This window comes from Acinetobacter calcoaceticus (assembly GCF_051947995.1).
GTDB lineage: Bacteria > Pseudomonadota > Gammaproteobacteria > Pseudomonadales > Moraxellaceae > Acinetobacter.
On record NZ_JBLVVH010000002.1, the window covers coordinates 478,107 to 535,777 of the forward strand.

Here is a 57,671-nt window from a genome sequence, read left to right on the forward strand (position 1 = left end):
CAAAGTATTGGGCTGGCGTTTCAGGTACAAGATGACATTCTGGATATTACCGCCAGCACAGAAACCTTGGGCAAAACTGCAGGTAAAGATGAGCAAACGCAGAAGTCGACCTATCCTGCCTTAATGGGGCTGGAAAAGGCACAAGTCTATGCGCAAAGTTTGCATGATCAGGCCTTTGACGCTTTAGCGTATTTTGGTGAAGATGCCAAAGAGCTGGTCGACATTTCAAAGTTTTTGCTAGCGCGTAAAAGTTGATATTCATTTCTTAAAATATGTATTCTGATTAATTATTTAAAGTAATGAGATAGCTTTAATTATCGAAATTTAATCTAGGTTACATATATTTATGTACATGTTAAATGTTCAAATTATTCGGTTCGTAGACTCATCTTTTCCTGGATGGGTTGAGTGTCTATTAACCGATACTTCGAATCGACAATGGTTTTTTATAGATAAAGTTCCTGTTTTTACGGAAATGAATTTGCATGAAACGAGTAGCTATCCACAGCATGGGCAGATTGCGTGTGAAATAATTCACTTATGGACTGAACAAGATGGGCAGAAACGTTGCATTATAACGACTGAACAACCTTGGGGAATTTCGGCAAAGGATGGTGAAGTAGAGTTCGAAGTGTTTTATGATCAACTAAAATGAAAAAAGCAGAGTCAAATAATAAAATTCATTTTAATAATAACAGGATATATTGTAATGAATCAGAACCAACTCGAACAATGCGCGTTGCACTATGCGCAAAACCTACCTTTTGCAATCCAGTCGCAACCTTTTGGTCCCGAATTTGAGGTATTCAAAGTCTTTGACAAAATGTTTATGTATATCGGGTTTAATGCCGGAAAGTTGCTTGTCACGGTGAAATGTAAGCCAGAGAAAAATCTGGAATATCAGGAACTCTATTCTGCGATTTCAGCGGGTTATCACATGAATAAGAAACACTGGATTTCGATTGCCTGTAGTCCAGAGCTTAGCCCTGATCTGGTACAGGATCTCATTCAGGATTCCTATGATCTCATCATAGCGAAGCTACCACTTAAAACCCGGAAGCTGATCGGGAGTGTTTAAATAAAAAAAGCAGCGTTTATGCTGCTTTTTTTATTGGATGCATAGCTTAATGTTTGCCCATGATGCCACGGATGGCATTGAGTACATCGGCTGGCAAAACCACCGTTTTGGCATTGCCAGATTTAGATAAATCCTGCATTGCTTTTACGTATTGTTCACCGAGCAGATACGCCACAGGGATTTCTTTATCACCTACCGCACTGGTCACCATTTCAATGGCACGTTGTGAAGACTCAGCGAGAACAACCTGTGCTTCTGCATCACGACGCGAAGCTTCCAAACGACCATCTGCTTCCAGAATTGCAGCCTGTTTTTCACCATCCGCTTTGGTCACAGTCGCACGACGCTGACGTTCAGCGGCTGCTTGTGCTTCCATCGCCGCCTGCATGGTGTGTGAAGGTTGAATATCCTGGATTTCAACAGTTTTCAGGGTAATACCCCAATCTGAAATATCATCAGAAATGGCCGCTTTAAGTTTTGCCTTGATATGATCACGCGAAGAAAGCGCATCATCCAGATCCATTTCACCCACGATTGAACGAAGTGAAGTCTGCACCAGATTTTGAATTGCCCAAGTATAGTTCTCAATCCCGTACACCGCTTTTTCTGGTGTGGTCAGATTGATATACGCTACGGCATTCATCACCAACACCGCATTGTCACGGGTAATCACTTCTTGTGAAGGAATATCCAGAACAATATCTTTGGTGGTAATTTTATATGCCACTTCATCCACATAAGGAATCACGAAATTTAGGCCTGGACTCAACGTGGTATGGTATTTACCTAAACGTTGCACAATCCATTTATAACCTTGGGGAACAATACGTACCCCTTTAAAAATAGTTACACCGATAAAAGCTAAAAAAGCTAAAACAACAATCGTACCGACAGACATTAGAAACCCTCTTTGTGTTTATGACGTATGAGGTTGAACGACTAAATCATTACCCAAAATATCAACCACGCGAACGCGATCACCGACTTGTACCGGAGTTATACAACGACAATGCCATTCATCAGAACCTAAAACAGGGATCGGAAAGCGTACAATAATTTGTCCATGCTCAAGTCCGGTCTGGATCACCATCCCCACTTGACCGATGGTTGCTTCGCGAGGGAGACCTGCTTTGGTTTTATCAATCGACAGCGGTTTGATAAATTTGAACCAGAGAATCGTACATAAAATAGATAAAATACCCCAAGTAATCACTTGGGTGGTAAAACCCATCATTGGGAAAAGCCACAGTAAAATACACACCATGACTGCTGCTATGCCAAACCACAATGCAGCAAAAGCAGGCAAAATCAGTTCTGAAAGAATCAGTAAAATCCCTAATACAAACCAGTGCCAAGGTTCAACTACAAATTCCATAGATTTGCTCGCATAACTAAACGGAGTAGAGGTGAAAAAATATTCACCTTAGCACTGTAGCAGATGATTATCTTTATGAATATGAAAAGATTGTTTTTTTAGGCATTGCGGCTGCTGATGATTAAAGATCTTGCACATATTGCAAGTTTTATCGTTCTCAACAGCCTTTTAGGAGAGATTAGAATTTTGGTCGTGGTGCCGGTTTTAACGCTGCAGGAGATTTCTTAAATGCGGTAATTGCATTTTGAATCGCTGTGATCTTGGCCTGAGCAGCTTTTTCACCTTCTAAAATGGCTTCATTACTCGATTTAAGATCTAGGACGCCTAGATGGCCCACTTTAGGTTGAATCACAATGGTTGCTTGATTCAGTTCTTCATTAATGCTTTGTTGACCCATAATATTAATGGTCTGGTCTAATAAGCCCCACATACTGAGCGGTTTACCACCGACAGGTCGTGCAGAAATATCCACCGCAATCACGATATCGGCACCCATATCCTTCGCGGTTTTTACCGGAATTGGGCTGACTAAACCACCATCCACATATTTGGTTTTGCCGATGACCGCAGGGACAAAGACATTGGGGATACTGCAAGAGGCACGTACTGCCTGACCGGCATTACCTTTAATAAACTCGGCTTTTTTGCCACTGTCTAAACGGGTGGCGACTGCAGCAAAACGAATCGGGAATTGCTCAATCGGTTTATTGCCCACTTGGCTATTCACATAATTCTGGAGTTTCTGTCCGAGAATAATACCTTGACTATTTATAGTTAAGTCACGCAAATCAGATTCTTGCAGTTTTAAAGCCAGATTTTGCATTTGATAAGGTGTTTGACCGCTGGCATAAATACTGCCGACAAAGCTGCCTGCACTGGTGCCTGTCACAATTTTCGGTTTGATGCCATGTGATTCTAAGACTTTAATCACACCAATATGGGCAAAGCCTTTGGCACCGCCACCACCTAATGCCAGTGCAACTACAGGTTCACGTCCCTGAATTGCAGATGTAGGCGGTGTTTTTTTCGTGATTTGATCACAACCAAATAAAGCAAGACCAAGAACAGCCAAGCAAGACAGTCGAGCAACGTTCATAACAAATGCAGATAAAATGTACAAAAAGATGGGCACATCAGAGCAGATTTGCCCTCAATTTTCTAGTTTTTTTTAACAAGTTTTTGTAAGGGTTCTGCCAGCCAATCCGGATTTTTCGGCGAGAAGTGACCGACATAACGTTGCATGATCTGTTCGAGATCTTGCTGGTAATGACCTGTCGGGGTAAATGCCCCCAAACAATAAATGGTTTTATGGTCATAATCAAAAGCAAACATCACAATCGGAATGCCGGCTGCATGTGCAATGTGATAGAAGCCACTTTTCATTTTCTCGGCTTTTTTACGTGTGCCTTCGGGTGCCATACCGACCCAGATTTTGTCGTGCTGTTGAATGGTGGCAACCACTTGTTCGGTTAGACCATGTGCACTATCGCGGCGAACCGGAATCAGTCCCGCCCAGTTTAATAGGGGCTGGAGAGGTGGCTTGAATAGAGTATCTTTACCTAATACGGTAATTTTCAATCCCAATCCACCAATCGCCAGAAAGCCATACCAGCCGTCGATATTGGAGGTATGTGGAGAAATGATGGCCACTGCTTTAGGCAGGTTGGGAATTTCTCCTACGACCGTCCAGCCTTGGGCAAGGAAGAGTTTTTTACACAAGGCACGGCTATAGGCTGTGCCACGTTGTGGAACCAGGGGCGGTAAATCTGGAAAATGTTGTGGCATACATGAATATAAATAATGACAACTCTATTCATGTTAAACGCTGATGACAGCGACTGCATTGGCAAAAAATAAGATTTTATTGCCAGAAGAATGAAAGGATTGGATACTGGAGGCCCGTTATTGCCTCGCTCTGGAAACTGAAAATGCCGAATCTTCGACAGGTTTACATTTTATTGTTTTCTTTGTATTGGGCGCAGGGTCTGCCTGTAGGCTTTATGACTCATGCCTTGCCCGTGATTTTGAGGGCACAAGGCGTCTCCCTGGCTCATATTGGTGGCTTTGGCTTGTTGATGCTGCCGTGGTCGATCAAGATCTTTTGGGCGGCTTATGTTGATCGTCTGGCCTTATCATCCCGATTAGGGCATTACCGCAGCTGGATTATTCCCACACAATTATCCAGTGTGCTGATCCTGATTATTTTGTCCTTTTTCCCGATTCAGGCATTGGATCAACCCGGCTATCTACTGCTTTTCTTTGTCTTACTTTTTTTAATGAATTTAACGGGTGCCACGCAGGATATTGCAACTGATGGGTTGGCAGTCAACTTACTCAAAACAGATCAACAACACTGGGGCAATACCTTTCAGGTGATTGGATCACGCCTTGGGTTTATCGTGGGTGGCGGGGCAGTGCTCTGGTGTCTGGACTGGTTACACTGGCAAACCACCTTTCTGGCGTTGGCCTTGTTGGTATTTATTAATACTTTACCCGTATTGTTATACCGTGAGCCTACGCATGCAAACTCAGCTACAAGAACGCAGACATCTTCTGTGTCCTTGTTGCAGGCAGTGAAGGCCTATTTTAACTATTTTCAATCGTCAGCAGAATTAAAAGCCTGGTTACTGGTCCTGATCAGTTTTAAAGTGGCTGACGGGCTTTCAGGGCCTTTATTAAAGCCACTGATGGTGGATATGGGGTTGAACTTCACCCAGATCGGGGTTTACATCACTATGCTCGGTGCAGTCGCTGCACTGCTTGGGGCGGGGATGGCGGGATTGCTTCTTAGGCATTATTCCAGAATCGCCTGTTTGATGGTCTTCTCTATTCTAAAAATAAGCAGTTTGATTGCTTATGCAGTGATTGCTTACAGCTATGAACGCCATGTGCAGATTGCCCCAAGCTGGTTATATGCTGTCAATGCCTTTGAAGATGCTTGTTCTGCCATGCTGTTGGTGGTGATGCTGACACTGGTCATGCAATATAGTCGTAAAAAATTTGCGGGAACGGACTTTACTTTTCAGGTCTCGATCATGGCGACTGTCAGTGGTTTGCTGTATTTAATCAGTGGAATGATCGGAGATATGGTGGGCTATTATCGATATTTAAGTGTTATTTGTATGGTTGCGATTGTTTGCTTATGGCCGATTTTTTATTGGAAAAATAAAGTAAGCCCAGTTTAAATTTTTATTACAAATATATTGTTAAACATCATAGAAATGAAACAAAGCATGAGCGTGTTTAAGTTTGCTTTATCTTGATATTCCCTATTTTTAGTCTGAAATGAAGAATTTTCTGAATTGAGATCGTTTTCATCATGTCCTGCCAATTTGCATTATTAATTATTTGATACAGCAATTAATTTATTCATATATAAAGAGATAAAATGAAATTAAGCTCATCGGCCCATGATGTATAAAAATTAAACTTTAGTCGAAATTAGAATAAATAAATAAGATTTTAATCGTTTTGTCATATAAAGTTCATGTGTAGGATTTGTTACAAATTAAACCAGGATGTAAACAATGAAAATCAAAATTGTAACAGCAGCAGTGCTTAGTTTACTGGCAACCACAACATTTGCAGCGCCCACCTTTTACGGGGAGATCGATGCCAGTGTGGATTATTTACCAGAAAAAAATGCAACAAAATCGAATAAAGATGTTTGGGAGATTAGCTCAAACAGTTCATTCCTTGGTCTTAAGGGCGATGAAAAGCTGACTGACCGTTTAAGCGCTGTGTATGCGATTGAATGGGGCTTTAGCGCTGATGGCGATAGCAGTGACTGGACCCAGCGTAACCGCTTTGTGGGTTTAAAAGATGCACAGTTCGGTACCTTAAAAATTGGTAAGCATGATACCCCGGTAAAACAATTATCCAGTGTAGTCGATACCTTTAATAACTATGTGGCGAACAAAGCCGATATCGGGGGTATTTTCACTGGTGAAAACCGTATTGATAATGTAGTGGTTTATGAGTCGCCAGCAGTCAAATTACTGGATGGTGCATTCAAGTTAAATGCTTTACTTGCAACAGGGGAGTCTTCTGGGATTAAGGCGACGAGCGGTGGTGCAAAAGTTGCAGGCCGTGGCTTGGGTGATGCATGGTCAGCATCGGTGACCTATGAGAATCCATTGCTGGTGGCGGGTATTGGTTACGATAAAGCCATTCCAAGTAACTTCCTCGGTCGTGGCTTCCTCAACGCAGCTGAACCTGCAATTACAGGGGGCAGTCTATTTGCAGCAGCAAATACGGTGCGTGCCATTGGTAAAGTTACCCCGGTTGACGGCTTGGCATTAAAAGCTCTTTATCAAAGCTCTGAAGTAGAAAAAGCTGAAGGAAATGCAGCAGGTTCAGAAAATATTGACGATGCACAAGGCTGGTTAGTGGGTGCTGAATATAATCTTCCACAAGCGAAAAACTGGACAGTCAAAGGTCAATATAGCCAGAATGACACCAGTTTTAAAAATAATACAGCCGACTTTAAAGCAAAGCAGGTGATTGCCGGAGCAGACTATGCTTTCAATAAGCAAGTCAAGACCTATGGTTATGCCGGTTATCTAACCCTTGAGCAAGCCAGTAAAAAAGACAAACAACCTGTGGCAGGCTTAGGTCTGGAATTTAAATTCTAAGCTGCCATTTTTAGCCAACGCCCTTTAAGGTTACTTAAAGGGCGTTTTTTATTGATTCATAAAATGATAGTAAATCGCAATAAATAGCATTAAACTATTTTTAGAAAACAAGATGTTATTAAAACTTTTATTAAAATTATGGCTGCATCAAGTATCTGGATATTGCTTCTGATGCGGTTTAAGTCATTTTTAAGTTTTTATTCTTATCTTTACAACACTAAGAAATTTATTTTTAGAACACGATGCCTATGTTGCTGCAAAGACTCAAAACAAAGCCCATTTCATTACTGACCTTTAATGTATTACTTGCCATCTGGTTAGGGATTTTCCTGAACTTCGCATTTTATAAAAAGATGTTGGCATTAACACCGTATACAGGTATTAAGGCTGGACTTTTTGTTGCTGCTTCAGTGGGGGTTGTCACTGCTTTATATGCTTTTATTTTTCAGCTATTGAGCTGGAAATGGACCGCAAAACTACTGGCGATTGCTCTGGTCTTTATTGGTGGTTTTGCTGCCTATGCAGTCAATACATTAGGTGTCTGGATTACTTCCGATCAGATTCAAAACCTGATGCAAACCAACTTCGCGGAGGCACGCGATACCTGGTCCTGGCGTTTGCTGATCTGGATGGTCGGGATGGTGCTGCTGCCGATTTTGGTAATCTTGATGACTAAAATCAAATCTGAGTCGATCCCGCGGCAACTGTTTAAAAAATTGATTGCATCTGTCATTTCTCTGGCTCTGGTCGGTGGATTGTTATTTGTTTTCTATGTCGATTTCGCAGCTATTTTTCGTGAGAATCGCGATATCAAAGGCATGATCTCTCCTCAAAATATGATTGCCTCTTCGGTGTCGTATTATAAAAAGAAGGCGCCTAAACAGAATTTACCATTGGTGCATTATGGTGAAGATGCGCAACGAACTCCGATTGCAAAAGGTTTGCCTAAACTGATGGTATTGGTGGTCGGTGAAACAGCCCGTGCAGAAAATTTCTCTTTAAATGGTTATGCCAAAGAGACCAATCCGAAATTAGCCAAGCAAAATATTATCAATTTCTCACAAGTCAGTTCATGCGGTACGGCAACCGCTGTGTCGGTACCGTGTATGTTTTCAGGTATGCCGAGAGAAGATTATGATGAGCAGCTAGCAAGCCATCGTGAAGGTCTATTGGATATTGCGAAACGTGCAGGATATCAGGTGACCTGGATTGACAATAATTCGGGCTGCAAGGGTGCATGTGACCGTGTGGAACAGTTCAAAATCCCTGAGCCAATCCAGCAGAAATGGTGTAAGGAGGGCGAATGTCTGGATGATATCCTGATTGATAGCCTGAAAGCATATCTGGCGGGTATTCCGAAAGATGATACCCGACCGCGTTTGGTTGTATTACACCAGATGGGCAGTCATGGTCCCGCCTATTATGAACGTATTCCGCCAGCATTCCGCGTATTCAAGCCAACATGTGATACCAATGCGATTCAAGGCTGTACGCAGGAAGCACTGATTAACAGTTATGATAATACCTTGCTTTATACCGATTATGTGCTGGATTCATTGATCGAAACCTTGAAAAATACCACCCAATACCAAACGGGTTTGTGGTATCTATCTGATCATGGTGAATCGACAGGTGAGAGCGGGATGTATTTGCATGGCGCGCCTTATGCCATTGCGCCGACTCAGCAGACGCATGTACCGATGTTGATGTGGTTCTCAAGCGCATGGCAACAACAGGCTAACCAACAGATGACATGTCTGGCCCAACAACGTAAAAATAAACTGAGCCAAGATAATCTGTTCCCGACCTTGTTAAGTTTGCTGGATGTAAAAACCAAAGTAATTAATGCTAAAGATGACATGTTAGAAACATGTGCTAACCCATAAGGTGAAATGAAATCATGACCAAGATCTTGATGATAGAAGATGATTTTATGATTGCAGAGTCAACATTGACCTTACTGCGATATCATCAGTTTGACGTGGAATGGGTCAATAACGGAGTCGATGGACTGGCTTTGTTAACCAAGCAATCTTTTGATCTGGTACTTTTGGATTTGGGGCTGCCACTCATGGATGGGATGCAGATCCTGAAACAGATTCGTCAACGCAGTTCATTGCCTGTCCTGATTATTTCAGCCAGAGACCAACTGCAAAACCGGGTAGATGGCTTGAATCAGGGGGCAGATGACTACCTGATTAAACCATACGAATTTGATGAGCTGTTAGCCCGTATTAATGCCTTATTACGCCGTGGCAATGTTGAAACCGCACAGTTGAAGAATCAGTCGCAACTGTTAAAAAGTGGTGAGCTTATTCTGGATGTTGAACAGCATCTGGCAACATTCAAAGGTCAGCAGATTGAGCTTTCCAATCGGGAATGGGCGATTCTGATCCCAATGGTTTCGCATCCGAATAAAATTTTCTCTAAAGCAAATTTAGAAGATAAGCTGTATGATTTCGACAGTGAAGTCACCAGTAATACCATTGAAGTGTATGTACACCACTTGCGTGCCAAACTGGGTAAAGATTTCATCCGGACCATTCGTGGTTTAGGTTATCGTTTGGGGCAGTCATAATCCGATGCAAAAAAGCCGACATTATTCGCTAAAGAAAAGACTGATCTGGGGAACCTCCATATTTAGCGTGGTGTTAGGTTGTTTTCTGATTTTGGCCGCTTATAAAATTTCCTTGCATGAGGTCGATGAAATTTTAGATACGCAAATGCAGTATATGGCTGAGCGCTCGATCTCTCAGCCTTTGACTACTGTTTCAAGTCGTGTTGAATTGCATCGTACCTATCATGAAGAAGATTTACTGATTGATATCTGGGCTTATAAAGACCAGAGTCATTTATGGCACCAGACCCATCTCTTGGTTCCGCCAGTCAAGCAGGCTGGGTTTTACACCCAGAATACTCCACAGGGGAAATGGCGTGTTTATGTCATTCCACTTAAAGATTATCAGATTCAGGTCAGCCAACAAGAGCAGGTACGCCATGCTTTTGCGTGGGAACTGGCGGGCAGCATGTTCATTCCTTATATCCTGTTGCTGCCTGTCGCGATTATTGTATTGGCCTTTATCATCAGTCTCAGTCTGAAACCGCTGGATGAATTTAAGGAAGAATTGACTCAGCGTGATTCCGATGGCTTATCACCGATTGATGTGAAAGATTATCCACAAGAGTTATTACCGACCATTGAAGAAATGAACCGTTTGTTTGAACGGATTCAGCATGCGCAAACCGAACAGAAGCAGTTTATTGCCGATGCAGCACATGAGCTGAGGACACCTGTCACGGCATTGAATTTGCAAACCCGTATCTTGATTAGCCAGTTTCCTGAACATGAATCTTTGCAGAATCTCAGTAAGGGGCTCGCCCGTATCCAGCATCTGGTGACTCAGCTTCTCGCCTTGGCTAAACAGGATGTCGCACTCAGCCTGATTGAACCGAATACCAATTTTCGTCTTAATGATGTGGCGTTAAATTGTGTGGAGCAACTGGTCAATCTGGCCATGCAGAAAGAAATTGATCTCGGCTTTGAGCGTAATGATTTAATTGAAATGCAAAGTCTTGAATCGACGGTACATTCGATTATTTTTAACCTGATTGACAATGCAATTAAGTACACACCAGAGCAGGGGATCATCAATATTTCAGTCTATAGTGATTCTGAAGATTTTGCCTATATCCAGATCGAAGACAGCGGTACAGGGATTGATCCGGAACAATATGACAAGGTCTTAAAGCGTTTCTACCGTGTGCATCACCATTTAGAGGTGGGCAGCGGACTGGGCTTATCAATTGTGGATAAAGCGACCCAGCGTTTGGGTGGGGTACTGACCTTATCGAGAAGTATTGAGCTGGGTGGATTATCGGTATTGGTCAAATTACCGAAAAAGCTTGTTCATCATGAAGATAAAACAAGCGGATAACCTGGCGAATTAGGACGCTTTAATTTACTGACGGTGTTGTTTCGGCTTGTTCGCGTAAATAACGTAGGAACAGCACACATTTCTGAATACGCTTACCGTCATTACCGACCTTGCTGACATTAAAGCGCAGCACCCAGTTTAAACGTTTACCCACTTTACAAATATCTTTATAGACTTGTGGTTCGGCCAGCAACGCTTGATAGAGTTGCTGGCTGGCCTGTTCAAGCTGTTCAAACTCAAAATGATAGGCTGTTGAAAAAATAAATAATAACCAGTCACGTACAAAGCAGTCATGCAGGCTGAGTACATCTTTCGGATCGGTTTCAAAGTCAATAAAGGTAAACTGGTCCTGTTGATCGACCAGAATGTTACGCGCAAAAGCTTCGCTTAAATAACCTTGTTGCTGATGAATATAACTAATGGCTTGAATGGCCTGATCAAATAAAGCATGTCTGGCTTCAGGGTGTCCTTTCAGACTACCTAGCTTTTGATCGAGCTGGCTCACAGGACTTTGACGTTGTGAGCCGACATCTTCCAATAAAATTCCCTTTTTGGATACTGCCAATACATTCGGGGTCGAGATACCTAGCGCTTTGAGTTGTTGAATGCGTTTGAACTCGCATTGAATGGCCTTCGCTCCGCCCTGATTGGGGACAGGGGTAATTGCCCCTAGATTAAAGATTTTGGCCAGCCATTTCAGCGGCGTATAGAGCCATAGTCCGTGACGTTCAGAGGCCTTTTTTAACCATACTTTGCGTAAGCCTAATTCATAAGATTGAATAGAGTCTTGTTGGGAAGCAAAAGTAGATTCTAAAAATATTTGAAAGTCAGACATACGACAGCAAAAATATCCTAATGTGGGCAAAATTCAGTGCTCGCTCAATGAGCACTGCTTGTCACTTTACCACATCAGATGCCAAGAAAGGTACTGTATCGCGCTTTGCTGCGTGTTGATGATGCTTATAAGTGAATGTATAACATACTAAATTAATCGCAACACAGACCCACGCTGTCCACAGGTTATGACTGAGGAAGTGGGCACCACGCATCATCTGTGCCCAGCCCATTGCGAAACCAATCAGCATTCCGGCAAACAGATAGAACCACGCTCTGCGCTTTTGATCGAGGCGATAGACAAAATAACCAGTGATCAATGCAAAACCTGTACTGGCATGTCCACCTGGGAAACAATGTCCAGCAGTTGCAGAGAAATCCCACACAAAACCCGTTACGGTTTCATGAGTCATATACCACGGGCAGGCTTGGGAAGAATGCGCTTTCAGCAATCCTATGATGCAGGTGCATAGCATACTGACCCAAAACATATAGCCATATTGCCAGCGTTGAGCCTTCAGTTTTTCAACTTTAAATGAAGCACACCAGAGCAAGAAAAAGATCACGTAGATGGCAGTTAAAAGCTGTTTAACGTAACTATGGTTAAGTTGTTCCAGAAACCAGTCATGTTTATAAGGAAAATCACCATGCAGGCTAACCCAAGGCGCGATCAAATGAAGGTCAATTGCTCCGCCTACAGGAAACACCAACAGTAAAATAAAAAAACTGATAAAAAGTAAAAAGCTCGTCCATAAGAAAAAAGGCGTTCTTAGAATCATGGAACATACTGTTAAGGTGAGATAGACATCTCACTATTTAATTCCTAAAAGCTTAATCTGCTCTTAAATTTATATAAAAAAATGTTGGGTGAATAGTTGGTTAGAAACGTTTAAAGATTGTAGAAATCTGGAGGACGAGTTTGAGCATTTTATCAAATAATGCTTGATCTTTATTCAATAAAAAGCAGCCTGTTAGGCTGCTTTATTTGTCGGATATTGTTTAGGTTAGTGCAAAATTTTATCGAGAAACTGCTGCGCACGTTCGCCACGTGGCGTACCAAAGAATTCATCTTTGGAGCAGTCTTCAACAATTTTACCCTGATCCATAAAGATAATCCGGTTAGCCACCTGACGGGCAAAGCCCATTTCATGGGTCACACACATCATGGTCATGCCTTCTTTGGCCAGTCCGACCATGACATCCAGTACTTCGTTGATCATTTCCGGATCGAGTGCCGAAGTCGGTTCATCAAACAGCATGGCAATCGGGTCCATACTCAGCGCACGTGCAATCGCCACCCGTTGCTGTTGCCCGCCTGAAAGCTGGGCCGGATATTTGTTGGCATGGGCACTGAGTCCAACACGGTCCAGATAAGCCAGCCCTTTTTTATTGGCTTCTGCTTCCGAACGCCCCAAGACCTTGATCTGGGCAATGGTCAGGTTTTCGGTAATACTCAGATGAGGAAACAGTTCAAAATGCTGAAACACCATACCGACCCGGCTACGCAGTTTGGTCATATCGGTTTTGGGTTCGTGCACGGGTACGCCATCGACAAAGATTTTACCCTGTTGAAAGGGTTCCAGCCCATTGACCGTTTTAATCAAGGTGGACTTTCCTGAACCTGAGGGACCACAGACCACCACCACTTCACCTTGACGGATCTGGGTGCTGCAATCGGTCAGTACCTGAAACTGGTCGTACCATTTACTGACATTTTGGAGGTCTATCATTACTTTATTGTCGCTCATACCCGTAACCTCCTTTGTAAACGTTTAACTGCGAATGTCGCAATGGCGCTGATGCTAAAGTACACAAGTCCTGCAAATAGAATATATTGGGTAAGCAAGGACATTAAATCTCCACGAACATAAGTTGTTCTGAAAAAGTCGAGCAGACCAATGGCATACACCATGGTGGAATCCTGAAACAGGATAATGGTTTGCTGAAGTAATAACGGCATCATTTTTCTAAAAGCCTGTGGCAGGATAATCAGGCGCATCGATTGTCCATAACTCATGCCCAACGCGGATGCCGCTGCAGCCTGTCCTTTCGGAATCGACTGGATACCGGCACGGACAATTTCAGAAAAATAAGCGGCTTCAAACAGCATAAACGCCACAATACTGGAAACCAGTGCGGTATCAATGGTTAGATACTGGCCTGTTGCAGCGGTATAGATAAAGGGAACGGCAAAATAAAACCACATCAGCACCAGCAGCAGGGGGATGGAACGGAACAGGTTGACATAAGCCTGTGCAATCACATTCAGGATCCTGATGGATGACAGACGCATTAATGCCAGCAGCGTACCAATGGCAATACCACCAATGGTGGCGATGACCACGACTTTTAAGGTAATGCTGAAACCATGCCAGAGAGCCGGTCCGGACTGCTGTAAATCACTGAGAAAAGAAGTGAACCACTCCATGCTACTTACCCCCTGATATTAAACCAGGAATGCGTAAACGCTTTTCCAGCAGGTTCATGGCAAAGATAAGACAGATATTGATGACAATAAAAATCACGGTGACATAGGTGTAGATTTCGATGGTGTTCTGGGTGTATTCACTGATGGTTTTCATCTGCGAAATAATTTCTGCCACACCCACCAAAGACGCAACCGAGGTATTTTTCACGCAGTTGGTCAGCTCGGAACTCAACGGCGGTAAAATGGTACGAAAAGATTGCGGCAGAATGACATAGCGGTATAGTTGCAGAGTGGAAAATCCCATGGCATAACCGGCATTAATTTGCCCTTTGGGCAGTGCTTCAATACCTGTGCGCACCTGTTCACAGACACGTGCTGCAGTAAACAGTCCAAGTCCGATACTGGCCGAAATCAGGGCTGTGGTATTGGCACCCAGATCATTCATCCACCAGTTTTTAATCGGTGCAGGCAGAAAGTTGGGAACCACATAAAACCAGATAAATAACTGAACCAGTAAAGGGATATTCCTGAACACGGTGACATAGGCCGTACCGATGGCTCTGGCAGTTTTATTTGGAAGTGTGCGCATAATTCCGAGGATACTGCCTAGCAGCATGGCGATGCTCCATGCGACAACAGCAATCACGATCAGCCATCCCAGGCCGGTGATAATCCAGTTCAGGTAGGTGGTGTCTCCAATACCTGTCGATTGCCACAATACTCCCCAGTTCCAGCTATAATTCATAATAACTCCTGAGAAGAAACGGGAGAACATCCTCTGTTTCCCGGTTCTGCAATAATAGTCTTGTTATCGCGGGGAATTACTTATCCCGGTCATGTGGATTGGCAATCAAGGCTTTGAGCTGATCAGACATCGCAAAGTCTAGGTTAATATTCTTTGGTGGAATCGGTTGCTGGAACCATTTCTTATACATGTTATTGATTTCACCAGAAGCATAAGTGGCTTTAATGGCATCATCAACGATCTGTTTAAAGCCTGTATCACCTTTACGCAGCATACAGCCATAGATTTCATGAATTGGCGCAGTGCCAACGATTTCCCATTGATTTGGGTCTTTGGCTTTGGATTTTTCACCTGCCAGTAAAATATCATCCATCATAAATGCGACAGCACGACCATTTTGTAGCATCAGGAATGATTCGGCATGGTCTTTGGCAGAAATGATTTCGCCAATGCCCAGTTCTTGCTGGTGCTGGCGGATATAACGTTCAGAGGTCGTTCCTGCTGTGGTGACCAGTTTCTTGCCTTTTAAATCTGAAAAGTCCTTGATACCGGAGTTCTTGGCTGTGAGCAGTCTTGAGCCCACTTCAAAGAAACCGACCGAGAAATCAACCTGTTGCTGACGCTCTTTATTGTTGGTGGTTGAACCACACTCCAGATCAACCGTCCCATTAGAGACCAATGGAATACGGTTCTGGCTGGTCACCAGGTTATAGCGGATTTTCAGGTCTGGCATATTCAGCTTTTGCTTGACGGCTTCAACTACCTTGAGTTGCAGGTCATGGGCATAACCGACCGGCTGATTCGGATTGGAAGCAATGTAGGAAAAGGGAATCGATGAGTCACGATAACCAAGTACAATCGTACCAGAGCTTTTAATTTTATTGAGTGTGCCCGAAGAAGAAGCACTACCATCCGCCGCTTTGTCACCGGCAGAAGGGGCCTTATTTTCGCTACAGGCACTGAGTCCCAACATCAGGGCGCTTGCACAAAGCAGCGAGGTCATGGTGCGTTTAGATGTCATCTACAAAACTCCTTTTGTATCATTCTGATGCATTCGTAATTGTTGCGGTTTAACCGTTCATTGTTATGAAAAATAATGTTTTCTTTCTAAACATAAAAAATACATTATTTTTCATCTTAATCAACTTGCATACGATTGCTCAAGCGATATTGTTTACCGTTTTGTTAATGGTAACTGTTGATGAATTAAGCAGTTTTTAAATGAATGAATTCTGATAAAAATGCAGGATATATAAAGCATAATTTATGCCATTCATGCCGTATGGATAGATGGCTTTATTCAGGCATTGCCGTTCTGGAAGTCTAGGCACCACGACCTAAAGAGACCGTATTTTTAAGAAGAGATAAAAAAAGCGGCATGATCAGCCGCGTTTAAATAGGATAAACATTAGAACATCGATTCTTCAGAGTTCGCTGAAATTTTATGGATGGAAAGGTCCGCACCACGATACTCGTCTTCCTGGGAAAGACGCAGTCCAAGCGTGGCTTTTAACAGACCATAAACCAGGAAGCCGCCAGCCAGTGCAACGATAATACCCAGACTGGTACCAATGATTTGTGAAATAAGGGAAACACCGCCAAGCCCGCCGAGTGCTTGTTGTCCAAAAATTCCCGCGGCAATCCCACCAAAGGCACCACATACGCCATGTAAAGGCCAGACCCCCAGTACATCATCGACTTTCAGCTTGTTTTGAGTATAGGTAAACAGGTAAACAAAGAGTGCACCAGCGATGCCACCAATCAATAATGCACCAATAGGGTGCACAATGTCTGAGCCTGCACAAATCGCGACCAGTCCTGCCAGCGGACCATTGTGTAAGAAGCCCGGGTCATTTTTACCCATAAAATTTGCGGCTAGGGTGCCACCGACCATCGCCATCAGTGAATTAATCGCGACCAGACCTGAAATGGCTTCAACCCGTTGAGCGCTCATCACGTTAAAGCCAAACCAGCCGACGATCAGGATCCATGAACCTAAGGCGAGGAATGGAATTGAAGACGGTGGGTGTGCGCTGACACGTCCATCATTTTTATAGCGACCATGACGAGCACCCAGTAAAATTACGGCAGCCAAAGCGATCCAGCCACCCATGGCATGCACCACAACTGAACCGGCAAAGTCATGGAAACTTGCACCAAATGTGTTTTCTAGCCACTTTTGCAAGCCATAGTTGCCATTCCAGATCATGCCTTCAAAGAAGGGATAGATCAGAGCCACCAAAAGCAGGGTCGCAATCGCTTGCGAGCGCATCTTGGCACGTTCGGCAATCCCGCCTGAAATAATCGCCGGAATGGCTGCTGCAAAGGTCAGCAGGAAGAAACAGCGCATCAGGTTATAACCATGGTCTGAGGCTAAGGTGCTCCCTGCATGGAAAAAGTTCTGACCATAGGCAATCCAGTAGCCGATAAAGAAGTAGGCAATCGCTGAAATGGCGAAGTCGGTCAGGATTTTACTTAAGGCATTCACCTGGTTTTTATGCCGTACTGTGCCGAGTTCCAGAAATGCAAAGCCAGCATGCATTGCCAATACCAGTACTGCACCGAGCAGTAAGAAAAATAGATCTACGTTTTGCATAGTGGTGCTCAAAAAAAGTGCTAAATTCGATTCTGGCGCATAGCTTTGATTCATTTTTTGCACCAAAAAGGATTTAGTAAATCTAAAAACTCAGGCTGTAGGGGAACAGCCCAATTTAATGAAATAAATAATGCAAAAAGTGCACCAATTTAGAAATTAATTTGTAATTTTGGTGAATAGTGGTGCAGTTTGCTTAAAAATAGCACAGTTTATGCGGTGTTTTGAATGCAACATCATCTTGCAAACTTCATTTATTTTTTAGTTGATGAACAAGCGCAAGCGAGCATACCACCGTCACGCTTTATCTTGATCGGATAGACGATCATGCCTGACGATGGCGAGCCTGCGTATTTACAGCACAGGTGGGGTATAGCTTAAAGTTCTGCCTAAAATCCAGAGTAAAAACAGCACCAAAGGCAGATGAACAACCAGTTGTGTGACGGTAAAACCAATCACGTCTTTGGCCTTGAGTTTTAAAATCCCTAGCATTGGCAACATAAAGAATGGATTGATCAGGTTGGGCAAAGCTTCCGCAGCATTATAGATCTGTACAGACCAACCTAAATGCACTTGTAGATCATTGGCCGCCTGCATCACATAAGGCGCTTCAATAATCCATTTCCCGCCGCCAGAGGGTACAAAGAAACCCAGTACCGCAGAATAAATGCCCATCACAATGGCAAAAGTTTCTTTGGAGGCAATCGAGACAAAGAACTCTGCAATGTAGTGCGATAGTGATAGGTCTTCGCCGTTCAAGGCTTGCGTCATAATAAAGGCAATACTGCCGTAGAGCGGGAACTGGATCAGAATCCCTGAGACCGCAGGCACTGCCTGACTGACGGCATTGAGAAAATTACGCGGGGTACGGTGTAAGGCCAGACCTAACATTAAAAACACAAAGTTATAGGTATTCAGACTGGAAATGGCAATGATGGGATTGGTTTTGGAAAACTCGATAAACATCCAGATCAGGCCTAATGCCACCACAACAATGGTCAACAGGGGGGAGTTTTCCAGCCAGTCCCCTGGTCGGGTCGATTTGACTTCAGTTTTTTCCTCTTCTTCAAAACTCAGCTCAAAATCCTGCATGGTTTTGACATTATTCCCTTTGGGTGCCGACCAGTAGGCAATCGCAATCGAAACAATCACCAAGATTAGAGTCATCAGCATCGATTGCCACAGGAAAATGGTTTCAGTAAATGGAATCACACCGGTTAGGTTATAGATCGACTCAGGCAGACTGGCTTTATTGGCTTGTAATTGTGCCGCAGACGAACTGATGCCCAGTGCCCAGGTTGCGCCCATGCCAATAATGGCAGCAGCAGCGGCAGCCCGATAGTCCATATGCAGTTCTTTACGCTTGGCCAGTGCAATCACCAGTAAGGCGGTCAAAATGGTACTGACAGCCCAATTGACCAGTGAAATAAGCAGGCTTGTGGTGGCAACCAAGACAATGGCACTACGTCCCGAATGCGGAATACGGGCCATCATCTGAATCAGTTTTTTCACAGGCGCAGATACAGAAACCACATAACCGACGATAATCAGCATGGTCATTTGCAGGGTAAAGGGAATTAAGCTCCAGAAACCGTTACCGAACGAACTAGCGACATCCTGTACCGGGGCACCGATACAGATTGCAGCGAATGAAACAATGATGACACCGAGTAAGGCAAAGATATAAGAGTCTGGAAACCATTTTTCCGACCAGTTACTGATCCGTAATGCGAAACGCTCCAACAGCGCAGGTTGTTTATTCATCTTAAGCATCCATCTTTGATTGTTATAAAGTTCATTTGTCCTAAATGAATTTTTTGTTGCCTAAAAACGGCTAAAAGTGATGCTCGGAAAGCATCACTTCAATAAGGGAAATAAAAGGAAGTAATCAGTTAAGCTTGGGCTTCAATCAACAGCTCCACACCCGTCGCTTCCCGAATTTGTTGTTCAGTCACATCAGGGGCTAACTCGACCAGTTGGATGCCTTCAGCAACCACATCCAGTACGCCCAGATCGGTAATGATGCGATGCACCACTTTTTGTCCTGTGAGCGGTAAGCTGCACTGTTTGACGATTTTAGCGGTACCATCTTTGGCATTGTGTTCCATCAACACTACCACGCGTTGTACGCCAGCAACCAGATCCATGGCACCGCCCATCCCTTTGACCTTTTTGCCCGGAATCATCCAGTTGGCGAGGTCGCCTTGTTCAGAGACTTCCATGGCACCCAGAATGGCGATATTGACGTGACCACCACGGATCATGGCAAAGGATTCGCTGCTTGAGAAAAAGGCCGCACCTGCACGTGCAGTAACGGTCTGTTTACCTGCATTGATTAAATCAGGGTCGAGTTGTTGTTCAGTTGGAAATTCGCCAATGCCGAGTAGACCATTCTCCGATTGCAGCCACACGTCCATATCCTCTGGAATATAGTTGGCAACCAGTGTTGGCAGGCCAATACCGAGATTGACGTAGAAACCATCCTGTAATTCTTTTGCGGCACGTTGTGCCATTTGTTCACGTGTCCATGCCATGATTATGCGTCCTGTGCTTTTAGGGTTTTTTGTTCGATCCGTTTTTCAGGTGTGGCGTTCAGTACCACACGATTGACGTAAATGCCCGCTAAATGGATTTCATCTGGATCAAGTTCGCCAATCTCAACGATCTGTTCAACTTCGGCAATGGTGATTTTTCCAGCCATGGCACATTCAGGGTTGAAGTTTTGCGCGGTTTTACGGAATACCAGATTGCCGGCTTTATCTGCTTTATAGGCTTTGACCAGTGCCACGTCTGCAGTCAGTGACGGTTCAAGGATATAGGTACGACCATTAAAATCGCGTTGTTCCTTACCTTCAGCCACCAAGGTACCTGCACCTGTTGCAGTATAAAAAGCAGGAATGCCTGCACCACCAGCGCGTAATTTTTCAGCGAGTGTGCCTTGAGGGGTGAGTTCAACCTCAAGTTCGCCGTTTAGATATTGGCGTTCAAATTCTTTATTTTCGCCCACATAAGACGAGATCATTTTTTTAATTTGTCGGGTCTTGAGCAACACACCCAAGCCAAAATCATCAATGCCTGCATTATTGGAAATACAGGTCAGGCCGGTTACACCTGTATCTTTTAGCGCCTGGATCAATGCCTCAGGAATACCGCATAGGCCAAAACCGCCCACTGCAAAGGTCTGCTGATCTTGCACCACATCTTGTAGTGCCAGTGCTGCGGTTGAATAGACTTTATTCATTTTTTTCACCTGTAAATTCCTTGGTTTCTATTAGTTTTAGCACTCAGGGATTATTTACAGAAGTTTAAATTTCTAAAGGATTAATGAGGGAAACTCATTAATACCAGAAAACTCATCGATTTCACTCAAAAAGGTGCTATGACGGGCGGGTTGGTCTTGGTGTGGTAACTGAAGGGACTTAGCCAAAATCATGTTGTAGCAGGATCTCGATAAACTCGGCTGAAATATTGGAAAGCTCAAAATCTTTTTTATAGACAATGCCAATCGCCTGCGGCAGTTTACCGTCCTCAATCTCAATCAGAACATTATGTTCCTTGTCGATAAAATTCTGAAAATGGCGGGGGATGGCACTGACCCCCATTTCCAATGCTACAAAGCTGGAGAGGGAACTGATTTGATGACATTCAACTTTTAGATCTAAAGTCAGATGGTTTTTAAGACAGTTTTCTTCAATCAGATGCCGAACAATGGAGGGATGCTGTAAGGTCACAAAAGGATTGGCGCACAGCTGTTTCCAACTGATTGATTCTGCACCTGCCAGTGGATGTGTCTTGGGCAACAGCGCCAGAAAATCTTCCTCAAATAAGGGTTTAAATTCCAGTTGATCATTGCGTGGTGGCTCAAAACAAATCCCAATTTCAAAAATACCATCCTGAACATTTTCCAGTACTTTCTCATTGGGAATATCATGAATGGAAAAGCTGATATTGGGGTGTTTGGCTAAGAAGCTATGAATCACTTGCGGCAAAATCGCATGGGTGACAAAGGGCATCGAGGCAATATTGAGGGTGCCGCGATTGAGTTTAAAACGTTGCTTGACGTCTTTTTCCATATCCTCCCAGTTGGCCAGTAATTTCTTGGCATAGGGAATCAGTGATTTTCCTTCCTGTGTCAGTTCAACCCGACGGGTATTGCGTTTAAACAGCTTGCCGCCCAGCTCTTCTTCCAGTGATTTAATACTCAAACTTAACGCAGACTGACTGAGATGCAGTTCAGCAGAGGCATTTGCATAATTCAGGGTACGCGTCAGCGCAAGAAATGCCTTGAGTTGCTTAAGTGTCATGTTCAGTCGCCTGTTCGGAAAGTTTTTGATTTATATGGTGTAATTTATAAAAAAAACAGCACATTGTGACTGGCATTTTTGTTAATTCGCTGGCTTAAGGCAAGCCGTTTGTTTTTAACTCAAGGACAAATGATTATTCACTCACTTTATCTCGATATCGAAAAATGGATTTTAAAAATAATCAGCTAAATATACTTTAAATGGATTGATGAGTATTATTTAATAGTTAATTTGTTTTATTAATCAATTAAATTGTTTGTTGTTAGTTTTTGTAATATATTGATTTTTAATAAAAATTAAAATGATGTATTTTGTTTTAATCGTCTTGTTTTTTATGGTTTTAATGCTATTTTAAAATACGTTTGAGCATGTAGCTTTGTTTTTAAATGCTGTCCTGCCATCGGCAGTTTCTTGATTTTATTTATGGTTAGGATAACCACCACACAGTATTAAAAAAATAATCTGGTTGACCCTGACATATATTCTTTGGAATGGAGTAAAAGAATATGTGGGACTTATTTGTCATTCTGCTGTCTTTAGGCCTGCTGATGTACACGGCCTATCGCGGTTTTTCTGTCATTCTCATGGCGCCGTTATGCGCCTTGCTGGCAGTCTTTCTAATTAACCCCGCCAATGTATTGCCGTTTTATTCGGGCGTTTTCATGCCAAAGATGGTCAATTTCATTAAAGACTATTTTCTGGTGTTTTTACTGGGTGCAATCTTTGGCAAAGTGGTAGAAATGTCGGGCATTGCCGAGTCGATTGCCCGCACCATTGTCAACTGGATTGGCGCAAAGAAAGCCATTTTAACCGTGGTCTTACTCGGTGCGATTCTGACCTATAGCGGTGTCAGCCTGTTTGTGGCGGTATTTGCGATTTATCCATTTGCCAATCAGCTGTTCCAGCAAGCCAATATTCCAAAACGTTTGATTCCTGGCACTATTGCCTTAGGCGCATTTACATTCACCATGGATGCCTTGCCGGGGACACCACAAATTCAGAACGTGATTCCAACCACGTTCTTTGGCACCAATATCTATGCTGCACCGTTTTTAGGTGTGATCGGGGCGATCTTTGTCTTGGGTATGGGGCTGCTGTATCTGGAGTCACGCCGTAAAGCTGCGGCTCGTGCAGGTGAAGGCTATGCAGGTTTTGCTATTGAAAATGTAGCCACGCAAACGACTGCCGATGTTGAATCATCAACTCAAAGCAATAGTTCAGTGCTGCGTCAATGCATGGCCTTTGTGCCGTTGATTCTGGTTGCGGTGATGAACCGTTATCTGTCCACAGCCATCAAAGAATGGTATCCGAATGGCTTTGATTTTAATGCCATTGGTTTAGCCAACTACACGGTTGATGTGGCAAAAACAGGGGCGATTTGGGCAGTCGGTTTGGCCTTGATTGTCGGGATTATTGCGGCGATCTTGTTTGATTATCAGCGTGTGGTCACCAACTTTAAAGAAGGGGTGAATGCCAGTATCAGTGGTTCATTATTGGCAGTGATGAATACTGCTTCAGAATATGGTTTCGGTGCGATTATTGCGGCATTGCCGGGTTTTGCTTTGATTAGTCATGCACTCGGTACCACATTCACCAATCCTTTGGTCAATGGAGCTGTGACCACGACCGTATTGGCAGGCATTACCGGTTCAGCCTCGGGTGGGATGAGTATTGCTTTAAGTGCGATGGCAGAAACCTATAACGCTGCCATTGTGGCTGCCGGGATTCCACCAGAAGTGATGCATCGTGTGGTGGCGATGGCCTCGGGCGGTATGGACACACTGCCGCATAATGGCGCAGTAATTACCTTACTTGCGGTCACAGGCTTAACCCATAAGCAATCCTATAAAGATATTTTCGCAGTTACGATTATTAAAACCTTGGCGGTATTTGTGGTGATTGCTGCCTTTACATGGTTCGGGATTGTATAAGACATATTTTAATTTGAGCTTGTCCGTACTGAGGGCGAGCAATCCAGATAAACAAAAACAGGAGTAGCACCGTGACTCAACAACTTGAAGACAAAGTGGCCTTTATTACCGGTTCAGCCAGTGGCATTGGTCTGGAAATTGCGAAAAAATTTGCGCAGGAAGGTGCCAAAGTGGTGATTTCTGATGTCAATGCCGAGAAATGCCAGCAAGCGGTGGAACAGTTAAAACAGCAAGGGTTTGAAGCCTTGTCTGCGCCTTGTGATGTAACTGATGAACAGGCCTATAAAGCAGCGATTGATTTGACCACACAAACCTTTGGGCATCTGGATATCCTGATCAATAATGCCGGTTTTCAGCATGTTGCAGCGATTGAAGACTTCTCAACCGAGATTTACCAGAAACTGGTGCAGGTGATGCTGACAGGTTCATTTATCGGGATTAAACATGCGTTTCCAATCATGAAAGCACAGCAATATGGTCGTATTATCAATATGTCTTCGATTAATGGCTTGATTGGTTTTGCAGGTAAGGCGGGGTATAACAGCGCCAAGCATGGCGTGATTGGTTTGACCAAAGTGGCAGCTCTGGAATGTGCGCGTGACGGGATTACCGTGAATGCACTCTGCCCAGGCTATGTCGATACGCCGTTGGTACGTGGGCAAATTGCGGATTTGGCCAAAACCCGTAATGTGAGTCTGGAAAGTGCTCTGGAAGATGTGATTTTAGCCATGGTGCCGCAGAAGCGTCTACTTAGCGTTGAAGAAATTGCCGACTATGCGATTTTCCTTGCCAGCAGCAAAGGCGCAGGGATTACAGGACAGGCGGTGGTGATGGATGGGGGATATACTGCACAGTAAGCTGTGTATGTGATTGCATAAGCCGCTGAATATAGCGGCTTTTTTATGAAATCAAAGTAATGAGCTAGCACAGCGCAATTCGTTTAATTTTTTCATCTGTTACAATGAATCAGCCTTTAATTCTAATACGACTTCATATGAACAATAAATTTGTCAGTTTTTGCTTTTTATCAGTCTGTTTAACTCAAATAAACCAAGTCCAAGCAACGCCATTCAAGACGTATCAATCTGCGCCGTTGCATTGTGGTGAAGCGACTTTTCAAGTGATCTCGTCCTGTTTTGATCCAGACGAAGGTACGTTGAGAGGCAGTGGCGGCGTCATGCGTGAATCCTGTCAATCCAGTCATTTGCTGGTGAACTGGAAAGGACAGCAAAAGCGCATTGATTTTCCCATCGCAACAGCAGCGCAAATTCAGCAATTAAAAAACAAAGGCTATACGTTGCAAAAAGTGATTCGCCAAGGGGATTGGTCACCACAAAGTTTGGCCTGTGGTCAGGTCAAAGGTATTGACGGATATTTTGTGGTGGTCAATCAGGCAACCACCAATGATTTGAATCAAGAGTACTTGGGTAAAGGCTCTCTGAGTGAAGAACCTGTGTTACTGAATTTGAATGGCACGATGACCAGTGATGCACTGAGACAAAAAATCTATCCCTTGCTGAAACAGGATAAAGTTAAAATCACCAAAGTCGTTTCAGCCAATGCCTTATTTGGCGATGAGTAAAGCTTAGTTAAGCGATTTTTTTGTCCAAACACGATATTGAAAGTGTTTGCTGACTTTGTCGGTTGATTATTGCTACACTTTTTTATTTTTAGGCAGATGTGTGATGTCTTTTGATCTTAAAGTCAGTTTAAAGCCAAGGGTTGAACCTTCTGCACAGCAGAAAAAGCTGAATCGCCTGATTGATCAAATAGAACAGCAAAAAATCAGCCTTGCCACATGGCAAAATGCCCAAGCCGAGATTCAACAGCACACACGACAAAAACTGATGCCTGTGTATGGTGAGCTGCATGACATCCTGTTTCAGCAGTTGGATCAGCTTTGGATGTTGTTACAACAGCATGAGTTTTCCAAAGCCGATATGCAGCAACTGGATGAAAAAATCGCCCAGCTTGCACAGATGCTAAAGCGTTCCAAAATGTTGAAGGATGAACAGTTAAAACTGGTCAAGCAGATTGATACTTTTTATCAGCAACATGCCCAGCAATTGGCTAAAAAGAATAAAAAAGTACAGTCAGCCAATTTGGAACAGCATCAAAGTTATGAGCAAAGTACGGCACCAGAAGAAGAGGATGACTTTGAGCAGTATGCAGCCGAGCAACAACAAGCCCGAGAACAAGCCAAGCAACTTCGACAGCAACAGAAACGTGAACAAGCTGAGCAGATGGCAGCGCAGTCGCTGAAAACGGTGTATTTAAAAATTGCTGCCATGATTCACCCTGATCGTGAGCAAGACGAGTCCAAAAAAGAAGAAAAAACCGAGTTGTTTCAGCAGGCCAGTCAGGCCTATGAACAGCAGGATTTATTTTACTTGCTCAAGCTTCAATTACAGCTTGAACAGAATAAGGGTGTAGGCACTAAAGAGTTATCTGCGGAGCAAGTGAAGTTTTATAAACTGGCTTTGGATGCGCAGAGTCAGCAGCTTGAAAGTCAAATTAATGAGATTTTAGATTCTTTTCAGTTGGCGAAAAAAGTCAAAGCTGAGAATCTGCATATCAGTGATGTATATAAAGCCATAGATGCAGATTGTGCTGAGTTAAAGCAGCAGTTGAAGTGGGAAAAAGAGCGTTTAAAGCAGATGAAAAAAGTGAGTGGGGTGGAGATGTTGTTGGAGCATGGAGTGCTTTGATGTATTAAACCCAGTTTGCCAAGGACAGGGTAACGATACTTCTTGCTATCATTAATAAGAGTCAGTAATTGTAGGAGTTTTTTGATCAGCTAGATCAAGTTTTTTATTAGCTATTCCGAAAGGAATGTGAACAGAAGCGATGCTATCTGCTGTTTTTTCTAAATGGGTAACTTGATCATCAAAGAAAATATGAGGATTTAATATTTCTAAAACTCTACGTTTTTCAATGCCGCCTAAGAAAAATGCTTCGTTTATTGTATCTATTCCCCACGCTCTTAAAGAGTTTATGACCCTTTTATGGGCAGGTGCATTTCTTGCTGTAACAATTGAAAGCCTTAATCTACTTTTATAATCAGAATTTTGAGACTGATATTTAATTTCTTCTTTTTGTAAAGTTGAAAGTTCTTTCAATAATTTATGTAAAGGACCAATATTTGCAGGTTGATTAGCTAAATTTTCTTCATTTTCAATAAATGCTGAAAGCCCACTTTCTTTATAGACTTGTTCTGAGGAATCATCTGCTATGACACCATCAAAGTCGAAAGCGATTCGTAATTCTTCATCGTGTTCAATATCAAAGATATTGCCTTTTAGAATTAAGCCAGCGGGGTAACCAGCGGTAATTGCTTGGTTTACATCAGTTTCATTAGCAGACAAAAATAAACTGATATTCAGAGCATCAATATATTTATGAGGTGTTCGACCTTGTAAAAAAATTGCTCTTTTTATATTTAAGCCATAATGCTCAATAGAGTTCATAACTCGCAAACCAGTGTTTGGATCATTTCTAGAAAGTAAAATAACCTCTACAAATGGCTTATCTTTAGGAAAAATACTATTTAAACTTAGAAGGCGCTGAATAAAAGGGAATGCAACGCCTAGGTCTAGAATCACATTTTCATTTTTATGTTGGTATTCTCTGTATACAAGTTCACCTTTTGTTCTAAATACTTCATCGGATTCTTCTAAGTTAAATAGGGCACTCGAAGCTAAACCGATAACGAGTTTTTGTTCCAAATCATATCCACTCATTTAATTACTCCTTTAGCTTCAATTCTTTTACCATTAATTGATAGTTCAATATTAATAGGTTGATTATCATTTAATTTTTCTAGGTCTTTTATATGAATATTTAGTGGTGTTTCAGTATTACCAAGTGCATTAGTAGATGAAAAATATATTTCTTGCTTAGCTGATTCTTTGTGTGTTGGAAAACCTCGTAAATAATTTTCATTCAAATTTTTATCTTCTAGCCATTTATTTGGGAGCCATAATGTAGAAATAAATAATAGTCCCCACGTTATCATGAAAAAACGCCCAACGCGAATCGGAATTTTGCTTACGGAAGGTTTATTTAATATTAGTTCTCTACTATAAATTACTTTTAAAAAAGTAAAGTAATTTATAATTTTTTTATTTAAGATTGAATGCCAGAAATTATTTATTTTAGCTCTACAGCTATCTTTTTCTATGTTTCTATCTAATTGTTTTATAACATCACTATTTATTTCTGATTGTTCTGTAGAGAAAAGTTGATAAAACTCTGTTAGATTATTATCTACGGCAAGATTTTTTTCATCTTTTTTATAAAATGTTAAGAGATGCTGTTCTATAGTTTCTAATTTTTTCTCCCAAAACTCTTGCCAATATTTAGCTCCAGCTGCAACAGCAGTCTGAGAGTATGCAACGTAAAATCCTACCGAGCAAAGAATTAGATGGACGTACGGGACAGTATTGCTTGAATAAATTAAGCATGCAAATAAGACACCCTGAAATATCATAAAAAAATTATTTCTTTGAACTAATTGTCCAATTTCTAAGTTTCTTGTTGCTATAGTAATTTCATAAACACTTTTCAACCGGCTAAGATGCTCTCCATCTTTAGATTTCTCAAATGGATTATTTTCACCCTCAATTACAATATTATTGTTAACAGTTCTATTATCATTATTAGTAACATTTTTGGTAAAAAAGTCTTGGAAAAAATCTTTCATGTATTTAAGAATAAAGGGCTGAATAATCAGCCCTTTATATTACATATTAATTTTAAGATTACAATACTTTACAGAGCAGCAATATGTTCCATACTTTGCTTAATCTTCACTAACTGATCAGCAAACTCAGCCAGTTTAACCTTTTCACCTTCAACAACCGCTGCCGGTGCTTTCGCGACAAAACCTTCATTCGAAAGTTTATTGGCAATTTGATCATGTTGCTTTTGAACCTTATCCAAGTCCTTCTGCAAACGACCCAATTCAGCTTTAGGATCAATCAAACCTTTCATTGGTACAAATACCGATGCATGACCGACAACACTTGAAGAAGAAAGCGGTGGTTCTTCATCTTGTGCCAAGAAAGTAATGCTTTCAACTTTCGCCAATGCCTTAAATAACGCTTCGATACGCGTGATTTGCTCACGTTCAGCATCAGAAATGTTTTGCAGCAATACCGGCAATAAACGCGCATTACCCAAGCCCATTTCACCACGGATATTACGTACTGCACCAATCAGACCTTGTAACCACTGCATATCTGCTTCAGCTTGATCATTGATTTTCGCTTGATCAGGCACAGGGTATTGCGCAGTCATAATCGTAGCACCGCCTTTGCCCAACATCGGCGCAAGCGTTTGCCAGATTTCTTCAGTCAAATACGGCATCAATGGATGAGCCAAACGTAAAGAGGCTTCCATTACTGCAAGTAATACACGGCGAACTTCAGCCTTGCGCTCTTCAGAGACATTGGCATCGTTCAGAACTGGCTTGGTTAACTCAACATACCAGTCACAGTATTCATTCCAGATAAAGTCATAGATTGCTTGTGCAGCAAGATCTAAACGATAGGTCGCGAATGCTTGATGTACCGCAGCTTCTGCTTTTTGCAGACGGCTCATGATCCATTGTTCAGGCAGTTCCCAAAGATCAGGACGTGCTTCTTGACCCACAGTTTGACCTTCCACATTCATCAATACGAAACGGGTCGCGTTCCAGATCTTGTTACAGAAGTTACGGTAGCCTTCAACACGTTTCATGTCGAACTTGATGTCACGACCGGTATTGGCAAGCGCACAGAAAGTGAAACGAACCGCATCTGTACCGTAAGCCTGAATACCTTCCGGGAATTCTTTACGCGTTGATTTCTCAATCTTCGCTGCCTGTTTCGGATTCATCAAACCTGTAGTACGTTTTGCAACAAGGCTTTCAAGATCGATACCGTCAATCAGGTCAAGTGGATCAAGCACGTTACCCTTAGACTTTGACATCTTCTGACCTTCGCCATCACGGACCAGGCCGTGCACGTAAACGGTCTTGAATGGAATCTGAGATGTCCCGTCTTCATTTTTCATGAAGTGCAGGGTCATCATGATCATACGTGCAACCCAGAAGAAGATGATGTCAAAACCAGTCACTAACACATCAGTCGGGTGGAAAGTTTTGAGGAAATCATTAGCCGCATCTTTCTCTGCATCACCGGTCCAACCTAAGGTCGAGAAGGTCCACAGGGCAGAAGAGAACCATGTATCCAGTACATCTTCATCCTGGTTCAGGGCTGTATCCGCAGGGATGTTATTTTTGGCACGAACTTCAGCTTCGTCACGACCCACATATACATTGCCTTCAGCATCGTACCAGGCTGGAATACGGTGACCCCACCACAACTGACGTGAAATACACCAGTCCTGAATGTTGTTCATCCACGCCATATACATGTTGCTGTATTGCTCTGGAACAAACTTGATACGGCCATCTTTCACCGCTTCGATTGCAGGCTCTGCCAATGGCGCAATCTTCACATACCACTGGTCAGTCAATAGTGGCTCAATGATCACACCAGAACGGTCACCGCGAGGTGGTTTCAAGGTATACGGTTGGATCTGCTCTAACCAGCCTTCAGCTTCAGCCTGTTCAACCAGTTTCTTACGCGCTTCAAAACGTTCTAAACCGATATAGTCTGCTGGCGCAGCAATGGTTTTAGAAATCTGCTCGCCGGCTTTGGCAATGTATTCAAACTCGGCCAGAACTTCTGCATTTTTATTGAAGATATTGATGATTGGCAATTCACAACGCTTACCCACTTCATAGTCATTGAAGTCGTGCGCAGGGGTGATTTTTACACATCCCGTACCAAATTCTTTGTCGACATATTCGTCTTTAACGATTGGAACAGCACGGCCGGTAATTGGCAGGATAATGTTCTGGCCCACAAGATGTGCATAGCGTTCATCATCCAGCGCCACCGCAACAGCAGTATCACCCAATAGGGTTTCAGGACGTGTGGTTGCCACAACGATGTGATCTTTACCATCGTGGGTACGCAGAGACTTGTCTTCAAAGAAATATTTGAAGTGCCACAATGAACCTGCTTCTTCTTTATCTGACTCAACTTCGAGATCAGACAGCGCAGTTTGTAGTTTCGGGTCCCAGTTAACCAGACGCTTACCGCGATAGATCAAGCCATCTTCATGCAGTTTGACGAATACTTCTTTCACTGCATTGGATAGACCTTCGTCCATGGTGAAACGTTCGCGTGACCAGTCTACAGACGAGCCGAGACGACGGATCTGACGGGTAATGGTACCGCCTGACTGTTCTTTCCATTCCCAGATTTTTTCGATGAACTTTTCACGGCCCAGGTCATGACGGCTGATGTTTTGCGCACCCAATTGACGCTCGACCACCATCTGCGTTGCAATCCCTGCGTGGTCAGTCCCCGGTTGCCATAAGGTATTTTTACCCATCATACGGTTATAACGGGTGAGGGCATCCATGATGGCATTGTTAAAGCCATGACCCATGTGCAAGCTACCGGTGACGTTCGGTGGTGGAATCATGATACAGAATGATTCACCTTGACCTGAAGGCTTGAAGTAACCTTGTTGTTCCCAGATTTGATACCACTTCTTTTCGATCTCGGTTGGATCGTAAGTGGTTGCAATATTTTGAGCAGATTGAGCGTCAGTCATAGTACAGAAGATTAAAATTGAATAAAAAATTGCATCTATTGTAGCAAAAAATCCTCGCTTCTGTAGGTCTTTCAGCATGCCATCGCCGATTCAATAGAGCCGCTCAAATAATGTCTGCATTCCAGTTTGTTGCAGTGACATGAGAGCACATCCAGTTTCTTTAGCGCAGATGATCTGAATGCAGGCAAGACGGGCTAAATCCTGATAAGGCACTTATAAACTTTGATTTTTTCTCATAAAACCGATGAAAGGCGTTGGATTTTTAAACAAATAAGATTAGATTTATGTGTGATGCATCACATAACTCAAAAATATTGATGCGTAAAACAACAATATAAAAATGCGAAAACTAAAAAGGGATGAGGCTCATGAGTTATTCAATTCTGTTGAAGATTAATGAAGTTACACATGGACAGTTTGAAACAATTCGCCAGCAATTGAATGCAGGGACGTCTGAAAGTCAGGCTCGTCTGCTGGGAGAGGTATTGTCGGAAATCGCCTGTGATATTGTTGAGCAGGTCTTTTCAGTGTTGCTTATACAGAATCGCCAGCCGACCCAGTTAACGCAAAAATATACGGCTGAATCTGAAAAAATCATCCAGCAGATTATTGGCGCAGTACGTAAATATATGCCCTGGTCGATTTCATTTTTTGGCAATGAACGGCTATGTCCCTTTGCCAACTATTTTTCCGATATGATCAAGTATCACGATGAGCAGGTCTATGTATCTTATCCGATTGACCGACATTTGGTACAACAGGCACATGCCTTGGTGACCCGACTCAAGAATAATGAAATCAGTGATATGGTCGATGTGTTCCAGACCTTGATCCAGATTGTAGATCTGGGCGTAACCAGCCTGATCCGTGAACCGAAAAAATGTCTTCACTTTAATACCGTGGTGGATAAAACCCTGAACGGGGTGATTAATATGACGGCGCATCTCAGTTATAAACGTTTGGAAAAAATGAGCGATCAGGTCGATAGCAATGCTGCAACCGATTGTGTGAACCATTTTTTAGCATTTATGCATGTCGATAGCGAATAGAGTGTGATAAATTCGGCGGATACAACGCCAAAAACGATAGAAAAATAGATTGGATAAAAAGGGCTTGTTCAACAAGCTCTTTTTTTTCAATCTAACAATTAGGGTTATTAGAATGAACACCGCCGTTTTTTTAAATATTCATGCGGATACTTATGCACGTTTTGCACATATTCGGACACAATTATTGCAAGGGAGTAAAGAAAGCCAGGCCAGTGCTTTAGGCAGTGTCTTGTCCGAGATGGCCTGTGAAGTCATGGAACAGGTTTTTATCGTTTTATTACAAGAAAATCAGCAATATTCGCAAACAGGCGAATCTGAAAAAGTGATTCAGCAGATTCTGGATGCCATTCGTAAATATATGCCGTGGTCGATTTCATTTTTTGGTAATGACCGTTTAATTCCGCTGGTTGAATATCTTTCCAAAACCTTACAGATCGAAGATGAAACGGTTTATATGACCTATCCGGTCAAGCAGCCGTTGGCCGAGCAGGTCAAGGCATCTAGCCAGAAACTGGCCAATGGCGATCATAACGAAATTTCAAAGTCACTTAAATTACTCACCGAAGTCATTGATGCAGGGGTTGATCACCTGATTCGTGAGCCAAAAAAATGTTTAAAGTTCAATTTTGTGGTGGATAAAACCTTAAATGGCGTGATTAACATGACCACGCATCTGGGCTATAAGCGTCTGGAAAAATTAAGTACCCAGATTGATCAGCAACTGGCTGCAACCTATGTGGATTACTTCCTCAAATTCATGCGTCATTCAGCATAGGCAGGATATAAAAAATGGCAAAACTTAAAAGTCTTGAAAATAAAGTGGTCTGGATTACCGGTGCTTCATCGGGTTTAGGCAAAGCGCTGGCACGTGAATGTGCATTGCAAGGCGCGCAGGTGGTTTTGACCTCACGCCGTTATGATGAGCTGGAAGCGGTACGGGTCGGGTTACTCAAGCCTGAACAGCATCTCTCGATTGCTGCCGATATTACCGACGAAGCGCAGGTACGTCATGCGCATGAACAGGTGCTGGCAGCAAAGGGACGGATTGACTGGCTGATCAATAATGCCGGTCTGAGCCAGCGTGCCTTGATTCAGGACACCACCATGCATACTGAACGTGCCATTATGGAAGTCGATTATTTCTCGCAAGTGTTCTTTACCAAGACCGTATTGCCGACTTTCCTGAAACAAAAATCAGGCCGTGTAGTATTTGTCTCCAGTGTTGCAGGGCTACTCGGTACTCAATATCGCGCGACTTATTCAGCAGCCAAAGCTGCCATTCACATGTGGGCCAATAGCTTACGTGCCGAAGTTGCCAATGACGGAGTTGAAGTGTCAGTGGTCTTTCCGGGTTTTGTCAAAACCAATGTGTCTTTCAATGCCTTAAACGGTGAAGGTAAACCGCAAGGCCATCAGGATGAAGCGATTGAAAATGGTCTGGATGCCGATGTATTTGCCGAACGGGTGGTGGAATCCTTGATGGCAGGGGACGAATACATTGTGGTGGGGGGTAAAAAAGAGCACCTCGGCGTACTGGTGTCGCGTTTATCGCCGGGTTTGCTGTATAAAATGATCCGCAAAATGAAAGTGAAGTAAGCATCACAATGGCGTATTTAAAAGTGAGTCGTCATGGTCGATAGCCCGCGTTTGCCTGACTCTGTCTCTGACCATCGTGTATCGATTGCCTCTATTGTCGGCTATGTGTTGCTTGCGTTACCCGCCAGCATTGTTGTGGGTGGCGGATTGAGCTGGCTATTCACGTTTAATATGGCAGACTTTGAAGGTGGCAAGGGCTATGCCGCGATCTTCGTTTTTATGTTGACAGCACCGATCAGCTTTTTAGTCAGTCTGATTGTTTTGCTGATTATGATTAAAAAGAAACCAACAGTTTTGCCTCGTGTGATTTGGGTGTTTGCGGGCTTAACTTTACTATTGCTTTTATATGTCACAAGCATCATGTAGTTGCCTGAAATAATGAAGAATCTGGTCTGACTAATAGATGCAAAAGGTAGAATGAAATGACAGTAGATAGCCGCAAGAAAGCCATTTTTAACTGGAGCGGGGGCAAAGACTCTGCTTTGGCCTTGTATAAGGTCTTACAAGAAAAAGAGTTTCAGGTTATCGCTTTATTAACCACGGTCAATGAAGAAACGGAATTGTCTTCGATGCATGCCATTCCGCATACATTGCTTGAAAAGCAGGCTGAAAGTATTGGCATTCCGCTTTATCCTGTATTTCTGCCCAAGATCCTTCCCGTATATGAACAACGTATGCTGGACGCCGCCAATCACTTTAAGGCGCAAGGGGTTGAGCATTTTATCTTTGGCGATATTTACCTGAGCGACGTGCGGCAATATCGTGAAGACCGTTTGCACCCTTTAGGCATTGAAGTGGTGGAACCAATCTGGAATCTGAACTCCGCTGAGGTGATGCAGGATTTTCTGGATTCAGGAATCAAAACCAAAATTATCGTGACCGATGCCAGCAAACTTGATGACTCCTTTATCGGGCAGGATATTGATGCCGCTTTGCTTGAACGCATGCCAGCGGAGGTGGATGTCTGTGGTGAAAATGGCGAATATCATAGCTTTGCTTATGCAGGTGCTCTATTCAAGCATCCCGTTGAGTTTGAAATCGCGGAAACACGTCAGCTGTCGTATGAGTTTAAGCTGGACAATGGCGAAGAAAAAACCTATCACTACTGGCAGGCGATTTTTGCAGAATAGGGCCAAGGTCCTGTATATGACACAGGACCGTTAAAATTTATTAAATTATTTCTTTATTTTTAATTGGTAAAAGCGGTTTAATCCAAATGACGGATGTTATGCACAATCGGTAGGTCGATTGAGCTTTGCCCCAATAGAACCACACCGTAGCAAGCAGGTCTGAGCGCTGCTTAGGGTTGCACAAAAATGAAAAAAGCTTGCCTCACTTTAATCGTGAAGGTATGGAGATTGTAGATGGAACGACGACTTTCACTTTTGGCCAAGGAACGTACGATTGCCCACTCGGGCTATAACCGTTGGCTACTGCCACCTGCCGCACTGGCAATTCATCTCAGTATTGGTATGGCCTATGGCTTTTCCGTATTTTGGTTGCCCTTATCCAAAGCTCTGGGAATTGATGCGCCGATTGAATGTAAAGATATCGGTTTGCTTGAACAACTGTTCACCACAACCTGTGATTGGACAGTGTCTACCCTAAGCATCATGTACACCTTGTTTTTTGTATTCCTGGGCTCATCTGCCTTTTTATTTGGGGGGTGGCTTGAGCATGCCGGGCCACGAAAGGCGGGTGTGGTTGCGGCATTTTGCTGGGCGGGTGGTTTGATTCTGGCGGCGCTAGGTATATATACCCATCAGTTATGGCTGTTGTGGCTAGGAGGGGGAGTGGGAGGCATCGGGCTGGGACTGGGTTATATTTCGCCTGTATCTACCCTGATCAAGTGGTTCCCGGACCGTCGAGGTCTCGCCACTGGTCTTGCGATCATGGGCTTTGGTGGCGGTGCCATGATTGGCGCGCCGCTCGCGGATCAGTTGATGAAGTTTTTCGCGACCGATGTTTCGGTGGGGGTATGGCAAACCTTTCTGGTCTTAGCCGCCATTTATTTTGTTTTTATGATGGGAGGCGCATTCGGTTATCGGATTCCGCCTTCAAACTGGAAACCGAGTGGTTGGCAACCCGCAGCAAGCCAAGCGCATGCGCTGGTTACCAGTCGTCATGTACATTTAAATAAGGCATGGAAAACCAAGCAGTTTTGGCTGATTTGGGGCGTACTGTGCTTAAATGTTTCGGCAGGTATTGGCATTTTAGCGATGGCGTCTCCGTTGTTGCAGGAAGTGTTTGGTGGACGTCTGATCGGTTTAGAGATCGGGATCAATGAATTAAACACCGAACAAAAAATGCAGATTGCGACCTTTGCCGCAGGATTTACCGGTTTACTGTCATTATTTAATATTGGTGGGCGGTTCTTCTGGGCATCTGCATCAGATTTTATTGGTCGTAAAAATACCTATTTTATTTTTCTGGCCTTGGGCTTCTTATTATACGTTTCGATCCCACAACTGGCTCATGCCGAAAACCTTCCTTTATTCGTTTTAGCTTTCTGCGTCATTCTGTCCATGTATGGCGGGGGCTTTGCCACGGTACCTGCTTATCTGGCGGATATTTTTGGTACCCAAATGGTCGGGGCAATTCATGGGCGTCTATTGACTGCATGGTCTGTGGCAGGGGTATTGGGCACCTTACTGATTACCAATATTCGAGATTATCAACTGGCGCATGGCGTGGCTCAAGCCCAATCTTATGATACGACCATGTATATTTTAGCGGCTATGCTAGCCATTGGATTTGTCCTCAATTTAATGGTCAAGCCGGTTGATGAAGATCAATACATGACTGAAGCTGAATTGGCTGCCGAGAAGGCCTTGGCTCACGAGAAATTACCGCAAGATTCCAGTCTGAATCATGAGGTAACACATGCACCTTCCAAGACAATTACTGTGGTACTGGCTTGGCTGGTGGTTGGTCTGCCTTTGCTGGCAGGCATTTGCTTTACCTTACAAAAGGCGATCGTTTTATTTCATTAACCTAAAAATCCTAGTCATAAAAAATGCCTCGAGTCATGAGGCATTTTTTATTGTGTTCGATATGTCTGTTGCGGCTTGAGAATATGCGACTAGAACAGCTTATTCGATGATTGCCGTTCCATAAGCAAACACTTCAACCATGCCACCTTGCATTCCCAGTTCTGTGGTACTGAGGCGAACCCCCATAATCTGTTTGGCTCCCATGGCATGCGCTTCTTGCTTCAGGCGAACCACAGCTTCACGACGCGCACGTTCTACGACACTTTCATAGCTGACCAGACGCCCCCCAAAGAAGTTGCGAATGGAGGCCAGTACATATTTAAAATAATCGTGAGAGATCACCACATTACTGCTGATCATTTGCCCGGGTGCTGTGGGATGTACGAAGCGATTGGTATCAATCCGGATATGGGCGAACTGTTGTTCTTTCTGGTCCAGTTCACGTAGGTGTTTTTGCTCGATATGGCGACCAAAGCCCCAACCCACAGTAAACAGGATCAGAAACAGGACAATCTGAAAAATTAATCCTTCCATATGCTTGCCTATGCGCCGAATGGATCAGGGAGTTTAGGCGCAACAGGCTGCACCACCACCGCTGTACCATAAACAAACAGCTCAGACGCGCCTTGGGCAATATTTGAGGTCGAGAAACGGATGCCCACAATGGCATTGGCACCTAAAGCTTGTGCCTTATCAATCATCCGTTGTGTGGCTTCTTGGCGTGACTCTTCGAGTAGTTCGGTATAGCCTGTTAGTTCACCGCCGACAATATTCTTTAAACCCGCCATCAGGTCACGTCCGACATGCTTACTGCGGACGGTGCTGCCATAAACCACATCAAGCTGACGTAAAATTTCATGGCCGGGTACAGATTCTAAACTGCTCAGTAACATTGTTTTCTTCTAAATCATCAATATTTCAGTATTTGAAGATAAGAAATATTCGCAATTGTTGCAATAAAAAAGCTCACCGAAGTGAGCTTTTTTGTCTGCAAAATCAAATTATTTTGCGTAGTGCTGTTGTGAGCTTGAAGGCTGGTGCGTAACAGTCTCACTGGTTGAGGCTTTTAGGCCGCCACCCAGTGTTTTATAGAGCTCAACCTGATTGTTCAGGTCGGCCTGTTGCAATAATAACAAGCCTTGTTCCGCTGAGTAAGCAGAACGCTGAGCATCCAACACGGTCAGGTAACTATCAATACCGGCACGGAAGCGGGCATTTGAAAGTTTATAGGTCGTATTGGTCGCATCAACCAAACGGCGTTGCGCAGTTAAACGATCACCAATGTTGGCACGTGTTGCCAATGCATCATTCACTTCACGGAAAGCTGACTGGACTGACTTCTCATAGTTAGCCAATGCAATTTTCTGATCTGTTTCAGAGATTTTGATGTTGGCCTTACGTGTACCCCAGTCAAAGATCGGGATATTCAGGCTTGGACCAATTGACCATAATCCATTGGCTGATTTGAATAAATCACTCAAGTCAGTCGATGCATAACCCGCAGAACCCGTCAGGCTAATGGTTGGGAATAGTTGTGCTTTGGCAGCACCAATATTCGCACCCGCAGCACTTAACTGGTATTCAGAGGCTTTGACATCCGGACGGTTATTCAATAAGTCACTTGGTAAACCGGCACTTAATACACCTTGTCGGGTGATACGTGCAACTTGCTGTTGCGGCAACAGATTCTGAGGAACCTGTTGGCCCACCAGTAGGTTCAACAGGTTTTGTGCCTGAGCAATCTGGGTTTTGTAGTTGGCCACATCATTACGTGCTGTTTCTACTGAAATCTGCGCCTGACGCACAGGAATTTCACTATCAATACCGACATCAAAACGTTTTTTGTTCAGGTTGAACGAGTCTTGTTGTGCTTTTAGCGTCTGATCGGCAAGTTTAAGTTGTGCACTTGCAAACGAGTAATTTAACCAAGCTTGAGTGACCTGACCAATTAAGCTGATTTGCGTGGCATCACGTGAACTTTGCGTCGCGAGATAGCTATCGAGCGCTGCATCTTTCAGGCTGCGTACACGACCCCAGAAATCCAGCTCATAAGAAGTCAGACCTAAGCCAACCTGATAGGTTGAATAGGGGTTACCTGGATCACGGCTAGGGGTGACCTGACGAACGGCACTACCACTTGCGCCAATCGTTGGCAACTGGTTGTTTTCCGAGATCTGGTATTGCTGCTGAGCTTTTTGGATATTCAAAGTAGCAGTACGTAAATCACGGTTATTGGCAAGTGCCATATCAATCACTTGCAGTAAGCGCTGGTCAGCAAAGAAATCTTTGTAACCTTGTTCCGCGATTGATTTTCCAGAAGCATTGCCATACGACGCGTAGCTTTCAGGAATATCTGAGCTTACCACAGGCTCTGGCCCGCGCATGCTTTGGCAGGCAGCCAAAGACAGCGCGAGTGCAGAGATTGCAATGCCACGACTGGAAATAGACCATACAGTTTGCATCACGATCAATGCTCCTGAGTATTTAAAGTTTTAGGTTTGTACTTAAAGATACTACGAATCCACACGAAGAATACAGGGATGAAGAAAATACCTAAAAGTGTTGAAGAAATTACACCACCCAGTACACCATAACCGACCGAGTGCTGGCTACCTGCACCGGCACCACTTGCAAGGGCCAATGGCAATACACCGAAACCGAAAGCAAGTGTGGTCATGACGATTGGACGTAAACGCATTTTCGCCGCATGTAAGGTTGCTTCAAACAGGTCTTCACCTTGTTCTTGCAATTCTTTAGCGAATTCGACGATCAGAATGGCGTTCTTCGCTGAAAGACCGATTACCGCAACAATTGCCACCTGGAAGTAGATGTTAAAGGATAAGTTTGGATCTCCTTTAATGATCATACCTAACCAGGTCAGTGTAAATGCACCGACAATACCTAATGGTACAACCAGCAATACTGAAACAGGGACCGACCAGCTTTCATAAAGTGCAGCAAGACACAGGAAGACGATCAATAATGAAAGAACCAATAATGGCGCTGTCTGGCTACCAGAATCACGTTCTTCCAGAGATAAACCACTCCACTCATAGTCGAAACCGGTTAAGCCCATTGACGGTAACTTACCAATGATTTCTTCCATGGCGATCATTGCATCACCAGAGCTGACGCCCGGTGCAGGAGTACCCTGAATGTTCACCGATGATACGCCGTTATAACGCTCTAGACGAGGAGAACCGTAAGTCCATTCACCCTTGGCAAAGCCAGAGAATGGAACCATTTCACCCTTGTTATTACGTACATACCACTTGTTTAGGTCTTCAGGCATCATGCGTGTATTTGCTTCGCCCTGAACATAAACTTTCTTCACACGACCACGGTCAACGAAGTCATTGATATATGAACCACCCCAAGCCATGCTCATGGTGCTGTTAATATCTGCAATGCTCACACCCATTGCACCTGCTTGCGCCTGATCAATGGTGATCTGGTACTGTGGTGTGTCTTCCTGACCATTCGGACGTACACCGGCAAGACGTTTGTCTTGTGATGCCATACCTAATACTGCATTACGTGCAGCAATCAGTTTTTCATGACCTTGACCGCTGGCATCTTTCAACTGGATATCAAAACCAGAAGCGACACCCAGTTCAGGCATTGCCGGTAACTGTAATGGCATGATGTACGATGCATCTTTCACAATCATATTCAATGCCATACCACGTTGAATAATGGCACCGATCTGTGATTCAGGCGAGGTACGTTCGCTCCAGTCTTTTAACTTGATAAAGGCAAGACCTGCGTTTTGACCGACCCCGGTGAATGAGAAACCTGCAACTGTAAAGATCGACTCTACATTTTCTTTTTCCTTATTCAGGAAGTAGCCTGTCATGGTATCAATGACTTTATCCGTACGTTCCAAGCTTGCACTTGGTGGTAACTGAACCAAAGTCATGACTACACCCTGATCTTCCTCTGGCAAGAATGAAGATGGCAGCATTTTGTAGATGCCGACCAAGGCTGCGATCACCGCAATATAAAGCACCCCAGAGAATAACTTGTGGTGTGTCATGCGATTGACACCACCTTGGTATTTCACTGCAACTTTTTCGAAGCTACTGTTAAACCAGCGGAAGAAGCGCGCAAAAATATTGTTGCTTTGTTCTTTGTTTGGATCATGCTGCTTTAACAAGGTTGCACACAGGGCAGGGGTAAAGGTTAATGCCACGATCAGGGAAAGGATCATCGCCGTAACCAAGGTGATGGAGAACTGACGGTAAATTACCCCGGTCGTACCACTAAAGAATGCCATGGGTACGAATACCGCTGTTAACACACTGGTAATACCCACTAGCGCACCAGAAATCTGACTCATCGACTTTTCAGTCGCAGGCACAGGTTCCAGATGTTCTTCCTGCATTACCCGTTCAACGTTCTCGACCACAACGATGGCATCATCGACCAGAAGACCGATGGCCAGTACCATGGCGAACATGGTTAAGGTGTTAATCGAGAAACCGAAGATATTAATCACGGCAAATGTACCGAGTACAACCACAGGTACAGCCAGTGTTGGAATAATCGTTGCGCGCCAGTTCTGCAAGAACAGGAACATGACGATGAAGACCAGAACAATCGCTTCAATTAAGGTATGAACAACACTTTCAATCGAGAGGCGAATAAACGGAGTGGTGTCATACGCAAGCTTGTCTTTTAAGCCTGCTGGATAGTTATGACGTAACTCAGATAAACGTTTTTCAACAGCTGCTGCTGTATCAAGTGCGTTGGCACCGGTTGCAAGCTTGATCGCAACACCTCCCGCAGGGCTACCATTGAACTTCGAATCGAATTGATAGTTGTCCGAACCCAATTCTACACGAGCCACATCACCTAAACGAACCTGTGCACCATCTGACGAGTTTTTCAGGAAGATGTTTTTAAATTGCTCAGGTGTTTGCAACATGCTTTGTGCATTTACCGTCGCATTCAGGACTTGGCCTGCTGTTGACGGCGCACCACCGAGCTGACCGACTGCAACTTGCGAGTTTTGTGCACGAATTGCAGTAGCAACATCATTCGGTGTCAGGTTAAAGCTGGTCAGTTTTGCCGGATCTAACCAGATACGCATCGCATATGAACCACCAAATACCTGAAGCTCACCCACACCTGCAACACGGCTAAGCGGTTCAGAAATGTTAGAGTTTACATAGTCTTTAATGTCAGATGCAGAGAGGCTGTTGTCTGGAGAATAGAATGCAATAACCTGCAGGAAGCTGGCACCAGACTTGGTGACTTTTACACCCTGACGTTGTACGTCAGCAGGTAACAGCGCTGTGGCAGATTGCAATTTGTTTTGAACCTGAACCTGTGCGATATCCGGATCGATACCTTGTTCAAAGTTCAAGTTAATGGATGCTTGACCATTACCCGCACTGTTCGATGAAATGTAACGTAAACCATCCAGGCCATTCATTTGTTGTTCAATGATCTGGGTAACTGTATTTTCAACAGTCTGAGCAGAAGCCCCAGGATAAGTCGCAGAAATCGTGACCGTGGGGGGGGCAATTGTCGGATATTGTGCAACTGGCATTTTTGTCAGCGTGATAATTCCCGCCAACATAATGACCAGTGCAATCACCCAAGCAAAAATTGGGCGATGGATAAAAAATTGAGCCATGCAATCTACCCCTTAAGCTTCTGAAGTTGCTTTTTGTTCAGCTTTTGGTGAGTTGGCTTGCTTTTGTTGTTCAGCTGCTTTTGGCGCTGCATTCTGACCTTCAGCTGCTTTTGGTTGATAAGGTTTTACAGACACTTCCTGTCCTTCTTTGACCTTAGCGACACCGTCAACAACAACTTTATCACCAGCCTGTAGGCCATTCGTTATAATCCAGTCCTGACCTTTGACACCAGCAGTGGTGACCGGACGTGTTTCAATCGCACCTTTGGCGTTGACAACCATTGCAATGGCCTGTCCTGTCGGTAAACGAGATACCGCTGCTTGTGGAATCAGGTAAGCGTTTGGCAAAATCCCTTGCGAAATCTTGGCAGTTGCATACATGCCTGGTAATAACAAATGGTTTGGATTCGAGAACACCGCACGTAAAGTCACAGTACCTGTATCCGGATTGACACTTGCATCAGAGAATGCCAGTTGACCTTCAACTGGGTATTCAGACCCATCTTCAAGCGTGATTTTGACACGGGTATTGTTACTGTTATTCAAGCTGCCTTTGCTCAGTTGTTGACGCAGACGCAATAACTCGGCACTTGATTGATTAATATCCACATAGATCGGATCAAGTTGTTGAATCGTTACCAATGGATCGGCCTGGTTTGCAGTCACCAATGCACCCGGTGTCACCGAAGAACGGCTAGACTGACCGGAAATTGGCGCACGAACCGTTGAGTAGCCCAAGGTAATTTCAGCATTTTTCAATGCTGCCTGAGACGCTGCAACATCTGCTTCAGCCAGTTTGACCTGAGCATTGATATCGTCATACTCTTGCTTAGAAACCGCATTGGTTCCCACAAGTTGACGATAACGGCCTTCTTTTACGCGTAAAGCATTCAAGTTCGCTTGTTGACGTAATAACGCCGCACGTGCATTGTCTGCAGTCGCGCGGTTGGTGTTTGCATCAATTTGATAGAGTGCTTGACCCGCCTGAACGTAGCTACCTTCAGCAAATAATCGTTTTAAAATCACGCCGCCTGTTTGCGGACGAACTTCTGAAACTTGATATGCAGAGGTTCGGCCTGATAGTTCGACGTTCTGTTCAACGCTTTGTGGTTGAGCAACAATGACACCTACTTCTGGAGGTGGCATTTTTTGAGCAGCAGCAGCTTGCTGTGCATCTTTAGGATCTTTGCTACAACCAACAAGCGCAATGCTTGTTGCTAATGCGCAAGCAGTGAGGGCAGGAGCCCAAAGCTTAGCCGACATCATTATTCCACCTCAATTTAGATTTTTTATCTAAAAACAAATTGTTGCTGAAAGTGCTTTGATACAGCCCAAACCAAAGCAACGCAGTCCAAATCAACCCAATTCCCCAACCGGCAAGAACGTCGGTCGGGTAGTGAACCCCCGCATAAACTCTAGATATCCCCATGAAAATAAACCATAAAGTAGATACTAAAATGACACTGGTGCGATATTTATGTTGTCGACATAACAACATGGCTAAACTCGCAAGGGTTGCAGCATAAACGCTATGGGCACTTGGGAAGGATGCGCCATAACTATGAACCAAGTGATAAAACTCCATTGGTCTTGGCCGATCAATGCTCCATTTCAGAAGCCAACCAATCACAATACTGCCGCCCACACTGAAAGCGATAAAGGTCACATTCCTATAATTTTTAATCCAGATTTGGTAAACACACAAAAATGCAGTTAAAAATAATAAAAAAGGCATGCCACCGAGTCGGGAGAGCAGAATTGTCACATGGTTAAGCGTAAATGAACGGTGCTCAAAAAAAGCTTGAACACTAAAAAGGTCTAAAGTTGATGCGTTGGAATTCATTAACCCAATCGCACCGAGTCCTAAAAAAAAGCAACCAATACAAAGCAATAGGTACGGCATGCGCTACTCATTATGTGCTTAACCATTGTTCAGGGTTGTTGAGTGTTTGAAAGTGTACTCGCGAGTACACTTTTGGTCAAGTCTTGAAATTTTATGATAATTTCATTTTGATGTTTTTTTAAGGTTCAGTAAAAAAACATAACAAAATTTGATGTATATCTCATTTTGGGTTTTTACTGTTTCTTTATCATTTGAACCTGCTTGCTCAGGTTTTCTGACCGGATCAGCATGCCGAAAAAACGAACAGAACAGCAGTAAAGATAAAGTCATCTAGGCACAACACTGACATGGTCAAATTTAAGTTTAACTAAATAATCCAGCTTGGATCAGTATCGTATTACCCTGATCAGGAAACCATACTGTAACTGAGTCATGATCGCTTGTTGTGCAATAGCGTCTGGAAAAACCCAACCTTGAAACTATTTTTGGCGTGTTGATTATATCCAAAAATAGTTCAAATGTTAGACTTGTAGTTTGCTGACTTTTCTGTACAAAGTTAATGAGATGATGAGGTGTTTTTAGGCTGTTCTTCTACTTCAACCGGTTGTTTTGGGGGCCAGAAAAAATCGCTTGGGCGGGTCAGGAAGTGCGTTAGCACTAATTTAGCCAGTGGTTTCCATTGGGCAAAACGAACACGGCGTGCACGTAAAGCCACAATAATCGTCAAGGTGAAGCTGACAAACAAGTTGGTTAAGCCGATCAGCATGACACCAAGAAAAGACACGATAATCAGACCGATATCCGGGTTACCAATGGTCATCAAGCCTTGGATAAAGTTTGCCGAGGCAAAGGCAATGTGGCGGATATCTAAAGGTAAACCGAGAATAAATCCAATCGTTCCCATGCTTCCCAACATGATCCCGAACAGGAAGTTACCTGCCAGGGCGCCTAAATTGGTTTCAATGTAGCCTGCAAATTTATCTAAGCGTTTTTGCCCCATCCATCGTTTTAAGCGTCGATGCTGCTTGAGGCGCGGCCCGACTTTACGGTAAACCGCCAAGTTATCGAAGTAACCGGCAATGAGTCCCGAGAAAAATAAACACACACCTGCAATTGCAGCATGGGGGACCGCCAGCGAGGTAAAGGGGTTGAGACTATGCAGCAATGCGGCTGACTTGGTGTGATTGAGTAATGGTTCACCGAGATTGTATTGCCACAAAAAGGTAATCAGGGCTGCAGTTGGAATTGCAATCGAGATATTCCCCAGAATGGCAATAAACTGGGTTCGGATAATATTAATAATCAAGGCGGCCAGTTCGGCAATTTGCGCAGTTTTGCTACCTTTCTGCTGCTGTACGGTTGAGGCCAATGCAGCTGCTGTCATGGCAGGCTGTTTGGTCGCGACAGTAAAGTGCAAGACATGAATGAGCATAAAGCCCAAGGCATAGTTCATGCTATATAAAAAGGCATGGCCAAAGGGCGCTAACACTAGGCGTGCCGTTAAAATCTTCAGCGTTGCCATGGTGGCAATAATCGCACCTGCACCCGCAGCTGCTTTATACATGCCAAAGAAGCCCGCTTTGTCGGTACTTACATAATGTTCGCCTGTTCTACTGGCATTTTCAGTCACCTGTAAGGCAATCAGCTCACTGGTCGAGGTCAGTAAGTGACGAACACTTTTTTCATTATAATGGGCCTTGGTTAAGTCAGTGAGCAACTCGCCCAGCGCGGTATAACGCGCCTCGGTTTTACTGGCTAACAAGGTCAGCAGCAGCTCAATACGGTCAATCGCCTGTTCTAACAATGACAATAAATAGGTCAGACTGATACTGACCCCAATGCGCTTGGTGGCACGGCGTATTTTTAATACAACCTCACGACACTGATCCAGCATGACAAAGGCCTGAGATGCATCGGGTGGGGGTAAAACCACTACGGCGTCCCGATCATCAATCTGTTTTTTATACTTTTCAATAAACTCGATGATGTCGCGGTTTTGTACCAGAAAGGGCGATTCGTATTCGGTAATATCAGGCTGGGCGTTAATAAACTCGGGATATAGGCCAATTCCACTAATCCGGTAAGACAAAACGGTAATGGCTTTAATCAGTTCGTTTTTGGAAACCTGTTTTTCAAGGGTGTTGCTTTGGCTTTCAGCCAGTAGGTTCAGTAAGGTAATCCAGTCCTGATCATCAATCAGATCCAGCCATTCACTATCATTTTCCTGGTGAAAGACTTTTCCGACCAAGGTTTTCAGCTGCTGTCCATCTTCGACCAAAGGGAGAAAGTGCGCGCCTAAACGTTGTCCTAACTGATTCCAGAAACCATCAAGTGAAAGAATACCGCTATCGGCATATAAGCTAATCTGTTTGTACTGGCTAATCAGTTTAAGTAAAAAGTTTTGCAGCAGAATGGCAGATGTGGGCGTGAGTAATAAGATTTTGATCAGCGCATGAATACGTTGTTTGATTTCATCCGCATCATTTGGATTTTTAGGGCGGATACGATTGACCAGTTCAATCAGGAGATTTTCATCAAGAACAGCTTGTGGTTGGTCAAGCTGTTCCTGCATTTTTAAAAAAAGATCAGATAAAGTTAAATGCATAAGCAGTCAGAAAAATTATTGTAGTCGATGTAAAGCCATGAGTGTCAAATTGATCAGTGCTTGGCGATATTCATTATCAGGGAGCGCTTTCAATGCTTCCAAAGCGGCATCCGTTTCTTGCTGAGCACGTTTTTGACAATATTCCAGGCCACCAGAGTGATGAACAATCTCAATCACTTTGTCCAGTTGCTCAACCCCACCCGTTGCAATACTGCGACGGATAATGGCATGGTCATCACCGGTTGAATGAGCTAATGCTGAAATTAACGGTAAAGTCGGTTTACCTTCCATTAAATCATCACCGATATTTTTACCTAATGTTTCTGCATCAGAGGTGTAATCCAGAATATCATCGATGATTTGGAAGGCATTGCCAAAATGACCAGCGAAGCGGCGTAACGGTTCACGGTATTCTTCAGTCCCTGCCAAAATGGCTGCACCTTCAGTGGCCAGTTCGAACAGGCGTGATGTTTTGCCGTGAATAATTCTTAAATAAGTTTCTTCTGTGGTATCCGGTTGATGCTGGGATTGCAGTTGCAGCACTTCACCTTCAGCAATTTCGCAAGTCCCTGTTGAGAAATCTTTGAGTAGGGTAATGTTATTTAAATCGACCAGTAGATCAAACGCACGGGCAATCAGGAAGTCACCCACTAAAACGGCGGTCTGGTTATTCCAGGTCGCATTTGCGGTTGGTCGGCCACGACGCAGGCTCGATTCATCGACCACATCATCATGAACCAGCGTGGCGGTATGCAGCATTTCGATGACTGCAGCCAGATGTTGGGCTTGCTGCATGTTGGCTAAGCCACAAGCACGTGCTGCAAGTAAACACATAATTGGACGCATGCGTTTACCGCCAGCTTCCACCACATGTTTACTGACAGACATGACCAATCCGACTTTAGAGCTAATTCCTTCATTGATCAGGTGATCCATCGCAGCAAAATCTGTCGCAACAGGGGAGAGAATGTCTTGCTTAAAATCGATAACCATATGAAGAAGAACCTCGTATAGGTGGGTAATGTTGCCAAGTGTAGCAATTAATCTATGACTAAACTGTTATATAGACTGTGTAATCCGCTATTTAAAACACGATCATGAACTCTTTGGTTTTAAATTAAACAGAAAAGGGCTGTTCTCACCGAGTGTCATTACTTTACTCACGACGGTACAAAACACAGTTTGTTATTGTCACAATTTGTTTTTAAAAATGTATTTCAAATTTTGACGGGAATCAATCAAAAAAAGTCCGCCATCAATCTAATTGATTTTACTTAAAAATCCAAGCAAGTTATCAATATGTGGGCATTTATGCAAAATCACTTGTTGTTTGAGCAATTTTCACTTAAAATTTGTCCCCTTGTATAACCCCAGTGGCGTTCGTCTTAAGATCGATATGTCCCTTTATCGGCACGACGACACGGGCAAGTTGGAGTACATCATGTACGCAGTAATCCAAAGCGGTGGTAAACAGCACCGTGTTGTTGAGGGTGAAACCCTTAAAGTAGAATTATTGAAAGCTGAAACTGGCGCGACTATTACGTTTGATGACGTATTAATGGTTGTTAACGGTGACAACATTCAAATCGGTGCTCCAGTTGTAGCTGGCGCAAAAGTAACTGCAGAAGTAGTTGGCCATGGTCGTCACGACAAAATCCGCATCATCAAAATGCGTCGTCGTAAACACTACCGTAAGCAACAAGGTCACCGTCAATGGTTTACCGAGTTGAAAATTACTGGTATCGCAGGCTAACACGAGGAGTAAATAGACATGGCAACTAAAAAAGCCGGTGGATCGACGAAGAACGGTCGTGATTCGAATCCTAAGATGTTAGGTGTTAAAGTTTACGGTGGTCAAACTGTAACTGCTGGTAACATCATCGTTCGTCAACGTGGTACTGAGTTCCACGCTGGTGCAAATGTTGGTATGGGCCGTGACCATACTCTATTTGCTACTGCTGACGGCGTAGTAAAATTTGAAGTGAAAGGTCAGTTTGGCCGTCGCTATGTAACTGTTGAAGCTTAAGCTTAAATAGTTCGAGAAAACCCGCGTTGAGCGGGTTTTTTTATGCGGATAAGTTGTGAATTGTGGTTTAGTCCGAAGCTTTTCCAAAGTTTCCGGTTTTTAAGTCTTCATAGGCCTGCAAAATTTCCTCATAACTGTTCATGACAAAAAAGCCGTGTCCATTGATCGGTTCCTGCAAGGGAGGCGCCGATAAAAATAACAGATCACTATCTTCTAATGCAGTGATCTCAACATCCGTATCAAAACTGGACATCACCGCCAAGGCTTGCTCTTCCAGAACCTCTTCATCAGTAGCGAACTGCAGTTTGCCTTTGCGTAAATAAATTAAAGTCGTGTCGCCATGATTTGCAGGCAGGATAAGTTGCTGTTGTTTATGTAGATGGACATCTAAGACATTCATGGGGCTATAAGTGTGGGCAATGCCCTGAATATTGCCGAACTGACCGGCTACGATACGCACATAACCTGCTTCATGTTCCAGTTGCACTGTAGGGATACTATGACTCAGCAAGCTTTGATAGTGCGGAGCTGACATCTTGTCTTTTGCGGGAAGATTGACCCACAATTGCAGCATTTCAAAATACCCACCGCGCTCACGGAAGGCGGGGCTAAAATGTTCCGTATGTTGAATACCTGAGGCGGCAGTCATCCACTGCACATCGCCTGATGTCATAATGCCGCCTTGACCAGTGGAATCTTGATGTTGTAATTCACCTGCAAACACAAAGGTCACTGTTTCAAAGCCGCGATGCGGATGTTCATTCACGCCTTTTTTCGGGCTTTTCGGCGTTAGTCGTCCAGGCCCCAGATGATCCAGTAATAAAAAGGGTGAAGTGGTGTTGCCCAGTTCCTGATAAGAAAATACCGACAATGCCGGATAAAAGTCACCAATGGCAAAACGCGTGTCATTACGGTGGATAAAGGCCAGGCTTTTCATGGTGGGTTCTTTTTAATATGCTTGGCTTTAGCTTAGCAAACCCAGCTGATTCGTCTAGATGAGAGCGGATCAATAATTTTCCTTGATCAGACATTGACGAATACGGTTGCTGTGGGGTGGAAAGTTAATTTTTTATTCTTACAATCTCTACATAAAGGTCGCAACTTCATACATAATGCAGAACTTTGCGACACGAACTACACAAAACCCATGCTTTTCTTCATTTTTTTAATGATCAAAAACAGTAAGATGTCGGCATAACAGTAGAAATCTGATAGAAGGTTGTTTTTATGAATTTCGTAAAAAAAATGGCTTATGCTGCAACGTTAAGTGCAATCACACTTGCTCCGGTTGTGAGTAGTCAGGTCTTTGCTGCACCTGTCGCTGCATCAGCTCAGCAAGCAACGAACAGTCTGGTTCAGCAGTTATCTGGCTTGCAAAGATTCACCGCAGATTTTGAACAAAGTACAAAAGTGACAAATAGCAACAGCAATAAAGTTGCACAGAAAAAAGGCTTGACCGCTCAACATATGAATCAGACCTTCAAGGGAACGATGAAAGTTGAACGTCCAGGTAAATTTTATTGGGAAACCACCAGTCCATCCAAACAAACCATTGTAACTTCAGGTAAGGTGGTATGGATCTATGATCCTGATTTACAGCAAGCCGTCCGTCAAAGTCTGGATGACCAAATTGCCAATACCCCTGCATTATTGTTATCAGGCAATACTAGCCAGATCATGCAGTCCTATCGTGTGACCCAGCCGGACCGTAGTAAACTGTATTACACCTTGTATCCAAAACAGCAAGATGGCGCGTTTCAAAGTCTCACCATTAGTTTTGGGGCCAATAAAGCACCGAACTTGATGATCTTGCAAGACTCTTTAGGTCAAACCACTTATGTACGTTTTAGTAATATTAAAGTGAACCAGTCGATTCCTGCATCGGTGTTTAATTTCACGCCGCCTAAAGGGACTGATATTATTGATCAATAATGCTTGAATAATGTTATTTCTTAGTTGAACTCTAAAACTGAAGCATAAGATCTAATCTGCAATGGCGCAGATTAGATCTTTATATACATTGATTGTATTTGATTTAGAAAAATCATAGCTGTTTAGAACCAGTGTTTGAATATAGGTTTTCAAGCTCTGAGCTAAATCTGTATAACTTTTTAAATATGTCGGTGTTGAAATGAGCACATATTGTTGTTCATGATCATCCCAATCGTAAACAAAGAATCCTCGTTTTGAAATTGAAATAAAATCATCTGGACGAGGAAGATCAACTTTTAAATTTGCTTCTCCAATCACCGGAAATTGCTCAATAAGCATTTGTTCAATATTTTCTAACTTAATTAGAGATGAGTTAAGAACAAATGTGGGAATTGGAGCGATGCCTGCTGTTATAAAAGCAGCTAATACACCTTTTTGATCCATAGCAATCCAAATGCAGTCGATTCCTTCAGGATATAAATTCATTGTGTTACCCCAACTTATTTTTCTATCGTCTATAGTTATACTGGTTTTTTAATTACGATACATTTCTTAATTTTATATTTCAGCAAGGCTTTGTATAGTGAAGAAAAACATCAGAGACGTGTAGGACGATGAATACTTCACAATTATCAAAATTTCTTCCCATTCTTCCTATCCTGACGGTTGTCGCATTAGCCGGGTGTCAGCCCAAAAAAGAAGCGGCTACCCCAACGGAAAAAACCAGCGATATTCCGCTCATTCATGCCACCGTTACTGCCGTTAAAATTCCAAAACAAAAAGTATGTCTGGAAGATGGCTGTACCACCTATGACTTGCAAACGGTGCAAACCAACCAGACCTGGATAGATGACTATTTCATGAACCGGATGAAAAAGGCGGAACCCAATGCGTTTGCAAATCTGGCTGATCAGGAGGTTAAAGCTCCCGCTGATGGAACGGTACAGAATGAGAGCAGCACCTCTGTCCGTTTTGTGGGGCAGAATTATAACCTTGCCACCTTTGCAATTCAGAGCTATTCCTATTCAACTGGTGCGGCACACGGCATGTCACATCAGGAGTTTGTCAATTTCGACTTGAAGAACAAGAAGCACATTACCGTGAGCGAACTGCTTAAACCGCAGATGAATAACAAACTTCGTGATGAACTGTATGCTGCAAACCAGAACTGGTTGGAACAACATAACATCAAGAAAGACCAATTACAGGTCAGTGATAATTATTACTATGGTGTGAACGGCATTGTCTTTGTTTATCCGTTGTATGAGCTGGCTTCTTATGCTGAAGGAATGAGCGAACTGACCTTGCCATATTATGCGGCGAAGGAGTTTATCAAAGCCGAATACTTGCCAAGCTTGCCAAAAGATGCGGGCTAGTTGCAATGCAGCCTCTATATATCGTATGTAGAGGCTGCACAAGCGCTGTATTTTTTTAGGTTTAAGCCTTACACTATAACCAGTTTTTTCCTCTATTCATGATTGATTATGATCGACCCAAAGTTACTCAGAAATAATATTGAAGCAGTGAATGCTGCTTTGGCAAAACGTGGTATTCAGTTAAATGTACAAGAGTGGGCTGATTTAGAAGCTCGCCGTAAAGATTTGCAATCCAAAGCTGAAAACTTACAAGCAGAGCGTAATGCTGGTGCTAAACAAGTCGGTCAAATCAAAAAATCGGGTGGGGATGCTTCCGAAATCATGGCGCGTATGGCAGCCATCGGGGATGAGATCAAAGCCGCTGAAGTGGCTTTGGCTGAGTTACAAGCTGAACTTGAACAAAAATCTCTGGCCATTCCAAACTTGCCAGATGAATCGGTTCCCGTTGGTAAAGATGAGAGCGATAACCTTGAAATCCTGAAGTGGGGCACGCCACGCCAGTTTGATTTCGAAATCAAAGACCATACCGATCTTGGTGAATGGATGGGTGGTCTGGAGTTTGAAACTGCAACCAAATTGACAGGTTCACGTTTCAGCGTCTTGAAAGGACCTTTGGCGCGTTTACAACGTGCTTTGACTCAATTCATGCTGGATACCCATACCCTTAAAAACGGTTATACCGAAGCTTATGTGCCGTATTTGGTCAATGCAGACAGCTTGCGTGGTACAGGTCAACTTCCTAAGTTCGAAGAAGACCTGTTCAAGCTACAAGGTGAAAAAGAGTATTACCTGATCCCAACCGCTGAAGTGCCGGTGACCAACTTCGTGCGTGACGAAATTATTGATGCGGATCGTTTACCGTTGAAATATTCTGCACATACGCCATGTTTCCGTAGTGAAGCCGGTTCTTATGGTCGCGATACCCGTGGCTTGATTCGTCAACACCAATTCGACAAGGTCGAAATGGTACAGATCGTTAAACCAGAGCACTCTATGCAGGCACTTGAAGAATTGACTGCACACGCAGAGGGTATCTTGCAGGCACTCGGTCTGCCATATCGCAAGATTTTGCTCTGCGGTGGTGACATGGGCTTTGGTGCGGTTAAAACTTATGACCTAGAAGTTTGGGTACCGAGCCAGAATACCTATCGTGAAATCTCAAGCTGCTCAAATATGGGGGATTTCCAGGCACGCCGTATGAAAGCGCGCTACCGTGTGGATCAGAAGAAGATCGAATTGGTGCATACCTTGAACGGTTCAGGTCTGGCAGTGGGTCGTACCTTGCTTGCAGTGATGGAAAACTATCAACGCGCAGACGGTTCAATCGAAATTCCGGAAGTGTTACGTCCATATATGGGCGGTGTTAGCTACATCGACTAAACTTTGCATCGAATTTGTGCATAGTTTTTGCTTGAGCTCAATCAGATTGAAAATATAGAGGCGTAACGTGGAAATCTTCCCAATCTCTTTAAAGTTGCAGCAGCAACGTTGTCTGATTGTGGGTGGTGGGCATATTGCCTACCGCAAAGCAAACCTGCTCGCCAAAGCGGGTGCAATTGTCGATGTGATTGCACCTGACATCATTCCTGAATTACATCAACTGGTTGAGCAATCGGCAGGGCAATATATTGCATTGCCTTTTTCTGAAACAGTTCTGGCAACCGCTTACCGTCTGGTAATTGCGGCGACAGATCAGCCCGATGTCAATAAAGCAGTATTTGAACAGTGTGAACAGCGTAATCTGCTGGTGAATAGTGTCGATGATATTCCGCATTGCCGTTTTATGGTGCCTGCGATTATTGATCGTTCACCCTTGGTGATTTCGGTGGCTTCCAATGGTGCATCACCCGTTTTATCCAGACAGTTACGCACGCAGATCGAAACCATTGTGCCGCATGGCATGGGCAAACTGGCTGAGTTTTCGGGGCAATGGCGCAAGCAAGTCAAAGCCAAAATTGCCAATCCGGATGAACGTCGTATCTTCTGGGAAAACCTGTATGCTAGTCCGCTGAAAGAACAGGTTTTTAATGACAATATTGCTGTGGCCAATGACCTGATTGAGCAGGCTTTAACAGAATGGACCGCACCGAAAGGTGAGGTTTATCTGGTTGGAGCAGGCCCGGGTGACCCGGAACTGCTGACCTTAAAGGCATTGCGTTTAATGCAACAAGCAGATGTGGTGATTTACGACCGTCTGGTCTCTGCGCCGATTCTGGACTTGTGCCGCCGAGATGCTGAAAAGATTTATGTCGGTAAAGCGCGTTCTAACCATTCAGTTCCACAAGATGGCATCAATGCCTTGCTGGTGGAATATGCGCAACAAGGTAAACGTGTTTGCCGTTTAAAAGGTGGCGATCCGTTTATCTTTGGCCGTGGTGGTGAAGAAATTCAGGAACTGGTCGAAGCCAATGTCACTTTTCAGGTCGTGCCGGGCATTACCGCAGCTTCAGGCTGTTCAGCCTATGCCGGTATTCCGCTGACCCATCGTGATTATGCACAAAGTGTACGTTTCCTGACAGGACATTTAAAAGAAGGTTCACCTGAGCTGCCGTGGAATGAACTGGTCTATGAAAACCAGACCTTGGTGTTGTATATGGGACTGGTCGGTCTGGAACGTATTTGCGAGCAATTAATTGCACATGGACAGCGTCCAAGCATGCCAGTGGCCTTGATTTCCAAAGGCACCACGCCGGAGCAAAAAGTGGTGGTGGGTACTTTGGCGGATATCGCAGCCAAAGTATCTGACAATCAGATCGTAGCACCGACTTTAACCATTATTGGTGAAGTGGTCAGTTTACGTGAACAGTTAAAATGGCAATAGAATTCCTCCTTGCGGAGCTATAACCGCTCCTCACCTCTTTAAAAATGAGGGGAGTTCCTCCCTTTTTCAAAGGGAGGCTAGGAGGGATTATGAAAAGTAGAGAAAATTTGTGATTCATGTCGTCCTATACGAGCCTGAGATTCCAGCGAATACAGGTAATATCATTCGTCTATGTGCCAATACCGGTGCGCAACTACATTTGGTAAAACCTTTGGGTTTTGAGCTGGATGATAAAAAGTTAAAACGTGCAGGATTGGACTACCACGAGTGGGCAAGAATGCAAATTTGGGACAATATCGAACTTTGTCTTGCTGACTTAAAAGCCAAAGGGGTTGAGCATGTCTTTCCATTGACGACTAAAGGCAGTGCAACACCGCATACCGTCGATCTGAATCGTCCCGTGGCCTTATTGATGGGACCTGAAACACGTGGTTTACCTGAACAGGTACGTCTCATGTTTCCGCAAGAGCAGTGGATTCGTTTGCCAATGGCGGAAAACTCAAGAAGCTTGAATCTCTCTAATGCGACCGCTGTCATTGTCTATGAAGCATGGAGACAGCAAGGCTTTAAGCAACTTTAGTTTAAGTCTGGTTATATATCACCATAAGGGCTTGCCACAACCAGCGTATATCCATTGAGGTCTCTAAACCAGATCTCCCGATGATGGGCGTTGGGATTGTATTTAGGGCCTTCCAGAATTTCGACTTGATGAGTTTGTAGTTTTTGCACAATCTCATCAAATTGACTGCTTTCAAACCACAATAACACGCCGTTACCGATCACTCGTTTCGGATCTCCGATATGTGGATGTTCATGCGCTTGCCATTGGTGCAGTTGCAGCACCATTCTTTTCTCAAATAACAACTGCTCATATTCTTTACCGCCATGACCGCTTTCCAGGCCAAGCATAGTCTGATACCACAGGCTGGTTTTCTCGACATCGCTCACTGCAATTAAAGGTTGTGGAATCATCGCCCATCCCTCATTTTATTGGATTTCTTGTTCCTGTATCGCATCAAAACGCTGTTGGGCGTAAATGACCTGCTCGATATTACTCTCAGCCCAATCTTTGAGTTGATACGCCATTTTAGCTACTTCCAGTCCGAGTGGGGTAAGTGAATAATCCACTCGAATCGGAGCGGTATTCTGCACCTGACGCTGAATAAAGCCATCACGTTCCAGCATTTTTAGCTTCTGTGACAATACTTTAGGTGAAATACCCTGAATGTTTTTTTTCAATAGATTGAAATGTTGGGTGTCTCGTGCCAGCACATTGATAATCAATAATACCCATTTGTCTGCAATTTTTTCGAAAAATAAACGGGCAGGGCAATGTTGTTGATAAATATCGTATTTTAATGCCTGATTCATAGCGATAGCCCTCATTTTCTCAATCGAATGTTAGTAGTTACCAAATGGTAACTAATTGACACCTAGTTTCTAAAATATATCATTAAATCGAACTTTTGAAAAATTTTGGATACTCTCATGACACAAATTGCTGTTGTTTACTTCTCGGGCTATGGTCATACCAAAGTAGTTGCTGAAACTTTTGCGGGTGCAATTGATGCGGCTTTGATTGAAATTGATCAGAATGGCGACATTACTGAACAGGATTGGCAAACCCTTAATAATGCACAAGGTATTGTGTTTGGTGCGCCCACCTATATGGCAGCAACACCGTGGCAGTTTAAGAAATTTGCCGATGCTTCTTCAAAAATCTGGTTTACACGTGGCTGGCAGGATAAGGTGTTTGCAGGTTTTACCAATAGTGCGAGTCTGAATGGTGACAAGCAAGTGACCTTGATTCAATTACAAACCTTGGCGTCACAGCATGGTGGCATTTGGGTGAGCTTGGGTTTATTACCCGCCAATACCAAAGCGGCCAAACGTGAGGATGTGAATAATCTGGGGGGTTCTGTGGGCTTGCTGGTTCAGTCACCAGCAGATGCAAGTACAGATGAGATTCCAACAGGTGATTTAGAGACCGCGAAGCTTTATGCACAACGTGTGAAAGCAATTGTTGAAAAATTGCATGGTTAAGATTTAAGTTCATAAAAAAGACCGCCAACGTGAGGCGGTCTTTTTATGTGTTTTTACTGGCATGTAGCGATGAGATTAGTCTCTGGCACGATTGGCATAAATAGTTAAATTACTGGTAGCTCCAGTACCCCATAAATTCCAGCCCAGCGAAGACTGCCCAATCAGGCGCTGTGCATAGAGATAAACGCTTGCACCTGGTTCACGATCATCTACTACAC

General features: G+C 43.7%; 56 protein-coding genes (2 of these 56 cut by a window edge). 25 read left to right on the top strand and 31 right to left on the bottom strand.

Translation table 11 applies throughout. From position 1 onward, the window contains the following. On the top strand, positions 1-255 hold the final stretch of the coding sequence (locus ACNQO6_RS05405) for a polyprenyl synthetase family protein (protein WP_440208313.1). The gene continues 663 nt to the left of window position 1, outside the view; only the last 255 of its 918 coding nucleotides appear in the window; its start codon lies beyond the left edge, outside the window; the stop codon is at positions 253-255. A 454-nt stretch (positions 256-709) separates the two neighbouring features. Further along, entirely contained in the window at positions 710-1,078 is a 369-nt protein-coding gene (locus ACNQO6_RS05410; RefSeq protein ID WP_440208314.1) for an MmcQ/YjbR family DNA-binding protein, read from the top strand. 46 nt (positions 1,079-1,124) lie between these two features. Here the strand turns inward: ACNQO6_RS05410 and ACNQO6_RS05415 are convergent, their stop codons facing one another. From ACNQO6_RS05415 to ACNQO6_RS05430, 4 genes are all read right to left on the bottom strand, one after another. Further along, positions 1,125-1,976 carry an SPFH domain-containing protein gene (locus tag ACNQO6_RS05415; protein ID WP_005227021.1) on the bottom strand — a complete coding sequence of 284 codons (852 nt, stop codon included), beginning with the start codon at positions 1,974-1,976 and terminating at the stop codon, positions 1,125-1,127. An 18-nt stretch (positions 1,977-1,994) separates the two neighbouring features. Beyond that, positions 1,995-2,453 (bottom strand): NfeD family protein, encoded by a 459-nt coding sequence (locus ACNQO6_RS05420; RefSeq protein ID WP_440208315.1) that lies wholly within the window; start codon positions 2,451-2,453, stop codon positions 1,995-1,997. Positions 2,454-2,631: 178 nt separating this feature from the next. Further along, positions 2,632-3,549: a patatin-like phospholipase family protein gene (locus tag ACNQO6_RS05425; RefSeq protein WP_343581144.1), complete on the bottom strand. Its 918-nt coding sequence runs from the start codon at positions 3,547-3,549 to the stop codon at positions 2,632-2,634. 62 nt (positions 3,550-3,611) lie between these two features. Continuing rightward, the gene (locus tag ACNQO6_RS05430; protein ID WP_343581146.1) at positions 3,612-4,238 is read right to left on the bottom strand and encodes a lysophospholipid acyltransferase family protein; all 627 of its coding nucleotides are present in this window, start codon (positions 4,236-4,238) and stop codon (positions 3,612-3,614) included. 143 nt (positions 4,239-4,381) lie between these two features. Here ACNQO6_RS05430 and ACNQO6_RS05435 point away from each other — a divergent pair, with 143 nt between their 5' ends. The 5 genes from ACNQO6_RS05435 to ACNQO6_RS05455 all read left to right on the top strand — a co-directional run bounded on the left by ACNQO6_RS05435 (position 4,382) and on the right by ACNQO6_RS05455 (position 11,022). Next, positions 4,382-5,638 (top strand): MFS transporter, encoded by a 1,257-nt coding sequence (locus ACNQO6_RS05435; RefSeq protein ID WP_440208316.1) that lies wholly within the window; start codon positions 4,382-4,384, stop codon positions 5,636-5,638. A 342-nt stretch (positions 5,639-5,980) separates the two neighbouring features. Beyond that, on the top strand, positions 5,981-7,087 hold the full coding sequence (locus tag ACNQO6_RS05440; protein WP_440208317.1) for a porin: 1,107 nt from the start codon (positions 5,981-5,983) through the stop codon (positions 7,085-7,087). 248 nt (positions 7,088-7,335) lie between these two features. Then, on the top strand, positions 7,336-8,973 hold the full coding sequence (locus ACNQO6_RS05445; protein ID WP_440208318.1) for a phosphoethanolamine transferase: 1,638 nt from the start codon (positions 7,336-7,338) through the stop codon (positions 8,971-8,973). A gap of 14 nt (positions 8,974-8,987) precedes the next feature. Then, positions 8,988-9,665: a response regulator transcription factor gene (locus tag ACNQO6_RS05450; protein WP_343581151.1), complete on the top strand. Its 678-nt coding sequence runs from the start codon at positions 8,988-8,990 to the stop codon at positions 9,663-9,665. 4 nt (positions 9,666-9,669) lie between these two features. Next, positions 9,670-11,022, top strand: a complete 1,353-nt coding sequence (locus ACNQO6_RS05455) for an ATP-binding protein (RefSeq protein ID WP_440208319.1) — start codon at positions 9,670-9,672, stop codon at positions 11,020-11,022. A gap of 19 nt (positions 11,023-11,041) precedes the next feature. Here the strand turns inward: ACNQO6_RS05455 and ACNQO6_RS05460 are convergent, their stop codons facing one another. The 11 genes from ACNQO6_RS05460 to ACNQO6_RS05510 all read right to left on the bottom strand — a co-directional run bounded on the left by ACNQO6_RS05460 (position 11,042) and on the right by ACNQO6_RS05510 (position 21,926). Next, a complete protein-coding gene (locus ACNQO6_RS05460; protein WP_440208320.1) occupies positions 11,042-11,857 on the bottom strand; it encodes a serine/threonine protein kinase in 816 nt (271 codons plus the stop codon). A gap of 61 nt (positions 11,858-11,918) precedes the next feature. Then, positions 11,919-12,635: a phosphatase PAP2 family protein gene (locus ACNQO6_RS05465; protein WP_343579201.1), complete on the bottom strand. Its 717-nt coding sequence runs from the start codon at positions 12,633-12,635 to the stop codon at positions 11,919-11,921. 225 nt (positions 12,636-12,860) lie between these two features. Beyond that, on the bottom strand, positions 12,861-13,586 hold the full coding sequence (locus ACNQO6_RS05470; RefSeq protein WP_171062180.1) for an amino acid ABC transporter ATP-binding protein: 726 nt from the start codon (positions 13,584-13,586) through the stop codon (positions 12,861-12,863). 14 nt (positions 13,587-13,600) lie between these two features. Next, entirely contained in the window at positions 13,601-14,284 is a 684-nt protein-coding gene (locus ACNQO6_RS05475; RefSeq protein ID WP_150955040.1) for an ABC transporter permease subunit, read from the bottom strand. Between the two features lies 1 nt (position 14,285). Then, the gene (locus ACNQO6_RS05480) at positions 14,286-15,029 is read right to left on the bottom strand and encodes an amino acid ABC transporter permease (protein ID WP_005227034.1); all 744 of its coding nucleotides are present in this window, start codon (positions 15,027-15,029) and stop codon (positions 14,286-14,288) included. A gap of 76 nt (positions 15,030-15,105) precedes the next feature. Further along, positions 15,106-16,050: a transporter substrate-binding domain-containing protein gene (locus tag ACNQO6_RS05485; RefSeq protein WP_440208321.1), complete on the bottom strand. Its 945-nt coding sequence runs from the start codon at positions 16,048-16,050 to the stop codon at positions 15,106-15,108. 387 nt (positions 16,051-16,437) lie between these two features. Further along, positions 16,438-17,625 carry an ammonium transporter gene (locus ACNQO6_RS05490; RefSeq protein ID WP_440208322.1) on the bottom strand — a complete coding sequence of 396 codons (1,188 nt, stop codon included), beginning with the start codon at positions 17,623-17,625 and terminating at the stop codon, positions 16,438-16,440. 351 nt (positions 17,626-17,976) lie between these two features. Then, positions 17,977-19,386, bottom strand: a complete 1,410-nt coding sequence (locus tag ACNQO6_RS05495; protein ID WP_440208323.1) for a short-chain fatty acid transporter — start codon at positions 19,384-19,386, stop codon at positions 17,977-17,979. Positions 19,387-19,514: 128 nt separating this feature from the next. After that, positions 19,515-20,156 carry a CoA transferase subunit B gene (locus ACNQO6_RS05500; protein ID WP_032869884.1) on the bottom strand — a complete coding sequence of 214 codons (642 nt, stop codon included), beginning with the start codon at positions 20,154-20,156 and terminating at the stop codon, positions 19,515-19,517. 2 nt (positions 20,157-20,158) lie between these two features. Further along, on the bottom strand, positions 20,159-20,863 hold the full coding sequence (locus ACNQO6_RS05505) for a CoA transferase subunit A (protein ID WP_262755501.1): 705 nt from the start codon (positions 20,861-20,863) through the stop codon (positions 20,159-20,161). 178 nt (positions 20,864-21,041) lie between these two features. After that, positions 21,042-21,926, bottom strand: a complete 885-nt coding sequence (locus ACNQO6_RS05510) for a LysR family transcriptional regulator (protein WP_440208324.1) — start codon at positions 21,924-21,926, stop codon at positions 21,042-21,044. A gap of 506 nt (positions 21,927-22,432) precedes the next feature. Between ACNQO6_RS05510 and ACNQO6_RS05515 the strand changes: the two genes are divergently transcribed. The 4 genes from ACNQO6_RS05515 to ACNQO6_RS05530 all read left to right on the top strand — a co-directional run bounded on the left by ACNQO6_RS05515 (position 22,433) and on the right by ACNQO6_RS05530 (position 26,565). Further along, entirely contained in the window at positions 22,433-23,857 is a 1,425-nt protein-coding gene (locus ACNQO6_RS05515) for a GntP family permease (protein ID WP_440208325.1), read from the top strand. 71 nt (positions 23,858-23,928) lie between these two features. Continuing rightward, entirely contained in the window at positions 23,929-24,714 is a 786-nt protein-coding gene (locus tag ACNQO6_RS05520) for a 3-hydroxybutyrate dehydrogenase (protein ID WP_440208326.1), read from the top strand. Between the two features lie 137 nt (positions 24,715-24,851). Next, the gene (locus ACNQO6_RS05525; protein ID WP_440208327.1) at positions 24,852-25,439 is read left to right on the top strand and encodes a hypothetical protein; all 588 of its coding nucleotides are present in this window, start codon (positions 24,852-24,854) and stop codon (positions 25,437-25,439) included. A gap of 103 nt (positions 25,440-25,542) precedes the next feature. Then, positions 25,543-26,565 (top strand): molecular chaperone DnaJ, encoded by a 1,023-nt coding sequence (locus tag ACNQO6_RS05530; protein WP_440208328.1) that lies wholly within the window; start codon positions 25,543-25,545, stop codon positions 26,563-26,565. Positions 26,566-26,616: 51 nt separating this feature from the next. On the opposite strand, the gene ACNQO6_RS05535 is transcribed toward ACNQO6_RS05530, so the two are convergent. The 3 genes from ACNQO6_RS05535 to ACNQO6_RS05545 form a co-directional block, all read right to left on the bottom strand. After that, on the bottom strand, positions 26,617-27,597 hold the full coding sequence (locus tag ACNQO6_RS05535; RefSeq protein WP_440208329.1) for a 5'-nucleotidase: 981 nt from the start codon (positions 27,595-27,597) through the stop codon (positions 26,617-26,619). After that, complete coding sequence (locus ACNQO6_RS05540) at positions 27,594-28,559, bottom strand: RipA family octameric membrane protein (protein WP_440208330.1); 966 nt, start codon at positions 28,557-28,559, stop codon at positions 27,594-27,596. The genes ACNQO6_RS05535 and ACNQO6_RS05540 overlap by 4 nt, the downstream gene beginning before the upstream one ends. A 68-nt stretch (positions 28,560-28,627) precedes the next feature. Next, on the bottom strand, positions 28,628-31,528 hold the full coding sequence (locus ACNQO6_RS05545; protein ID WP_440208331.1) for a valine--tRNA ligase: 2,901 nt from the start codon (positions 31,526-31,528) through the stop codon (positions 28,628-28,630). 368 nt (positions 31,529-31,896) lie between these two features. Between ACNQO6_RS05545 and ACNQO6_RS05550 the strand changes: the two genes are divergently transcribed. The 6 genes from ACNQO6_RS05550 (at position 31,897) to ACNQO6_RS05575 (ending at position 37,166) form a co-directional block, all read left to right on the top strand. Then, positions 31,897-32,577: a hypothetical protein gene (locus ACNQO6_RS05550; RefSeq protein WP_005288597.1), complete on the top strand. Its 681-nt coding sequence runs from the start codon at positions 31,897-31,899 to the stop codon at positions 32,575-32,577. 112 nt (positions 32,578-32,689) lie between these two features. Further along, on the top strand, positions 32,690-33,352 hold the full coding sequence (locus tag ACNQO6_RS05555; protein ID WP_005227049.1) for a hypothetical protein: 663 nt from the start codon (positions 32,690-32,692) through the stop codon (positions 33,350-33,352). A gap of 14 nt (positions 33,353-33,366) precedes the next feature. Further along, positions 33,367-34,173: an SDR family NAD(P)-dependent oxidoreductase gene (locus ACNQO6_RS05560; protein WP_005288594.1), complete on the top strand. Its 807-nt coding sequence runs from the start codon at positions 33,367-33,369 to the stop codon at positions 34,171-34,173. Positions 34,174-34,206: 33 nt separating this feature from the next. Further along, the gene (locus ACNQO6_RS05565) at positions 34,207-34,539 is read left to right on the top strand and encodes a hypothetical protein (protein ID WP_440208332.1); all 333 of its coding nucleotides are present in this window, start codon (positions 34,207-34,209) and stop codon (positions 34,537-34,539) included. A 56-nt stretch (positions 34,540-34,595) separates the two neighbouring features. Then, entirely contained in the window at positions 34,596-35,303 is a 708-nt protein-coding gene (locus tag ACNQO6_RS05570) for a diphthine--ammonia ligase (protein WP_440208333.1), read from the top strand. A 234-nt stretch (positions 35,304-35,537) separates the two neighbouring features. Next, positions 35,538-37,166: an OFA family MFS transporter gene (locus ACNQO6_RS05575; RefSeq protein ID WP_440208334.1), complete on the top strand. Its 1,629-nt coding sequence runs from the start codon at positions 35,538-35,540 to the stop codon at positions 37,164-37,166. 99 nt (positions 37,167-37,265) lie between these two features. On the opposite strand, the gene ACNQO6_RS05580 is transcribed toward ACNQO6_RS05575, so the two are convergent. From ACNQO6_RS05580 to sdsA, 8 genes are all read right to left on the bottom strand, one after another. Then, positions 37,266-37,700: a YbjQ family protein gene (locus tag ACNQO6_RS05580; RefSeq protein ID WP_009511019.1), complete on the bottom strand. Its 435-nt coding sequence runs from the start codon at positions 37,698-37,700 to the stop codon at positions 37,266-37,268. An 8-nt stretch (positions 37,701-37,708) separates the two neighbouring features. Next, entirely contained in the window at positions 37,709-38,059 is a 351-nt protein-coding gene (locus tag ACNQO6_RS05585) for a YbjQ family protein (RefSeq protein WP_004775220.1), read from the bottom strand. Positions 38,060-38,167: 108 nt separating this feature from the next. Further along, positions 38,168-39,628: a multidrug efflux RND transporter AdeIJK outer membrane channel subunit AdeK gene (gene adeK / locus ACNQO6_RS05590; RefSeq protein WP_343579238.1), complete on the bottom strand. Its 1,461-nt coding sequence runs from the start codon at positions 39,626-39,628 to the stop codon at positions 38,168-38,170. Positions 39,629-39,633: 5 nt separating this feature from the next. Further along, entirely contained in the window at positions 39,634-42,807 is a 3,174-nt protein-coding gene (locus ACNQO6_RS05595; protein ID WP_343579218.1) for an efflux RND transporter permease subunit, read from the bottom strand. Between the two features lie 12 nt (positions 42,808-42,819). Then, entirely contained in the window at positions 42,820-44,073 is a 1,254-nt protein-coding gene (locus tag ACNQO6_RS05600; protein ID WP_440208335.1) for an efflux RND transporter periplasmic adaptor subunit, read from the bottom strand. After that, a complete protein-coding gene (locus ACNQO6_RS05605) occupies positions 44,060-44,710 on the bottom strand; it encodes a phosphatase PAP2 family protein (RefSeq protein WP_343579220.1) in 651 nt (216 codons plus the stop codon). The genes ACNQO6_RS05600 and ACNQO6_RS05605 overlap by 14 nt, the downstream gene beginning before the upstream one ends. Positions 44,711-45,206: 496 nt before the next feature. Beyond that, positions 45,207-47,255, bottom strand: a complete 2,049-nt coding sequence (locus ACNQO6_RS05610; RefSeq protein WP_440208336.1) for a site-specific recombinase — start codon at positions 47,253-47,255, stop codon at positions 45,207-45,209. Between the two features lie 15 nt (positions 47,256-47,270). Next, positions 47,271-48,248 (bottom strand): All-trans-nonaprenyl-diphosphate synthase, encoded by a 978-nt coding sequence (gene sdsA / locus ACNQO6_RS05615; RefSeq protein ID WP_343579222.1) that lies wholly within the window; start codon positions 48,246-48,248, stop codon positions 47,271-47,273. 448 nt (positions 48,249-48,696) lie between these two features. Here sdsA and rplU point away from each other — a divergent pair, with 448 nt between their 5' ends. Next, the gene (rplU, locus tag ACNQO6_RS05620) at positions 48,697-49,008 is read left to right on the top strand and encodes a 50S ribosomal protein L21 (protein WP_004652230.1); all 312 of its coding nucleotides are present in this window, start codon (positions 48,697-48,699) and stop codon (positions 49,006-49,008) included. A gap of 18 nt (positions 49,009-49,026) precedes the next feature. Continuing rightward, positions 49,027-49,281 (top strand): 50S ribosomal protein L27, encoded by a 255-nt coding sequence (gene rpmA / locus ACNQO6_RS05625; RefSeq protein WP_004640422.1) that lies wholly within the window; start codon positions 49,027-49,029, stop codon positions 49,279-49,281. A gap of 67 nt (positions 49,282-49,348) precedes the next feature. Here rpmA and ACNQO6_RS05630 read toward each other — a convergent pair whose 3' ends face one another. After that, positions 49,349-50,218, bottom strand: a complete 870-nt coding sequence (locus ACNQO6_RS05630; RefSeq protein ID WP_440208337.1) for a pirin family protein — start codon at positions 50,216-50,218, stop codon at positions 49,349-49,351. A 290-nt stretch (positions 50,219-50,508) separates the two neighbouring features. Here ACNQO6_RS05630 and lolA point away from each other — a divergent pair, with 290 nt between their 5' ends. Beyond that, positions 50,509-51,213, top strand: a complete 705-nt coding sequence (gene lolA, locus ACNQO6_RS05635; protein WP_343579226.1) for an outer membrane lipoprotein chaperone LolA — start codon at positions 50,509-50,511, stop codon at positions 51,211-51,213. A gap of 51 nt (positions 51,214-51,264) precedes the next feature. Here lolA and ACNQO6_RS05640 read toward each other — a convergent pair whose 3' ends face one another. Continuing rightward, a complete protein-coding gene (locus ACNQO6_RS05640; RefSeq protein ID WP_440208338.1) occupies positions 51,265-51,699 on the bottom strand; it encodes a hypothetical protein in 435 nt (144 codons plus the stop codon). A 128-nt stretch (positions 51,700-51,827) separates the two neighbouring features. Here ACNQO6_RS05640 and ACNQO6_RS05645 point away from each other — a divergent pair, with 128 nt between their 5' ends. The 4 genes from ACNQO6_RS05645 to ACNQO6_RS05660 all read left to right on the top strand — a co-directional run bounded on the left by ACNQO6_RS05645 (position 51,828) and on the right by ACNQO6_RS05660 (position 55,990). After that, positions 51,828-52,589, top strand: a complete 762-nt coding sequence (locus ACNQO6_RS05645) for an RsiV family protein (protein WP_440208339.1) — start codon at positions 51,828-51,830, stop codon at positions 52,587-52,589. A 108-nt stretch (positions 52,590-52,697) separates the two neighbouring features. Beyond that, positions 52,698-53,969, top strand: coding sequence for a serine--tRNA ligase (gene serS, locus ACNQO6_RS05650; protein ID WP_262765945.1), 1,272 nt, complete (start codon positions 52,698-52,700; stop codon positions 53,967-53,969). Between the two features lie 67 nt (positions 53,970-54,036). Then, entirely contained in the window at positions 54,037-55,410 is a 1,374-nt protein-coding gene (gene cysG, locus ACNQO6_RS05655; protein ID WP_440208340.1) for a siroheme synthase CysG, read from the top strand. Positions 55,411-55,519: 109 nt separating this feature from the next. Further along, a complete protein-coding gene (locus ACNQO6_RS05660) occupies positions 55,520-55,990 on the top strand; it encodes a tRNA (cytidine(34)-2'-O)-methyltransferase (RefSeq protein WP_004669235.1) in 471 nt (156 codons plus the stop codon). Between the two features lie 11 nt (positions 55,991-56,001). On the opposite strand, the gene ACNQO6_RS05665 is transcribed toward ACNQO6_RS05660, so the two are convergent. Together ACNQO6_RS05665 and ACNQO6_RS05670 are read right to left on the bottom strand one after the other, a co-directional pair. After that, the gene (locus tag ACNQO6_RS05665) at positions 56,002-56,382 is read right to left on the bottom strand and encodes a VOC family protein (protein ID WP_396514641.1); all 381 of its coding nucleotides are present in this window, start codon (positions 56,380-56,382) and stop codon (positions 56,002-56,004) included. Positions 56,383-56,397: 15 nt separating this feature from the next. Further along, positions 56,398-56,781, bottom strand: coding sequence for a winged helix-turn-helix transcriptional regulator (locus ACNQO6_RS05670; RefSeq protein ID WP_343579231.1), 384 nt, complete (start codon positions 56,779-56,781; stop codon positions 56,398-56,400). 117 nt (positions 56,782-56,898) lie between these two features. Between ACNQO6_RS05670 and ACNQO6_RS05675 the strand changes: the two genes are divergently transcribed. Next, a complete protein-coding gene (locus ACNQO6_RS05675; protein WP_343579232.1) occupies positions 56,899-57,453 on the top strand; it encodes a flavodoxin family protein in 555 nt (184 codons plus the stop codon). Positions 57,454-57,528: 75 nt separating this feature from the next. On the opposite strand, the gene ACNQO6_RS05680 is transcribed toward ACNQO6_RS05675, so the two are convergent. After that, positions 57,529-57,671, bottom strand: part of the annotated coding region (locus ACNQO6_RS05680; protein ID WP_440208341.1) for a PT dipeptide repeat lipoprotein (this coding region is incomplete at its 5' end). The annotated region continues 1,221 nt past the right edge of the window; 143 of its 1,364 annotated nt are in view.

Excerpts from the sequence above, each read along its gene's own strand:
- ACNQO6_RS05410 (WP_440208314.1), top strand. The coding sequence starts at position 710 with ATGAATCAGAACCAACTCGAACAATGCGCGTTGCACTATGCGCAAAAC.
- ACNQO6_RS05415 (WP_005227021.1), bottom strand. The coding sequence starts at position 1,976 with ATGTCTGTCGGTACGATTGTTGTTTTAGCTTTTTTAGCTTTTATCGGT.
- ACNQO6_RS05420 (WP_440208315.1), bottom strand. The coding sequence starts at position 2,453 with ATGGAATTTGTAGTTGAACCTTGGCACTGGTTTGTATTAGGGATTTTA.
- ACNQO6_RS05425 (WP_343581144.1), bottom strand. The coding sequence starts at position 3,549 with ATGAACGTTGCTCGACTGTCTTGCTTGGCTGTTCTTGGTCTTGCTTTA.
- ACNQO6_RS05430 (WP_343581146.1), bottom strand. The coding sequence starts at position 4,238 with ATGCCACAACATTTTCCAGATTTACCGCCCCTGGTTCCACAACGTGGC.
- ACNQO6_RS05435 (WP_440208316.1), top strand. The coding sequence starts at position 4,382 with ATGCCGAATCTTCGACAGGTTTACATTTTATTGTTTTCTTTGTATTGG.
- ACNQO6_RS05440 (WP_440208317.1), top strand. The coding sequence starts at position 5,981 with ATGAAAATCAAAATTGTAACAGCAGCAGTGCTTAGTTTACTGGCAACC.
- ACNQO6_RS05445 (WP_440208318.1), top strand. The coding sequence starts at position 7,336 with ATGTTGCTGCAAAGACTCAAAACAAAGCCCATTTCATTACTGACCTTT.
- ACNQO6_RS05450 (WP_343581151.1), top strand. The coding sequence starts at position 8,988 with ATGACCAAGATCTTGATGATAGAAGATGATTTTATGATTGCAGAGTCA.
- ACNQO6_RS05455 (WP_440208319.1), top strand. The coding sequence starts at position 9,670 with ATGCAAAAAAGCCGACATTATTCGCTAAAGAAAAGACTGATCTGGGGA.
- ACNQO6_RS05460 (WP_440208320.1), bottom strand. The coding sequence starts at position 11,857 with ATGTCTGACTTTCAAATATTTTTAGAATCTACTTTTGCTTCCCAACAA.
- ACNQO6_RS05465 (WP_343579201.1), bottom strand. The coding sequence starts at position 12,635 with ATGATTCTAAGAACGCCTTTTTTCTTATGGACGAGCTTTTTACTTTTT.
- ACNQO6_RS05470 (WP_171062180.1), bottom strand. The coding sequence starts at position 13,586 with ATGATAGACCTCCAAAATGTCAGTAAATGGTACGACCAGTTTCAGGTA.
- ACNQO6_RS05475 (WP_150955040.1), bottom strand. The coding sequence starts at position 14,284 with ATGGAGTGGTTCACTTCTTTTCTCAGTGATTTACAGCAGTCCGGACCG.
- ACNQO6_RS05480 (WP_005227034.1), bottom strand. The coding sequence starts at position 15,029 with ATGAATTATAGCTGGAACTGGGGAGTATTGTGGCAATCGACAGGTATT.
- ACNQO6_RS05485 (WP_440208321.1), bottom strand. The coding sequence starts at position 16,050 with ATGACATCTAAACGCACCATGACCTCGCTGCTTTGTGCAAGCGCCCTG.
- ACNQO6_RS05490 (WP_440208322.1), bottom strand. The coding sequence starts at position 17,625 with ATGCAAAACGTAGATCTATTTTTCTTACTGCTCGGTGCAGTACTGGTA.
- ACNQO6_RS05495 (WP_440208323.1), bottom strand. The coding sequence starts at position 19,386 with ATGAATAAACAACCTGCGCTGTTGGAGCGTTTCGCATTACGGATCAGT.
- ACNQO6_RS05500 (WP_032869884.1), bottom strand. The coding sequence starts at position 20,156 with ATGGCATGGACACGTGAACAAATGGCACAACGTGCCGCAAAAGAATTA.
- ACNQO6_RS05505 (WP_262755501.1), bottom strand. The coding sequence starts at position 20,863 with ATGAATAAAGTCTATTCAACCGCAGCACTGGCACTACAAGATGTGGTG.
- ACNQO6_RS05510 (WP_440208324.1), bottom strand. The coding sequence starts at position 21,926 with ATGACACTTAAGCAACTCAAGGCATTTCTTGCGCTGACGCGTACCCTG.
- ACNQO6_RS05515 (WP_440208325.1), top strand. The coding sequence starts at position 22,433 with ATGTGGGACTTATTTGTCATTCTGCTGTCTTTAGGCCTGCTGATGTAC.
- ACNQO6_RS05525 (WP_440208327.1), top strand. The coding sequence starts at position 24,852 with ATGAACAATAAATTTGTCAGTTTTTGCTTTTTATCAGTCTGTTTAACT.
- ACNQO6_RS05530 (WP_440208328.1), top strand. The coding sequence starts at position 25,543 with ATGTCTTTTGATCTTAAAGTCAGTTTAAAGCCAAGGGTTGAACCTTCT.
- ACNQO6_RS05535 (WP_440208329.1), bottom strand. The coding sequence starts at position 27,597 with ATGAGTGGATATGATTTGGAACAAAAACTCGTTATCGGTTTAGCTTCG.
- ACNQO6_RS05540 (WP_440208330.1), bottom strand. The coding sequence starts at position 28,559 with ATGAAAGATTTTTTCCAAGACTTTTTTACCAAAAATGTTACTAATAAT.
- ACNQO6_RS05545 (WP_440208331.1), bottom strand. The coding sequence starts at position 31,528 with ATGACTGACGCTCAATCTGCTCAAAATATTGCAACCACTTACGATCCA.
- ACNQO6_RS05550 (WP_005288597.1), top strand. The coding sequence starts at position 31,897 with ATGAGTTATTCAATTCTGTTGAAGATTAATGAAGTTACACATGGACAG.
- ACNQO6_RS05555 (WP_005227049.1), top strand. The coding sequence starts at position 32,690 with ATGAACACCGCCGTTTTTTTAAATATTCATGCGGATACTTATGCACGT.
- ACNQO6_RS05560 (WP_005288594.1), top strand. The coding sequence starts at position 33,367 with ATGGCAAAACTTAAAAGTCTTGAAAATAAAGTGGTCTGGATTACCGGT.
- ACNQO6_RS05565 (WP_440208332.1), top strand. The coding sequence starts at position 34,207 with ATGGTCGATAGCCCGCGTTTGCCTGACTCTGTCTCTGACCATCGTGTA.
- ACNQO6_RS05570 (WP_440208333.1), top strand. The coding sequence starts at position 34,596 with ATGACAGTAGATAGCCGCAAGAAAGCCATTTTTAACTGGAGCGGGGGC.
- ACNQO6_RS05575 (WP_440208334.1), top strand. The coding sequence starts at position 35,538 with ATGGAACGACGACTTTCACTTTTGGCCAAGGAACGTACGATTGCCCAC.
- ACNQO6_RS05580 (WP_009511019.1), bottom strand. The coding sequence starts at position 37,700 with ATGGAAGGATTAATTTTTCAGATTGTCCTGTTTCTGATCCTGTTTACT.
- ACNQO6_RS05585 (WP_004775220.1), bottom strand. The coding sequence starts at position 38,059 with ATGTTACTGAGCAGTTTAGAATCTGTACCCGGCCATGAAATTTTACGT.
- adeK (WP_343579238.1), bottom strand. The coding sequence starts at position 39,628 with ATGCAAACTGTATGGTCTATTTCCAGTCGTGGCATTGCAATCTCTGCA.
- ACNQO6_RS05595 (WP_343579218.1), bottom strand. The coding sequence starts at position 42,807 with ATGGCTCAATTTTTTATCCATCGCCCAATTTTTGCTTGGGTGATTGCA.
- ACNQO6_RS05600 (WP_440208335.1), bottom strand. The coding sequence starts at position 44,073 with ATGATGTCGGCTAAGCTTTGGGCTCCTGCCCTCACTGCTTGCGCATTA.
- ACNQO6_RS05605 (WP_343579220.1), bottom strand. The coding sequence starts at position 44,710 with ATGCCGTACCTATTGCTTTGTATTGGTTGCTTTTTTTTAGGACTCGGT.
- ACNQO6_RS05610 (WP_440208336.1), bottom strand. The coding sequence starts at position 47,255 with ATGCATTTAACTTTATCTGATCTTTTTTTAAAAATGCAGGAACAGCTT.
- sdsA (WP_343579222.1), bottom strand. The coding sequence starts at position 48,248 with ATGGTTATCGATTTTAAGCAAGACATTCTCTCCCCTGTTGCGACAGAT.
- rplU (WP_004652230.1), top strand. The coding sequence starts at position 48,697 with ATGTACGCAGTAATCCAAAGCGGTGGTAAACAGCACCGTGTTGTTGAG.
- rpmA (WP_004640422.1), top strand. The coding sequence starts at position 49,027 with ATGGCAACTAAAAAAGCCGGTGGATCGACGAAGAACGGTCGTGATTCG.
- ACNQO6_RS05630 (WP_440208337.1), bottom strand. The coding sequence starts at position 50,218 with ATGAAAAGCCTGGCCTTTATCCACCGTAATGACACGCGTTTTGCCATT.
- lolA (WP_343579226.1), top strand. The coding sequence starts at position 50,509 with ATGAATTTCGTAAAAAAAATGGCTTATGCTGCAACGTTAAGTGCAATC.
- ACNQO6_RS05640 (WP_440208338.1), bottom strand. The coding sequence starts at position 51,699 with ATGAATTTATATCCTGAAGGAATCGACTGCATTTGGATTGCTATGGAT.
- ACNQO6_RS05645 (WP_440208339.1), top strand. The coding sequence starts at position 51,828 with ATGAATACTTCACAATTATCAAAATTTCTTCCCATTCTTCCTATCCTG.
- serS (WP_262765945.1), top strand. The coding sequence starts at position 52,698 with ATGATCGACCCAAAGTTACTCAGAAATAATATTGAAGCAGTGAATGCT.
- ACNQO6_RS05665 (WP_396514641.1), bottom strand. The coding sequence starts at position 56,382 with ATGATTCCACAACCTTTAATTGCAGTGAGCGATGTCGAGAAAACCAGC.
- ACNQO6_RS05670 (WP_343579231.1), bottom strand. The coding sequence starts at position 56,781 with ATGAATCAGGCATTAAAATACGATATTTATCAACAACATTGCCCTGCC.
- ACNQO6_RS05675 (WP_343579232.1), top strand. The coding sequence starts at position 56,899 with ATGACACAAATTGCTGTTGTTTACTTCTCGGGCTATGGTCATACCAAA.